Annotated in this window: 53 protein-coding genes, 1 tRNA gene and 1 pseudogene (1 of these 55 only partly in view); 24 read left to right on the top strand and 31 right to left on the bottom strand. The window is 62.0% G+C overall.

Annotation, left to right across the window (positions count from 1 at the left end; translation table 11 throughout):
• Positions 1-276: 276 nt before the first annotated feature.
• Positions 277-459, top strand: coding sequence for a hypothetical protein (locus ASC97_RS04395; RefSeq protein WP_057467149.1), 183 nt, complete (start codon positions 277-279; stop codon positions 457-459).
• A gap of 195 nt (positions 460-654) precedes the next feature.
• Here the strand turns inward: ASC97_RS04395 and ASC97_RS04390 are convergent, their stop codons facing one another.
• On the bottom strand, positions 655-1,440 hold the full coding sequence (locus tag ASC97_RS04390; protein ID WP_057467148.1) for an SH3 domain-containing protein: 786 nt from the start codon (positions 1,438-1,440) through the stop codon (positions 655-657).
• Between the two features lie 468 nt (positions 1,441-1,908).
• Positions 1,909-3,297: a M20/M25/M40 family metallo-hydrolase gene (locus ASC97_RS04385; RefSeq protein ID WP_057467167.1), complete on the bottom strand. Its 1,389-nt coding sequence runs from the start codon at positions 3,295-3,297 to the stop codon at positions 1,909-1,911.
• Positions 3,298-3,492: 195 nt separating this feature from the next.
• Here ASC97_RS04385 and ASC97_RS04380 point away from each other — a divergent pair, with 195 nt between their 5' ends.
• Positions 3,493-5,874 (top strand): bifunctional diguanylate cyclase/phosphodiesterase, encoded by a 2,382-nt coding sequence (locus ASC97_RS04380; protein ID WP_057467147.1) that lies wholly within the window; start codon positions 3,493-3,495, stop codon positions 5,872-5,874.
• Between the two features lie 6 nt (positions 5,875-5,880).
• Here the strand turns inward: ASC97_RS04380 and ASC97_RS04375 are convergent, their stop codons facing one another.
• Positions 5,881-6,297, bottom strand: coding sequence for a MarR family winged helix-turn-helix transcriptional regulator (locus tag ASC97_RS04375; protein WP_057467146.1), 417 nt, complete (start codon positions 6,295-6,297; stop codon positions 5,881-5,883).
• Positions 6,298-6,713: 416 nt separating this feature from the next.
• Here ASC97_RS04375 and polA point away from each other — a divergent pair, with 416 nt between their 5' ends.
• Together polA and ASC97_RS04365 are read left to right on the top strand one after the other, a co-directional pair.
• On the top strand, positions 6,714-9,704 hold the full coding sequence (polA, locus tag ASC97_RS04370; protein ID WP_057467166.1) for a DNA polymerase I: 2,991 nt from the start codon (positions 6,714-6,716) through the stop codon (positions 9,702-9,704).
• A 172-nt stretch (positions 9,705-9,876) separates the two neighbouring features.
• Complete coding sequence (locus tag ASC97_RS04365) at positions 9,877-12,282, top strand: DNA translocase FtsK (protein ID WP_057467145.1); 2,406 nt, start codon at positions 9,877-9,879, stop codon at positions 12,280-12,282.
• Between the two features lie 155 nt (positions 12,283-12,437).
• On the opposite strand, the gene ASC97_RS04360 is transcribed toward ASC97_RS04365, so the two are convergent.
• The 10 genes from ASC97_RS04360 to rsgA all read right to left on the bottom strand — a co-directional run bounded on the left by ASC97_RS04360 (position 12,438) and on the right by rsgA (position 22,322).
• Positions 12,438-13,022, bottom strand: coding sequence for a hypothetical protein (locus tag ASC97_RS04360; RefSeq protein ID WP_244481393.1), 585 nt, complete (start codon positions 13,020-13,022; stop codon positions 12,438-12,440).
• Positions 13,023-13,604: 582 nt separating this feature from the next.
• Positions 13,605-14,123, bottom strand: coding sequence for a GrpB family protein (locus tag ASC97_RS04355; protein WP_057467143.1), 519 nt, complete (start codon positions 14,121-14,123; stop codon positions 13,605-13,607).
• A 15-nt stretch (positions 14,124-14,138) separates the two neighbouring features.
• Positions 14,139-14,738 carry a phosphonate metabolism protein/1,5-bisphosphokinase (PRPP-forming) PhnN gene (gene phnN / locus ASC97_RS04350; RefSeq protein ID WP_057467142.1) on the bottom strand — a complete coding sequence of 200 codons (600 nt, stop codon included), beginning with the start codon at positions 14,736-14,738 and terminating at the stop codon, positions 14,139-14,141.
• A complete protein-coding gene (locus ASC97_RS04345) occupies positions 14,735-15,874 on the bottom strand; it encodes an alpha-D-ribose 1-methylphosphonate 5-triphosphate diphosphatase (RefSeq protein WP_057467141.1) in 1,140 nt (379 codons plus the stop codon). Before ASC97_RS04345 ends, phnN begins: the two co-directional genes overlap by 4 nt.
• Positions 15,875-15,887: 13 nt before the next feature.
• Entirely contained in the window at positions 15,888-16,583 is a 696-nt protein-coding gene (locus ASC97_RS04340; RefSeq protein WP_057467165.1) for a DUF1045 domain-containing protein, read from the bottom strand.
• A 131-nt stretch (positions 16,584-16,714) separates the two neighbouring features.
• Entirely contained in the window at positions 16,715-18,055 is a 1,341-nt protein-coding gene (gene phnE, locus ASC97_RS04335; protein ID WP_057467140.1) for a phosphonate ABC transporter, permease protein PhnE, read from the bottom strand.
• A gap of 8 nt (positions 18,056-18,063) precedes the next feature.
• Positions 18,064-19,035, bottom strand: a complete 972-nt coding sequence (gene phnE, locus ASC97_RS04330) for a phosphonate ABC transporter, permease protein PhnE (RefSeq protein WP_057467139.1) — start codon at positions 19,033-19,035, stop codon at positions 18,064-18,066.
• Positions 19,036-19,105: 70 nt separating this feature from the next.
• A complete protein-coding gene (gene phnD, locus ASC97_RS04325) occupies positions 19,106-20,011 on the bottom strand; it encodes a phosphonate ABC transporter substrate-binding protein (protein WP_057467138.1) in 906 nt (301 codons plus the stop codon).
• Positions 20,012-20,100: 89 nt separating this feature from the next.
• A complete protein-coding gene (phnC, locus tag ASC97_RS04320; RefSeq protein ID WP_057467137.1) occupies positions 20,101-20,946 on the bottom strand; it encodes a phosphonate ABC transporter ATP-binding protein in 846 nt (281 codons plus the stop codon).
• Positions 20,947-21,236: 290 nt separating this feature from the next.
• Positions 21,237-22,322, bottom strand: coding sequence for a ribosome small subunit-dependent GTPase A (rsgA, locus tag ASC97_RS04315; protein ID WP_057467164.1), 1,086 nt, complete (start codon positions 22,320-22,322; stop codon positions 21,237-21,239).
• Positions 22,323-22,452: 130 nt separating this feature from the next.
• Between rsgA and ASC97_RS04310 the strand changes: the two genes are divergently transcribed.
• Together ASC97_RS04310 and greA are read left to right on the top strand one after the other, a co-directional pair.
• Positions 22,453-22,716, top strand: a complete 264-nt coding sequence (locus tag ASC97_RS04310; RefSeq protein ID WP_057467136.1) for a hypothetical protein — start codon at positions 22,453-22,455, stop codon at positions 22,714-22,716.
• Between the two features lie 101 nt (positions 22,717-22,817).
• Positions 22,818-23,300: a transcription elongation factor GreA gene (gene greA / locus ASC97_RS04305; RefSeq protein WP_057467135.1), complete on the top strand. Its 483-nt coding sequence runs from the start codon at positions 22,818-22,820 to the stop codon at positions 23,298-23,300.
• Between the two features lie 16 nt (positions 23,301-23,316).
• Here the strand turns inward: greA and ASC97_RS04300 are convergent, their stop codons facing one another.
• The 9 genes from ASC97_RS04300 to phnG form a co-directional block, all read right to left on the bottom strand.
• Positions 23,317-23,859 (bottom strand): ribonuclease H family protein, encoded by a 543-nt coding sequence (locus ASC97_RS04300; protein WP_057467134.1) that lies wholly within the window; start codon positions 23,857-23,859, stop codon positions 23,317-23,319.
• A gap of 39 nt (positions 23,860-23,898) precedes the next feature.
• A complete protein-coding gene (locus tag ASC97_RS04295) occupies positions 23,899-24,300 on the bottom strand; it encodes a hypothetical protein (protein WP_057467133.1) in 402 nt (133 codons plus the stop codon).
• A 244-nt stretch (positions 24,301-24,544) separates the two neighbouring features.
• A complete protein-coding gene (locus tag ASC97_RS04290) occupies positions 24,545-25,165 on the bottom strand; it encodes a DapH/DapD/GlmU-related protein (protein ID WP_057467132.1) in 621 nt (206 codons plus the stop codon).
• The gene (phnL, locus tag ASC97_RS04285) at positions 25,162-25,872 is read right to left on the bottom strand and encodes a phosphonate C-P lyase system protein PhnL (protein ID WP_057467131.1); all 711 of its coding nucleotides are present in this window, start codon (positions 25,870-25,872) and stop codon (positions 25,162-25,164) included. Before phnL ends, ASC97_RS04290 begins: the two co-directional genes overlap by 4 nt.
• A gap of 69 nt (positions 25,873-25,941) precedes the next feature.
• The gene (phnK, locus tag ASC97_RS04280) at positions 25,942-26,718 is read right to left on the bottom strand and encodes a phosphonate C-P lyase system protein PhnK (protein ID WP_057467130.1); all 777 of its coding nucleotides are present in this window, start codon (positions 26,716-26,718) and stop codon (positions 25,942-25,944) included.
• Between the two features lie 199 nt (positions 26,719-26,917).
• Positions 26,918-27,799, bottom strand: a complete 882-nt coding sequence (locus ASC97_RS04275) for an alpha-D-ribose 1-methylphosphonate 5-phosphate C-P-lyase PhnJ (RefSeq protein ID WP_057467129.1) — start codon at positions 27,797-27,799, stop codon at positions 26,918-26,920.
• Positions 27,796-28,905, bottom strand: coding sequence for a carbon-phosphorus lyase complex subunit PhnI (locus tag ASC97_RS04270; RefSeq protein WP_057467128.1), 1,110 nt, complete (start codon positions 28,903-28,905; stop codon positions 27,796-27,798). The genes ASC97_RS04275 and ASC97_RS04270 overlap by 4 nt, the downstream gene beginning before the upstream one ends.
• A 3-nt stretch (positions 28,906-28,908) precedes the next feature.
• Complete coding sequence (gene phnH, locus ASC97_RS04265; protein WP_057467127.1) at positions 28,909-29,517, bottom strand: phosphonate C-P lyase system protein PhnH; 609 nt, start codon at positions 29,515-29,517, stop codon at positions 28,909-28,911.
• The gene (gene phnG, locus ASC97_RS04260; protein ID WP_057467126.1) at positions 29,517-30,002 is read right to left on the bottom strand and encodes a phosphonate C-P lyase system protein PhnG; all 486 of its coding nucleotides are present in this window, start codon (positions 30,000-30,002) and stop codon (positions 29,517-29,519) included. Before phnG ends, phnH begins: the two co-directional genes overlap by 1 nt.
• Before the next feature lie 98 nt (positions 30,003-30,100).
• On the opposite strand from phnG, the gene phnF reads away from it, so the two are divergent.
• The 3 genes and pseudogenes from phnF to ASC97_RS04250 all read left to right on the top strand — a co-directional run bounded on the left by phnF (position 30,101) and on the right by ASC97_RS04250 (position 31,500).
• The gene (phnF, locus tag ASC97_RS04255; protein WP_057467125.1) at positions 30,101-30,832 is read left to right on the top strand and encodes a phosphonate metabolism transcriptional regulator PhnF; all 732 of its coding nucleotides are present in this window, start codon (positions 30,101-30,103) and stop codon (positions 30,830-30,832) included.
• An 87-nt stretch (positions 30,833-30,919) separates the two neighbouring features.
• A pseudogene (locus ASC97_RS36160) lies at positions 30,920-31,168 on the top strand (DUF6680 family protein); the annotation flags it as partial.
• A 29-nt stretch (positions 31,169-31,197) separates the two neighbouring features.
• Positions 31,198-31,500 (top strand): DUF6680 family protein, encoded by a 303-nt coding sequence (locus ASC97_RS04250; protein ID WP_156390310.1) that lies wholly within the window; start codon positions 31,198-31,200, stop codon positions 31,498-31,500.
• Positions 31,501-31,515: 15 nt separating this feature from the next.
• Here the strand turns inward: ASC97_RS04250 and ASC97_RS04245 are convergent, their stop codons facing one another.
• From ASC97_RS04245 to mepA, 6 genes are all read right to left on the bottom strand, one after another.
• Positions 31,516-32,151 carry a 2,3-bisphosphoglycerate-dependent phosphoglycerate mutase gene (locus ASC97_RS04245; protein WP_057467123.1) on the bottom strand — a complete coding sequence of 212 codons (636 nt, stop codon included), beginning with the start codon at positions 32,149-32,151 and terminating at the stop codon, positions 31,516-31,518.
• A gap of 21 nt (positions 32,152-32,172) precedes the next feature.
• Positions 32,173-32,997, bottom strand: coding sequence for a 4-hydroxy-tetrahydrodipicolinate reductase (gene dapB, locus ASC97_RS04240; RefSeq protein ID WP_057467122.1), 825 nt, complete (start codon positions 32,995-32,997; stop codon positions 32,173-32,175).
• 21 nt (positions 32,998-33,018) lie between these two features.
• Entirely contained in the window at positions 33,019-34,806 is a 1,788-nt protein-coding gene (locus ASC97_RS04235) for an ABC transporter ATP-binding protein (protein ID WP_057467163.1), read from the bottom strand.
• Positions 34,807-34,899: 93 nt separating this feature from the next.
• Positions 34,900-35,925, bottom strand: coding sequence for a glucokinase (locus tag ASC97_RS04230; RefSeq protein ID WP_057467121.1), 1,026 nt, complete (start codon positions 35,923-35,925; stop codon positions 34,900-34,902).
• Positions 35,926-35,957: 32 nt separating this feature from the next.
• Complete coding sequence (locus tag ASC97_RS04225) at positions 35,958-36,341, bottom strand: methylglyoxal synthase (protein ID WP_057467120.1); 384 nt, start codon at positions 36,339-36,341, stop codon at positions 35,958-35,960.
• Between the two features lie 88 nt (positions 36,342-36,429).
• Positions 36,430-37,503, bottom strand: a complete 1,074-nt coding sequence (mepA, locus tag ASC97_RS04220; RefSeq protein WP_057467119.1) for a penicillin-insensitive murein endopeptidase — start codon at positions 37,501-37,503, stop codon at positions 36,430-36,432.
• 260 nt (positions 37,504-37,763) lie between these two features.
• Here mepA and ASC97_RS04215 point away from each other — a divergent pair, with 260 nt between their 5' ends.
• From ASC97_RS04215 to pncB, 6 genes are all read left to right on the top strand, one after another.
• On the top strand, positions 37,764-39,599 hold the full coding sequence (locus ASC97_RS04215; protein ID WP_057467118.1) for an extracellular solute-binding protein: 1,836 nt from the start codon (positions 37,764-37,766) through the stop codon (positions 39,597-39,599).
• 159 nt (positions 39,600-39,758) lie between these two features.
• The gene (locus tag ASC97_RS04210; protein WP_057467117.1) at positions 39,759-40,853 is read left to right on the top strand and encodes a microcin C ABC transporter permease YejB; all 1,095 of its coding nucleotides are present in this window, start codon (positions 39,759-39,761) and stop codon (positions 40,851-40,853) included.
• Entirely contained in the window at positions 40,853-42,001 is a 1,149-nt protein-coding gene (locus ASC97_RS04205) for an ABC transporter permease (RefSeq protein WP_057467116.1), read from the top strand. The genes ASC97_RS04210 and ASC97_RS04205 overlap by 1 nt, the downstream gene beginning before the upstream one ends.
• Complete coding sequence (locus ASC97_RS04200; protein ID WP_057467115.1) at positions 41,998-43,635, top strand: ABC transporter ATP-binding protein; 1,638 nt, start codon at positions 41,998-42,000, stop codon at positions 43,633-43,635. The genes ASC97_RS04205 and ASC97_RS04200 overlap by 4 nt, the downstream gene beginning before the upstream one ends.
• 8 nt (positions 43,636-43,643) lie before the next feature.
• Positions 43,644-44,603 (top strand): 2-hydroxyacid dehydrogenase, encoded by a 960-nt coding sequence (locus ASC97_RS04195; protein WP_057467114.1) that lies wholly within the window; start codon positions 43,644-43,646, stop codon positions 44,601-44,603.
• A 169-nt stretch (positions 44,604-44,772) separates the two neighbouring features.
• On the top strand, positions 44,773-46,077 hold the full coding sequence (gene pncB, locus ASC97_RS04190; protein ID WP_057467162.1) for a nicotinate phosphoribosyltransferase: 1,305 nt from the start codon (positions 44,773-44,775) through the stop codon (positions 46,075-46,077).
• A gap of 52 nt (positions 46,078-46,129) precedes the next feature.
• On the opposite strand, the gene ASC97_RS04185 is transcribed toward pncB, so the two are convergent.
• Together ASC97_RS04185 and ASC97_RS04180 are read right to left on the bottom strand one after the other, a co-directional pair.
• A complete protein-coding gene (locus ASC97_RS04185) occupies positions 46,130-46,843 on the bottom strand; it encodes a L,D-transpeptidase (protein WP_057467161.1) in 714 nt (237 codons plus the stop codon).
• Positions 46,844-47,149: 306 nt separating this feature from the next.
• Positions 47,150-47,239 (bottom strand) — tRNA-Ser (locus ASC97_RS04180).
• Between the two features lie 222 nt (positions 47,240-47,461).
• Between ASC97_RS04180 and ASC97_RS04175 the strand changes: the two genes are divergently transcribed.
• The 9 genes from ASC97_RS04175 (at position 47,462) to deoA (ending at position 55,990) form a co-directional block, all read left to right on the top strand.
• Positions 47,462-47,779, top strand: coding sequence for a hypothetical protein (locus tag ASC97_RS04175; protein WP_057467113.1), 318 nt, complete (start codon positions 47,462-47,464; stop codon positions 47,777-47,779).
• Between the two features lie 264 nt (positions 47,780-48,043).
• Entirely contained in the window at positions 48,044-49,036 is a 993-nt protein-coding gene (locus ASC97_RS04170) for a BMP family lipoprotein (protein WP_057467112.1), read from the top strand.
• Positions 49,037-49,104: 68 nt separating this feature from the next.
• Complete coding sequence (locus tag ASC97_RS04165) at positions 49,105-50,616, top strand: ABC transporter ATP-binding protein (protein WP_200959437.1); 1,512 nt, start codon at positions 49,105-49,107, stop codon at positions 50,614-50,616.
• Between the two features lie 7 nt (positions 50,617-50,623).
• Complete coding sequence (locus ASC97_RS04160; protein ID WP_057467110.1) at positions 50,624-51,727, top strand: ABC transporter permease; 1,104 nt, start codon at positions 50,624-50,626, stop codon at positions 51,725-51,727.
• Between the two features lie 12 nt (positions 51,728-51,739).
• Complete coding sequence (locus tag ASC97_RS04155; protein WP_057467109.1) at positions 51,740-52,711, top strand: ABC transporter permease; 972 nt, start codon at positions 51,740-51,742, stop codon at positions 52,709-52,711.
• A gap of 4 nt (positions 52,712-52,715) precedes the next feature.
• Positions 52,716-53,105 (top strand): cytidine deaminase, encoded by a 390-nt coding sequence (locus tag ASC97_RS04150; protein WP_057467108.1) that lies wholly within the window; start codon positions 52,716-52,718, stop codon positions 53,103-53,105.
• A complete protein-coding gene (locus ASC97_RS04145) occupies positions 53,102-53,908 on the top strand; it encodes a purine-nucleoside phosphorylase (protein WP_057467107.1) in 807 nt (268 codons plus the stop codon). Before ASC97_RS04150 ends, ASC97_RS04145 begins: the two co-directional genes overlap by 4 nt.
• Positions 53,905-54,681, top strand: a complete 777-nt coding sequence (gene deoC / locus ASC97_RS04140; protein WP_057467106.1) for a deoxyribose-phosphate aldolase — start codon at positions 53,905-53,907, stop codon at positions 54,679-54,681. The genes ASC97_RS04145 and deoC overlap by 4 nt, the downstream gene beginning before the upstream one ends.
• Before the next feature lies 1 nt (position 54,682).
• On the top strand, positions 54,683-55,990 hold the full coding sequence (deoA, locus tag ASC97_RS04135) for a thymidine phosphorylase (protein ID WP_057467105.1): 1,308 nt from the start codon (positions 54,683-54,685) through the stop codon (positions 55,988-55,990).
• Positions 55,991-55,994: 4 nt separating this feature from the next.
• Here the strand turns inward: deoA and ASC97_RS04130 are convergent, their stop codons facing one another.
• A protein-coding gene (locus tag ASC97_RS04130; protein WP_057467104.1) for a TIGR02281 family clan AA aspartic protease crosses the window boundary here: on the bottom strand, positions 55,995-56,439 show its 3' portion. Its footprint extends 89 nt past the window's final position; the window shows 445 of its 534 coding nt (coding positions 90-534); the start codon falls outside the window, past its right edge; the stop codon is at positions 55,995-55,997.

Here is a 56,439-nt window from a genome sequence, read left to right as displayed (position 1 = left end):
ACATCCGACGCGCGGTCATAAACATCCTCCTATCAGCGTCAGCCCCAGAACGATGTCCTCACTGCAGAATCCGCTTCAGATCGCCAAAATACATTCTGCCAAAGTAGTGCTAGAACCATTCAACGAGGCCCGGCAATTGTTCGGGCCTTTTCATCGTCGGCATCGAGCCGCGCTGTTTTAGCATGGCTGCCATTCGTTGCGGCCGTCACAAATCTGACATATAGCCAGCCGACTTGCGCCTAAGATTAGCGCAGCACGCGCAATATGTAGGCACACATGACCATCGATTCTGCAAATACCGGCGAGTTCAGGCCCCGCGAAATCTGGAGCGTGCAAGAGTTTGCGCGCCGTTATCGCCTGACCAAGATGGAAGAGAGCCGCCTCAAGATGCTGCACGGTCCGGTCGCCGAGTTGCGCGACCTGATGGCCGGCCGGGAAAAATCTGTTTCCGCCTGGTAAGCGGGAACCAATAGGCCGCGGATGAATTGTAGATGGAGCGAAGCATATCGAAGCTTCGTCATTGATCGGCCGTCTCCCCTCAAACGAGCCGATCGAAATTAGGCCCGGCGTCTCCCCCAGAGCGCCGGGCTTTTCTGTGTCATGATGGATAGAGCATCAAAAGAGAAGGGCGATCTCGCGACCGCCCCGTTTGTCTTATTGCCTGTTCTGATTGCAGGAGGGATCGCCGGGCTGGCATGCCGGCGGCCTGCGATGGTCGCTGCGACGACCTTGGTTCGCTCCGTCGTCCTGCTGCGACCGCTGATAATTTCCACGATCCCGATCGCGATCGCGCTGGTTCTCACCTTGATTGAACCTGTCCTGATCGCGATCGAGCCGCGGCGGACGATTGTCGGGCCGACGATCCGGGCCACGGTCAAAATCCGGATGCCGGTCCCGATTGTTGTCCGGCCGGCGGTCCGGGCCTCGCCCGAAGTCCGGCTCAGAACCGGGACCACGATCGAAACCGGGGCGTGGACGCCAGGGGCGGTCGAAATCCGGGTCACGATCGGGCCTGACGACGGCCGGAGGGTCATAAGCGGGATCGCGGCGCCAGCGATCGCGCTCGCGGTAGAAGTCGCGGTTGCGATAGTAGCGATCCCAATAGTTGCCGACGCTGAATACAACGGTCGGAATCCCCAGCGGGCGATAATATTCCGGTCCGACATAGACACGACGTTGTTGGTAGAGCGCCTGCACGTAGCGTCCGGCGACCCAGCCGCGCCCGCCGTAAAACTCCACGTCACACCATGGAACATCCGCAAGGCAGCCATGGATCTCAACCGATTCGCCCGCAGGAATGACGGTGACGGCCGGATATTGCGTGCTCGGCCCGGCCCGCATATTGACGTTGGCCGTCGCAAGGCCGTCCGCACCTTCAGCAATGGCCGGAGCCAGCAAAAATGCGGCTGCGGCTGCGATTTTCATCAGTCTGGTTTTCACGCTTTCACTCCTGCTGACGCGGCCAACCCGGGCCACGTCGAGACCTTCCGCACGGGTGTCCACCCGCCTGGAGACAAATGCGGCGCGGCTGCCGCCAAACCTTTGACGACAATCATTCACCTTTGTCTTTCAATGACTTGTATGGGCGGTTCGATGAACCCAGCTTGAACGGCGAAATTTGCCGCAAGCTCTTGAAAGCGGGCCCTGGCGTACCGATATACTGTCCATAGATTGCAGCTGGCGAAATGCTGTGCGCGCTTCGCGTCTGCCGATTTCGACAAGTAGATCCAGATAGACCGTTAACGATTCGTTAACCTTTTGGGATCAGTCTAGCTGCAGTATTCGCTTCCTCCTTGACCACGGATGTACTGGCATCGACGCGAAGCGAATGACGAAAGGCCGGTTTTATCCCGGCCTTTTTGTTTTGATGGCGCACCGGTGAAGACCGGCGCGCTTTTTTGTCTCGTCTCAAGCTGCCAGTGCGTCCAGGATGCGGATCCAGGACCGGATACCCTTATGGTAGGACGTGAGCTCGTATTTCTCGTTGGGCGAGTGGATACGGTCGTCGCTGAGGCCGAATCCGACCAGCAGCGATTCCATCCCGAGCATCTTCTGGAAGTCTCCGACGATCGGGATGGAGCCACCCATACCGATGACGACCGCGGGCTTCGGCCATTCGTCGGAAAGCGCGGTCTTGGCCTTTGTCAACACCGGTGAATCGTAGGAGAGATGGATGGCCGGCGAGGCGCCATGCGGATGAAACTCCACCGAGCAATCGGCCGGGATCTTCGACCGGATGTACGCGCGGAAGCTCTCGCGAACGGCATCGGGGTCCTGCGTGCCAACCAGACGAAACGAGACCTTGGCCGATGCCTTGGCCGCGATCACCGTCTTGAAGCCTTCACCGGTGTAGCCTCCCCAGATGCCGTTGACCTCCGCGGTGGGGCGCGCCCAGGTGAGTTCCAGAACGGATCGTCCCTTCTCACCCGAAGGGATCGAAAGGCCAACCTCACCCAGAAAGTTCTCGGCGGTCTTGCCGAGCGTCTCCCATGACGCCTTGACGTTGGAGGGGGTTTCTTCGACCCCTTCGTAGAAGCCGTCCAGTGTGATGCGACCGGTTTCGTCATGCAGGCCGGCGAGTGCGGCCGTCAGGACATGGATCGGATTTGCGGCAGCGCCGCCGAACAGGCCGGAATGGAGGTCGCGATCGGCAGCCGTGATGACCACCTCTTCACCGACCAGACCGCGAAGCGCAGCGGCAATCGCAGGGGTATCGCGATCCCACATGCTGGTATCGCAAACGAGTGCGTAGTCGGCCTTCAGTTCTTCCGCATTGGCCTCCAGGAACGGCTTCAGCGATGGCGAACCGGATTCCTCCTCACCTTCGAAGAGAATGGTGATGCGGCAGGGAAGCACGCCGTTCACTTCCTTGTATGCGCGGCAGGCCTCGAGAAAGGTCATGAGCTGCCCTTTGTCGTCGGCCGTCCCGCGGCCGGTGAGCACCTTGCGGCCATCGCCGAGATCCTTGATCGACGGCTCGAACGGGTCGTTTTCCCACAGCTCGATCGGATCGACCGGCTGAACGTCGTAGTGTCCGTAAAAAAGCGCGTGGGGGCTATCGGCGGCCGCCCCTTCATGGTGCGCGACCACCATGGGGTGGCCGGGCGTGTCGCGCACCGACGCTTCGAATCCCAGCGTCTTAAGGTAGGCCACGAGCCATTCGGCCGACTTGCGGCACTCGGCCTTGTAGGCGGGATCGGTCGAAATCGACTTGATTCGCAGAAGCTCGAACAGCTTGTCGAGGCTCGATGGCAAATTCTGGTCCGCGCGCTCAAGTACCGGGGCTATGTCAGTCATGTCCGACTCCTTTCGAAATTCGGCCGGACGATAGACCAAAGATTCATCGCTTTCGAGGTCAAAAACGCGACGGGGGCGCAATAGCCGAAGGAGCCGCGCTTGATACTGGAGGGGGAAGTTTGAGCCGCAAACTGCAATTTACAGTTATTTAGCCACCGCTTGATAAGCTTTATATGTTTGTTGATGAGGTGACCAATGTTCTCTGTAATCAGCTGCATTCGTGACCACCACGACTGGCGCCTGGTTGTTGCTGCGGTCGTCGTTTGCCTGACCGGCAATCTCACAGCCATGCTGCTTCTGTTCCGCGCCCAGCAGTGCGATCGGGCACAGCGGCGGAATTGGATCGTCGCCTCGGCTTTCGCCTGCGGCGTAGGAATCTGGGCGACACACTTCATTGCGATGCTGGCCTACGATGGCGACTTCACGATTACCTATGGGGTGGGCATGACCGCGCTCTCGGTCGTGCTCGCCATAGGCATGTCACTCGTTGCAATCATTGTCGCATCCGAGACGACGAGCCGCTACGCCTTCGTCTCCGGCGGCGTGCTGATGGCGATCGGAATTGGGGCGATGCATCTGACGGGCATGGATGCGATCGAGGCGCCGGTCGACATCGTTTATGATCCCTACGCAACGCTGACAGCACTTCTTATCGGCGCCCTGCTCGCGAGCACGGCCTTTTTTCTGTTTCAAAGGCTTAAAGGCGCGCGCCGGCTCCTGCTGTCGGCGTCGGCGATGGTACTGGCGATATCCGCCATGCACTTCATATCCATGAGCGCCATCAGGCTTATCCCGCAATCCGACATGGCCGCCACGGCAGCCATACTTGAAACCAAGACGCTGGCCTCGCTGGTCATGGGTGTCTCGACCGCACTTATCCTTGCCGCTCTCGGCGCCGTGTTCCTCGCCAGCCACCTGACCGACCTGCGGGGCCTGGCAAACGCCTCCATGGAAGGGCTACTCATCCTCCGTGAAGGCTTGATCGTCGACGCCAACGAACGATTTCAGGAGATGTCAGGCTGGCCACTGGCCGAATTGCGTGGAAAGCAGCCCGACGCAATTCTGGTTCATCTGGACAGCGCGCCAACGACGGCCAATCAGGAAACGCTGTTGACGACAAAGGCCGCGCTGGAGGTGCCGGTCGAGGTCATGATCCGACGAATGATCTACCGCGGCCGCACTTGCGAAATCCTGGCGGTACGCGACCTGACGGAGCGCAAGCGCGCCCAGCAAATGATCGAGCATCTCGCACAACACGATGTGCTGACGGGGCTGCCGAACCGATCGCTGTTCGACACGCGCATGCGCCAGGCCATCCAGGTCGCCCAGCGCAAACGCACACAGGTCGCCGTTTTCTATCTCGACCTCGATCGGTTCAAAGCGGTCAACGATATCTTCGGTCATGCCGAAGGCGATCGTATTCTCTGCAAGATCGCCACAATCCTGCAGCGCGCGACGGAGGACAGCACAACAATCGCACGACTTGGCGGCGACGAATTCGCAATTATCCAGACTGGCCAGCAGCAACCCGACGGAGCGCGCAGACTGGCCGACCTGGTCCTGGGCGGCGTGGCTGCAGAGATGGATGTCGTCCGCGATCCGACCGCCGTCGGGGTCAGCATGGGCATTGCCATCTACCCCGCCGACGGCGCGACCGCGGAACAATTGTGCTGCAATGCCGACACGGCGCTTTACCGTGCCAAGCATGCCGGTCGGGGAAAGGCCTGCTTCTTCGACGCGGAGATGGATGCATGCGTCAGGGCGCGACGCGAGATCGAAAACGAGCTTCGGCACGCCATCAACCGCAAGCAACTCTACGTTCACTACCAGCCGATTCTCGAGAGCAATACCGGCGCGATCGGCGGTTACGAAGCCCTCATGCGATGGAACCGGCCCGGGCACGGCACCAGCGAACCGGAGGTCTTCATCACCATCGCCGAAGAAAGCGGAGTGATCGTTCAGCTCGGCGAATGGGTGCTGCGCCAAGCCTGCATCGAAGCCGCGCGTTGGCCGCAGCCGCTGTCGATTGCCGTCAACGTTTCTCCGGTGCAGTTCATGCTTGCGAACTTCTACGACAGGGTGGCGGGTATCCTGCAGGAAACCGGACTCGCGCCGGAAAGGCTGGAACTCGAGATTACCGAGGCAGCCTTCGTGCGGGACAGAAAAGCCACCGTTTCTACGCTGATGCGGCTCCACGAACTCGGCATTCGCATCGTGATGGACGACTTCGGGACTGGCTTCTCTTCGCTATCGAACCTGCGCGCGCTTCCCTTCGACAAGATCAAGGTCGACCGGAGCTTCACCGGCATCCTCGAGCACGACGCGTCGGCGCGCTCCATCGTTCGGGCAATCATCGGGCTCGGTCGCAGCCTCGGCATCCGGGTGGTGACGGAGGGCGTCGAAACCGAACTGCAGCGCCAGATCGTCATCAACGACGGATGCGAGCAAATCCAGGGCCTCCTTCTTGGCAAGCCCGACATCGAGCCCAGCGTCAAGATGGCGGCACGGGCCAACTTTCTCGCGCAGACCGACGAGCCGATCCGCAGCCACGCGCGGCCGGCATCGGCAGCGACGTAGGCCGCATCAGAGCTTCTTGGCATTGACGAGAAGACGGCGAATGTACTCGAGAGTCAGCTCGCGCTCGAAGGCCTTGAACCCCTCGAACAGAGCGAGATCGGCCTCGCGTGCCGCTTCTATCGCATCGCCCTGCATGCCCTTCGCTTTGCCTGTGAGAAAAACCAGCTGGGCACGCTTGTCGGATGGGTGTGGGCGACGATCGATGAGACCGTCGCGCTCCATGCGCGCTAGCGTATTGGCCATCGTCGCCTGCTCGATGTCGACGCGAGCCAGCAATTGCTTCTGAGTCAGCCCGTCCTCGGCCCAGAGCTCGAGGAGAATCGGGAATTGTCCCGGTGAGAAACCAAGCCTTGCCGCGCGCTGTTGCAACGAGCGAGCAAAGCCCTTGGCCAGTTGGCTGGCAAGATAGGCTCCCGAGTCCATTCGATCAGATCCCATTTTTCTCAATTAGGCGCAAAACGCCGCCGCGAGCAATGCAACAAATCGTATGCGATGCATCAAACAATGTTCATCGTCATTCATACAGCTAGAGATAGAGCAGAAAAACAAAGCCGCCATAGCCTGGAGGTTGGCTATGGCGGCTTGAAAATGGGGACAAAGGCCCGGAGAGGGGATTAGGCCTTTGTCCAAGTCTAACGCGGCGGGGGACGAGCCGGCTATCAGACCCTCGACGCGATCAATGATCAGCGTCGGTAGTCATCATTTGTGATCGCGAATGTGGCTTTTCAAGGGAGATTTAATATTTGACTATTACATTTTAGTAACAGTTTGGTGAGGCGCAATCTTTTCGCCTGGAACTTTATATGGACCTTGGAATGGCGCCGCGCTATCCATGCGCCATGAAAAAAGGCGATCATCTTTTCCTTGTCGACGGCTCCGGCTTCATCTTTCGAGCCTTCCACGCACTTCCACCCCTGACGCGCAAATCCGACGGCTTGCCGGTCGGCGCCGTCTCCGGGTTCTGCAACATGCTTTGGAAGCTGCTGACGGACGCTCGCGATACGTCCGTCGGCGTGACGCCGACGCATCTCGCGGTCATCTTCGACTACTCCTCGAAGACATTCCGCAAGGATCTGTACGATGCCTACAAGGCGAATCGCTCAGCCCCGCCCGAAGAGCTCATTCCGCAGTTCGGCTTGATCCGCCACGCGACGCGCGCCTTCAATCTGCCCTGCATCGAGACCGAGGGCTTCGAAGCCGACGACATCATCGCCACCTACGCCCGCCAGGCCGAAGCGCTGGGCGCCGATGTCACGATCGTGTCGTCCGACAAGGACCTGATGCAGCTGGTGAGCGCGAATGTCCACATGTACGACAGCATGAAGGACAAGCAGATCGGCATCCCCGACGTCATCGAAAAATGGGGTGTGACGCCGGAAAAAATGATCGACCTGCAGGCGATGACCGGCGACTCGGTGGACAACGTGCCCGGAATTCCGGGCATCGGCCCGAAGACCGCCGCACAGCTGCTTGCCGAGTACGGCGACCTCGATACGCTGCTTGAACGCGCGACCGAGATCAAGCAGGAGAAGCGCCGCCAGACGATCATCGAGAATGCCGACAAGGCGCGCCTGTCGCGCGAACTCGTCCGGCTGCGCACCGACGTGCCGCTCGATCTCGCCGTCGAAGATCTTGTCCTCGAGCCGCAGAACGGGCCGAAGCTGATCGGCTTCCTGAAGGCGATGCAATTCACCAGCCTGACGCGCCGCGTTGCGGAAGCCTGCGAATGCGACGCAGGTGCCATCGACGCCGTCGACGTTCCCGTCGAATGGGGCGCCAGCGCGCACGGACCCGATCTCGACGTGGTAGAGCCCGCGCCCGTTGCCGGCGGCATTCCCGATATCGAAGGGGCGTCCGTCCCGGTACCGTCAAAGCCGAATGGCGTCGAAGGAACGTTCCTCCCGGGCGATCTTGTCAAGACGCGTGCCGAGGCGTTCGCCACCCTGCCCTTCGACCATTCGCGCTATGTGACGATTCGCGATGTTGCGACTCTCGATGCTTGGATCGCGGCGGCCCGCGACACGGGGATCGTCGCCTTCGATACAGAGACCACCTCGCTCGACGCCATGCAGGCGGAACTCGTTGGCATCTCGTTTGCCGTTGCGGAGAACGGCCGGAACCCGACCGGCACAACCATCCGCGCGGCTTACATTCCGCTTGCCCACAAGACGGGCATCGGCGATCTGCTGGGTGGCGGCATGGCCGAAAACCAGATTCCGATGCGAGACGCCCTCCCCCGGTTGAAGGCGCTGCTGGAGGACGAATCCGTCCTGAAGATCGCGCAGAACCTGAAATACGACTACCTGCTGATGAAGCGCTACGGCGTCGAGACGAAGAACTTCGACGATACGATGCTGATTTCCTATGTGCTCGACGCCGGTACGGGCGCGCACGGCATGGATCCGCTGTCGGAGAAATTCCTCGGCCACAAGCCGATCGCGTACAAGGACGTCGCCGGCAGCGGCAAGTCGAACGTTACGTTCGATCTGGTCGACATCGACCGTGCTACGCATTACGCGGCGGAGGATGCGGAGATCACGCTCCGTCTGTGGATGGTGCTGAAGCCGCGCCTGGCTGCCGAAAAGTTGACCACGATCTACGAGCGCCTGGAACGGCCGCTCCTGCCTGTACTGGCGCACATGGAGGCGCGCGGCATTACCGTCGACCGCCAGATCCTGTCGCGCCTCTCGGGCGAGCTGGCGCAGGGTGCGGCAGCGCTGGAGGACGAGATCTACAAGCTGGCCGGCGAACGCTTCACGATCGGCTCGCCGAAGCAGCTGGGCGACATCCTGTTCGGCAAGATGGGACTGACCGGCGGCAGCAAGACCAAGACCGGCCAGTGGTCAACCTCGGCAAGCGTGCTGGAAGACCTTGCCGCGGCCGGCTACGAGTTGCCGCGCAAGATCGTCGACTGGCGCCAGCTGACGAAGCTGAAGTCGACCTATACGGACGCATTGCCCGGCTACATCCACCCGCAGACGAAGCGCGTGCACACGTCCTACTCGCTGGCGTCGACGACGACGGGGCGGCTTTCCTCTTCGGAACCGAACCTGCAGAACATTCCCGTGCGCACGGCGGAAGGCCGCAAGATCCGCACGGCCTTCATTTCCACGCCCGGCCACAAGCTGATCTCCGCAGACTACAGCCAGATCGAGCTGCGCGTGCTCGCCCATGTTGCCGAGATTCCGCAATTGACGCAGGCCTTTGCCGAGGGCATCGACATCCATGCGATGACGGCCTCGGAGATGTTCGGCGTACCGGTCGAGGGCATGCCCTCCGAAGTCAGGCGCCGCGCCAAGGCGATCAACTTCGGCATCATCTACGGCATCTCCGCCTTCGGCCTTGCCAACCAGCTGTCGATCGAGCGCTCGGAGGCCGGCGACTACATCAAGCGGTATTTCGAGCGCTTCCCGGGCATTCGCGACTACATGGACAGCCGCAAGCAGATGGCGCGCGACAAGGGCTACGTGGAGACGATCTTCGGACGGCGAATCAACTATCCGGAGATCCGCTCCTCCAACCCTTCGGTCCGCGCCTTCAACGAACGCGCCGCCATCAACGCGCCGATCCAGGGCTCGGCCGCGGACGTCATCCGTCGGGCCATGATCAAGATGGAGCCGGCACTTGCGGAAGCGGGGCTCGGCGATCGCGTTCGCATGCTGTTGCAGGTGCACGACGAATTGATCTTCGAGGTCGAAGACGACGACGTCGAGAAGGCCATGCCGATCATCGTTTCCGTCATGGAAAACGCCACGATGCCGTCATTGGAGATGCGCGTGCCGCTGAAGGTTGACGCCCGTTCGGCGATGAACTGGGACGAAGCGCACTGAGCGCTTCGTCGAAAATTCACTAAAATTTTCCGTATCATTCAAACCTTTGAATAAACTGTATTTTTGCCTTTCCACTGATGCCGATGCGGCACGCATGGAAGGAACTTATTAACCTTCATTTCCTAAGCCGGAAGCGGGTAATAGTTGCTAATCATGAGTGAGTAGCTGTCGTATGCGCTTTCCTAGAACCAATCTGACGGATGCCGGGGATCTTCCCACCGAGGTCGACGGTGAACAGCTGCAGGAGCATGCAGGCGAAAAGCCGATCCCGCCGATCTGGCAGAACAATTTTTCGCTGGCGCCCAACGTTCGATTCACCCGTACGCCCGAGAGCCAGATCAACCCCCGCAAGGTGCTGAGCGAACCGGTCCAGCAGCGGGTGATGGAGCCCGAGCAGGTGGTCGCGCCGCAACCGATCCCCGTGCCGCAGCAGGGCCATGCGTCACCGCAGGCCTATGCGCCACGGCAGGCTTTTGTGCAGCCGCGGACGCCGGTCGTCGTCAACGTACCGTTCGACGTCTACCAGCCCGAGCCCGCTGCACTTCAGCCGGGAGCCGCTGCCGCTGCCTTTACGGCGCCTGAAGAGACCGAGGAAACACATTTCCGCGCCTCGTCGCAGCTCGCGTCGATCTCGGATTTCGCGTTCTGGGAAGTGATGTCCTTCGAGGAAACCGAGGAAGCCTCGGCGATCGAGTTGCCGCAGGCTGTGCTGCCGCGGGCCGAGGCGAGCCCCGAATCGATCATCAGCCGCTTCCGCATCATGGAATGGCGCCCGGGCAAGCAGCCGGTCGTCGCCATGCCGGTTGTCGTCGCTCCACCCGCCGCCGTTGCGCCGCCTCCGGCGGCAGCGCCTGCCGCAATCGAAGTTGCCGCCGCCGTACGGAAACCAAGCCGGCCGCCGCTGGTAACGGTACCCGCACCGCAACCGGTTGCCGTAGAGCCCAAGGCACAGCCGATCGCCCCGATGCCCGTTCGCGCGCAGCCTGTCGTCGCGCCGCTGGCGCCGGCCCCGCGCATGGTGACACAGCGAATCGTGCCTTCCAAGGTCGACGCCTCGGGTTACGAGTTCCCGTCCAACTCGCTGCTTCAGGAACCGCCGGAGCGTATCGGCGAGATCATGTCGCAGGAAGCGCTGGAACAAAATGCCGGGCTTCTCGAAAGCGTGCTCGAGGATTTCGGCATCAAGGGCGAGATTATCCACGTCCGTCCCGGCCCTGTCGTCACCCTCTATGAGTTCGAGCCGGCACCCGGCGTCAAGTCCTCGCGAGTCATTGGCCTTGCCGACGATATCGCCCGCTCGATGTCGGCGCTGTCCGCCCGTGTTGCCGTCGTCCCCGGCCGCAACGTCATCGGCATCGAACTGCCGAATGTGCTGCGGGAAACCGTCTATTTCCGCGAGATGATCGAGAGCCAGGATTTCGAGAAGAGCGGCTACAAGCTGGCGCTCGGCCTCGGCAAGACGATCGGAGGCGAACCCGTCATCGCCGAGCTCGCGAAGATGCCGCACCTGCTGGTCGCCGGTACTACCGGCTCGGGTAAATCCGTCGCTATCAATACCATGATCCTGTCGCTGCTCTACCGGATGTCGCCGGAACAGTGCCGCCTGATCATGGTCGATCCGAAGATGCTGGAACTCTCCGTCTACGACGGCATTCCGCACCTCTTGACCCCCGTCGTCACCGATCCCAAGAAGGCCGTGATGGCGCTGAAGTGGGCGGTGCGCGAAATGGAAGAGCGCTATCGCAAGATGTCGCGCCTCGGCGTGCGAAACATCGACGGCTATAACGGCCGCGTCGCCCAGGCCCGCGAAAAGGGCGAGACCATCCACATCATGGTCCAGACCGGCTTCGACAGAAGCACGGGTGCGCCTGTCGAGGAGAGCCAGGAGCTCGACCTGACGCCGATGCCCTATATCGTCGTCATCGTGGATGAGATGGCCGACCTGATGATGGTGGCCGGCAAGGAGATCGAAGGTGCGATCCAGCGTCTGGCGCAGATGGCGCGCGCCGCCGGCATCCACCTGATCATGGCGACGCAGCGCCCCTCGGTCGACGTCATCACCGGCACGATCAAGGCGAACTTCCCGACCCGCATTTCCTTCCAGGTCACGTCGAAGATCGACAGCCGGACCATCCTCGGCGAACAGGGCGCCGAACAACTGCTCGGCCAGGGCGACATGCTGCACATGCAGGGAGGCGGGCGCATCTCCCGCGTCCACGGGCCGTTCGTCTCGGACGCCGAAGTCGAGAAGGTGGTCGCGCATCTGAAGACGCAGGGACGGCCGGAGTATCTCGACACCGTCACGGCGGATGAAGAGGACGACGTCGACGACGAGGACAGCGCCGTCTTCGACAAGGGAGACATGGCCGCTGAGGACGGCAACGACCTCTACGACAAGGCGGTCAAGGTGGTCCTGCGCGACAAGAAGTGCTCTACCTCCTACATCCAGCGCCGCCTCGGCATCGGTTACAACCGCGCCGCCTCTCTCGTGGAGCGGATGGAGAAGGAAGGTCTCGTCGGCCCCGCCAACCATGTCGGAAAGCGCGAAATCGTGTCCGGGCGTGGCGAGGGCGATTGATCTGGCGGGTGTCAGGCACGACACAAACCAATCGGTCACTGCTCCCCGTCGGGGAGAAGTGACCGATTATGCTCCGCGACCGCTTCACGCCGACGAAGTGGCCTATGGAAGTCGCGCATCGGCCTTGCCTCAACTGAGAGGCAAGTCGACCAGCATCACCGTGCGTCCTGGCAGGCTCTCAGCGCCTTGAAGGCGGCATCCGTGCCAGTCAGCTTTATAACGACGGGCTTACCTCCTTGGGGCGTGATTGTCACTGCCTTCTTCTTGGCGAGGTCGTAGATGAAATCAGCGTTGTTTACCCATACGAACGCTCCCCTGTAGCCGTCCATCGCCTGGCCCTTGGCTTCACCTTTGAACTGCTGGCCGTCGACATCAAAAAGAACGGAAAGTTTTTCGCCCGCGGCGACTTTGGTGTCAGCCTTCGTATAGAGCGCCATGTAGCCGCGCAGCTTGCCGGTTGCATCGATGCCCATCTGGATCTGTGTGCCGTCTGCATTTGCTTTGGTGATCAGACATCCGGGCCCCATGTCATTCTTGATCATAATATCCCAGCCGGCTTCCGAGCCGTATTTCGCCTGTGCCATGGCTTCAGGCGCAGCCAGCGCTGAACAAAGCATTGCCATTCCGACTACAATTTCACGTCTCATAGCTATCTCCTTCTTGTTTACAGGGAAATGCCAAGCCAAGCGCGGACGATATCTTATATTGCAGCGTTCCATCAGCAAAAACTGCTTCGACATGAGCCCGCTGGCGGGACAAAAACATGCAACTACGGCTTTATAATGGAAGAAATGCTATTCGCTTCCTGGGAATCTCTATCGAACAATCACAATTCTGCTGGACGTAGTCTACGGATCCTCAACCCGCCGGGCTTAGAACCCCTCAAACTACTTGTAGGGCGGCGTTGACCGCTGCCTCAAGGGATGTCGGCCCGACAGCACCTAGCGCCGCGCCGGAGAGATCTCCGCGACGGCATGGCTCAACTGGGAATGGGCAGGCGTGCTGTTGATGGGTATGGGATGTCAGGCTGTACCGCCTGCCCGGTCGCATCAAGGATTTCCGGAGATTCCCGGCCGTCAGGAGCGTTTCTCGGCCTTTCCCTTCCGGCTGGATCGCCGATCCCGACAACCTTCGATCCACCTTTTTGCAACCATCACCGGACGCCGGACTTTCGTCCCGTTTTGTCAGATCCGGTTCGCGACCCGGCCCCTGTCCAATGACCGCAACAGTATGCGATCGACCTTGCCACCGGGGATGCGAGGGGACGAGGTTTGCGGGCAAGGTATTGGGAAGATTGCGAACTCTTTTCGCGCGCAAGAAAATTATCCCCGCGATGCGACAATCTCGGCGGCCGCTAGCGCCACCGTTTCGTGAATAAAATCACTCTTGCCGCCAGTGTAAAAATCCCAATCCCCATTGGCATCAGCGGCGAGGTGCCGCTTCAGGGACTGGTACTCGGCCGCCCTTCGCGGATGGCTTCTCAGATAATCGCGGAACAGAAGACGGTCGCGGTGGGCCGGATTACCGGGAGCGCAGAGGTAGAGGCGCAGACCATAACCGTCGTGATCGCGGGTGAAGGGCCAGCGCCCTTCACCCTGTGGATCGCCATGCGAGATGTAGCCAACGGAGTGGAGCAACGTGCTGAGTTCGGCCAGCGCGGTTTCGGCCATGAGAACGGCGTCGAGATCGATCTTCGGCTTTGCTGCCAGCCCGGGGACGGCAGTGCTGCCGATATGCTCAACCGCGAGGATGCAATCGGACAGCGACAGGAGTTCGTCTTTCGCGGCTTCGAAAAGCTGCGGCCAGTGCGGGTCGTAGTCCATCACCCTGATCGGCCGCATGGCATCGCCTCCCGGTCAGACAAGCTCGTTCAGGAAGCCGTTCAGCACCTCGACGATCCGGCGCTCGCCTTCTTCCAGCGAATCGCTGTTGTCGAGGTCGACAACGTCATAGTCGCCGCGCACGGTCAGCGGACCGCGGGCGAGGCGGGCCATGATGTCCTCGTGGGTTTCGCGGCCTCTGGCTTCCAGACGTGTCGCAAGCACTTCGGCGCGCGCGGTGACGTTGACGACCTTGAGGCGCGGAAAGACCGCCTGGAAGCGGTGGAGTGCCGAACGCGAGCCATTGGCGATAACGAGATTGCCTGCGGCCAGCGACACCGACACCTCCGATGGAATGCCATACTTCAGACCGTGTGCTTCCCACCAGACGGAGAAGCTTCCGGCCTGTTCCATCGAGGCGAAGCCCTGTGGGGAAACAGCGAGATGATGCTCGCCGCCGGCGTCGCCATGGCGGGTGATGACGCGGCGGACGAAGTGCACGTCCGGGCGGCCCTGGAAATGCCGGGCGGCGAGCGCCATGAGCGTGTCCTTGCCGGCGCCGCTCGGCCCGACGACGACGACCATGAGGCCGCGTTCGGTGCCGGGAACGATATGAGGTTCGTGCGAAGGGATCATGCGACACGGCGCCCTTCGCGCCAGACGGAGCGCGTGACCGGTACGCCGTGATCGCGATAGACGCGAACGAGGTCGGCGCGCAGGCCCGTCGCGATGCGGCCGCGGTCATTGAGGCTGACGGTGCGGGCGGGCGTCGAGGTGACCATGGCGATCGCCTTCGGCAGCGACATGCCCTCGACTTCGTCGGCGAGGATGAACGGCGCATAGAGCAGGCTGAGCGGTACATAGTCCGACGACAGCACGTCGAGCACACCGCGCTCGGCAAGATCGCGGGCGGCTATGTTGCCGGAATGCGACTTGCCGCGCACGACGTTCGGCGCGCCCATCAGAACACTCATGCCATGCCCGTGCGAAGCCTTGGCCGCATCGAAGCTCGTTGGGAATTCCGCGAGGCGAACGCCGTTCTCGATCGCCTCGTCGACATGGGCGAGCGTCGCATCGTCGTGGCTCGCGACGGTGATGCCGCGCTCGGCGCAGACCTTGGCGATGGCAATGCGGTGCGGGGTGGAGTTGCGCTCGGATTCGCCGACGCGCTTTTCGATGAAGCGGGCGAACTCGGCGTCGGAGAGGCCGCGCTTCTTCTGATAGTAGAAGATGTACTGGTCCATGGTCTGGAACTGGCGCTGGCCCGGCGCGTGGTCCATCAGCGAGACCAGACGGACATAGGGATCGTTTTCGAAGTCGCCGAAATGCTCCAGCACGTTGTCGGCCGACACTTCGCAACGCAGGTGAATCAGGTGCTCGGCGCGCAGGCGGCCTTCCTGCTCGGCTTTCTGGATGGCATCGGCCATCTCGCGCATCTCTCCATGCTCGAAGCCGCCGTCTTCGTCCGCACCCATGCGCAGGCAGTCGAATACGGTGGTGATCCCCGAGGTGACGATCTGTGCGTCGTGCGCCTGGATCGCCGCCGTCTTGTGCCAACGGAGACCGGGACGGGGCGAATAGTGGCCTTCCAGGTGATCGGTGTGCAACTCGACCAGACCTGGAATCAGATAATCGCCCTCGAAATCCTCGCCGACCGCGGTGCTGCCGGTCGAGATGTCGGCGATCTTGCCATCACGGACGAGCACCGATCCCGCGACAATTTCATCCTCGAGGACGATACGGGCGTTGGAGAAGACTGTTTCTGTGGTCATCGGATCAGGTCTTTCAGCGTTTGGCGTCGGCAAGCGGCCACCAGGAATGAACTTTGAACGGCGCGCCCCGCACCTCTTCAACAAATACCGCCAGGCCGGAGATGGAGAGCGGTCGGTTCGTGAAGGCGGAAAAGCGTTCCGCCAGGATGGTCTTCATCACGCCCGCGCGCTCCTCCGGCACCTGGCCGGTCAGCGTCATATGGAAGCCGAAGTCATCCATCACATATGGGTAGCCCCAACGCAACAGGTTGGCCCTCTGGCTTCCGCTCAGCTTCTCCGGCTTCCGCCGCGCGATGTCGGCGTCGGACAGGGCGGCGCGGAACGGCTCGAAGGACTTTACCACCTTGGCGGCGAAATCCTGAAGCGGCGGATGGAGCGACCCCGGCACGAGCGCGAAGAACCGGCCCAGCTGCCCCAGCACGAGCTCCGGAATTTCGAAGGCCGCCGTGCGGGCCGCGAAATCCTCGACGACATTGAGCAGGTCTTTCTCGGTGACCGAGGCGGCAAGAGCAAATGGCGCCTTGATCGTTGCGTGGAAGGCATACCGGCGGGGATCGGCGGTCAGCTCGAACTGCTCGGCCGCCGGCAGTTCGCGATGATCGGGAGCCGGATAAGTCTCACCAGTGAAGGCATCGCGGCCGAGCCAGAGCGCGGCCGTTCCGTTCAAAGGATCGTCCTTCGGCGGCGTGAAGTAAAGTGCGTAGCGCAAGGCAATATCCTGGAAATCGTTCGGAATGCGGATGGCAGTCTTCAGTGATTTGACTGCCTGCCGCAAGCTGGTTTCCGGCTAAAAGATTTCCGTGACAGAATGATGATGGTTCGAGACGATCCCGATGTTTTTCAGTTCGCCTTCGTTCCCATCAGCCGGTGACGCAGCGCATTCGACGCCATGTCGAACAGGAAGACGACCATCAGAATCAAGAGCACCATGTAGGCGACGTTTTCCCAGTTGGCGTTCGTCCGCATCGCTTCCCAGAGTTTGAGGCCGATGCCGCCGGCGCCAACTGCGCCGATGATGGTCGCGCCGCGGACGTTCGATTCCCACTGGTAGAGTGTCTGGCTGACGAACACGGGAACGATCTGCGGGATGATGCCGTAGCGATGGGTGAGCACCGTCGACGCGCCGGTGGACTTGATGCCCTCGCGCGGCTTGTTGTCGACGTTTTCCAGTCCTTCCGAATAGAGCTTGCCGAGCGTTCCTGTCTCCGTAAGGAAGATCGCGCCGCTGCCGGCAAGCGGACCCGGACCGAAGGCGCGCGTCAGGAACAGCGCCCAGATCAGCATGTCGACGGAGCGCAGGAAATCGAAGAAGCGCTTCAGGACCTGGTTCACGAGCCGGTTGCGCGTGATGTTGCGGGCGGCGAAGAAGGCCAGCGGGAATGCCGCGAGCGCGCCGAGCAGCGTGCCGAGGAAGGCCATGACGATCGTCTGGAACAGCTTTGTCCAGACATCGCCGTGCTGCCAGGCACTGTTGTTCCAGACGTTGTCGAAGGCGAGCGACAGGTTCGATTGGCCGGGGTTCAGTTCCGGACCGGAGACGATCAGGCTGATCACCTCGCCTGCCGGCTTGTCGAAGAACGGCGACTGGGTATCGAAGACGAAATTCGCCCAGCCGAGGAAACGCTTGCGCACCTTGACGCGATCGACCGAGATGCTGACGTCGCCGGCAAAGCCGAGGTCGGCGAGCACGTTGTCGTCATAGACGGTCATCCAGCCCGGGACCGGGCCTATGACCTTCGGCACCCCGCTCGATACCTCCACCGGTACGCTGATGCCGTGGGCGGTGACCGTCGTTTCCGTCTTGGAGACGGTGACCGTGCGGCCCGCGCCGCGGATCGAAACGCTGACGCTGCCGTCCGGATTATTGACGACCCAGTCCGGATGCGGATTGTCGCCGAGCGGCGAGAAGCGCGGATACTTGACCGAGATGCCGCTTTCGCCGATGCGGAACTCCGGCTGCACATCGTAGCTCACCCACTGGCTGAGATAGAGGCCGACGCGCTCCCAATGGGCTTCGGCAAGGAGCTTCGGCAGGTCGAAGAACCATGTCGCGTAGAGCGCATAGACGAGCGTCGCGATCACCACCATCAGGCCGCCGAAGCGCTGGCGGAAAGAGCGTTTGAAATATTCGGGATAGCGCGCTTCGATCTCGTGCATCCGGTTGGCGTCGATCACCGTCATGGCGGACCTCAATGCTGCAAAAGGAAGGCATGCTCACCGACGAGGCGGCGGCGCAGCCACGCGGAGAACTGGTCGACCGCAACGATGGTGATGAAGAGCAGGAGCACCAGCGCCACCGTCTTGGCACCGAAGCCGCGCGAGATGGAGAGCTTCAGCTCCTCGCCGATACCGCCGCCGCCGACTGCGCCGATGATGGTGGAGGCGCGGACGTTGATCTCGAGGCGCAGCAGTGCATAGGACACGAAGTTCGGCATGACCTGCGGCATGGCCGCGAAACGCACGCGCTCCGACCAGCTGGCGCCGACCGCCTTCATGCCCTCGTCGGGCTTCATGTCGATGTTCTCGACGACCTCGTAGAACAGTTTGCCGAGCGCGCCGATCGTGTGCAGGCTGACCGCGATGATCGCTGCGACCGGGCCGATCGACAGGATCGCCGAAAACAGGCCGGCGATGACGATCTCGGGGAAGGCGCGCAGGAATTCGGTGAGGCGCTTGGCGACGATGCGCAGCGGATTGGATGGCGCAAGGTTGCGGGCGACCAGGAAACTCAGCGGAACGGCGAAGACGAAGCCGATGATGGTCGAGACGAGCGCAACATTGATCGTGATGATCATCAGCTCGAAGTACTCTGGAATATAGAAGCCGCCCCAGACGGGTACCCGGCCCTCCGCGAAATTGAACTCTTCGCCGGTCCGGTGCGTCGGGGTATCGATGTCGAACAAGGCGCGCCAGACGTCGTTCCAGTCCTTGGGAATGAGCCAGCTCAGAAAGTCGAAGAGGTGCGGCAGGCGATCGAAAAAGTGACCGGCATTGCTTTCGTCGGCAAAGCGGACCGACGCGACGAAGGCGGCAAGCAGGATTGCAAGGCCGAGGCCGGTATAGAGGCGGCGGCGGGCCACCATCCTGCTCCAGGCATCGCCGATTTCGCTGGCGCTCTGCTGCGTGACCGGCGCGTGGGCGTTGGGATCGGCAAAAGTCATGAACGGTGTCCGCTTTCTTCGCAGGAAAAAGGGCGGCCGTCGTCGGCCGCCCTCCAACTATCGGGCTCGATCAGCCGCCGATGGCAGCCTTACGCGCTTCGATGATGGCGTTGTAGAAATCCGGCTGAACCTTGGTGTAGCCGTGATAGTCGCCGCCTTCGATGGCCGCGAAGCACTTGGCGTCCTTCTCCGGAAGCTTCATGAAGAAGTCCGAGAGCTTCGCCTGCCAGTCGGCGCCGATTTCGTTGCGAACGACGAGCGGGCCGTTCGGGATCAGCGGCGAGCGCCAGACTTCGACGAGCTTGTTCGGATCGATCGTGCCCTTGTCGACGCCCTTGCGGAAGGTGCCGGAGGTGTAGCCGTCCTTGAAATCGCCGATGCCCGAGCTATCGTCGACCGCGATGTCGACCTTGCCGTCATAGGCGGCGAGGAGGTTGTTCTCATGGCCGCCGTTGAACTGCGTGGACGCGAAATACTGGTCATTCGGCATGCCCGTGTCCTTCGGGATCTGAGTCAGCGGAATGAGGTAGCCCGACGTGGAATCCGGATCGGCGTAGCCGAGCTTCTTGCCCTTGGCATCCTTGATGTTCTTGATGCCGGAGGACTTGAGAGCCAGACCGATCGAGTGATAACCGGTCGAACCGTCCTTCTGGACCGTCGTCAGGATCGGCGTGACAGCCTTCTCATCCTTGATCGCGATCGCCGCATAGCCGGAAGCGCCGAGTTCTGCGAAATCGAGCGTGCCGCCGAGGAGACCCTGGATGACGCCGTCATAGTCGGCGGCCGGGAAGAGCGATACCTTCTCGAAGCCGAATTCCTGCTTGAGGTGATCGGCAAGGCAGGCGTAATTGCGCAGGCGATCGGTTTCGTTTTCGCCACCGAGGATGCCGATACGGAATTCCTTGAGGTCTGCGGCATGCGAGACGCCGGCCAGCGCAAACAGCGCCGTCGCGGCAAAAAGTGCTTTCTTCAACATGGTTCTCTCCTGATTGACCGGTGTCCCCGGCGATCTCTGTTACGAAGAACTTCGCCCATAACGCGGGCTTGCGATCGAGGCCGCCGCTCTCAGAGCCCGGCCAGCGCCAGCGGTTGCAGGCCGGCGGATTTTTGCGCGGCCGCAGCCGCGGGAATGTTGATCGAGGTCGAGGTCATCGTCTCGTCGATACCGGCGCCGTCTTTGTCGGTGCCATAGATCTGCTTGACAGCATCCGCCGTCAGCTCGGAGGGCTTGCCGTCGAAGACCACGCGCCCAGCGGCCATGCCGACGATGCGTTCGCAATAGTTGCGCGCCGTATCGAGCGTATGCAGGTTGGTGACGACGGTGATGCCTTCGCGCTCGTTGATGTCGCGCAGGGCGTCCATGACGATCTTGGCATTCAGCGGATCGAGCGAGGCGATCGGCTCGTCGGCGAGCAGCATCTTCGGGTTCTGCATCAAAGCGCGGGCGATTGCGACGCGCTGCTGCTGTCCGCCGGAAAGCGTGCCGGCCATCTGCAGCGCGGTCTGCTCGATGCCCAGGCGTTCGAGCGCCGCAATGGCATGAATGCGCTCCTCGCGGCTAAAGACGCCAAGAAGGCTCATCGTGGTGGAACGGTGGTTCAGGCGACCGAGCATGACGTTGGTCAGGACGTCCAGGCGCGGCACGAGATTGAATTGCTGGAAGATCATGGCGCAATCGCGCTGCCAGTTGCGCAATGCCTGCCCGCGCAGTGCGGACACCTCGACACCGGCGAAGTGGATAGAGCCGGCGCTCGGCTCCTGCAGACGGTTGATCATGCGCAGAAGCGTCGACTTGCCGGCGCCGGATCGGCCGATGATGCCGACCATCTGGCCCTGAGGAATGTCAAGCGTCACAGCATCGACGGCTGTCTTCTTTCCGAAACGGCGGGTGACATTCTTCAGCTCGAACATCATGCTCTTCCTCATATTCCAAACGCGATATGAGGGAGTGCATTAGTCCGGCTTCGTGAACGGCGAATGTCAGTTTTGTGTAACGACTGTCACAATCGGGCTTTGCCGCCTGCATTTGTGACAGCTCATTTAGCCGGCCACGGACGCCGCGATAGCCTTGGCGCGCAAGGGACAACAAGCGTCCCGTGAGATTCATTTTATTGTTTCAAAGGTATGCCCGGCCGGCGCAAAAGCATCTCCGGGTGCCGATTCGTCTCGGCCTGCCGGTTGCTGTTGAGGCCCCTCGCCTGTCAGCGCTTCTTCTGAACGATCTTATTCCCGCGCGGTCCGGTTAGCTGCGGTGTGTTCTTGCGGTTTTCCGCGAGCAGGGTTCGCCAGCGCGCCAGGCGTTCGGCAGGCAATGTGCCGGCATCAACGGCGGCCTGCACGGCGCAGCCGGGCTCGTGGTCATGGGTGCAATCGCGAAAGCGGCAGAGCGGTGCGAGTTCGGTGATCTCGGAGAACACAAGGTCGATGCCCTCGGCCACATCGCTCACATGCAGCGTGCGCATTCCGGGGGTGTCGATGATCCAGCCGCCGCCCGCCATGGCATGCAGGGAGCGCGCAGTGGTGGTGTGGCGTCCCTTTGCATCGCGCTCGCGAATGCCGCCGGTTTCCTGCGAGCTCTCGCCCGACAATCCGGCCAGCGTGTTGACGAGCGTCGACTTGCCGACTCCGGACGAGCCGATCAGTGCGATGGTCTGCCCGAACTGGCACCACGGCTCGAGTGCATCCGCCGCATCCTGCGTCTTGGCGTTCAGCACGATGACCGGCAGATCACGCTGCAGCGCCTTTGCCTGCTGCTCGTAGGTCTCCGCATCGGGGGCCGTGTCCGCCTTGGTGAGCACGATCACCGGTGTCGTCCCGGCCTGATTGGCGAGCGCGATGTAGCGCTCCAGGCGGGCTACGTTGAAATCGGCATTGCAGGAGGTGACGATCAGCAGGGTATCGACATTGGCGGCGCCGAGCTGCTGGTTATGCCTGCCCTCGGTTCGACGCTGCAGCAACGTTCTGCGTTCCAGCCGGCGAACGAGCGAATGATCCTGCGGGTTGGCCAACACCCAGTCGCCGACGGCAAAGTCGCCGGTATTGACCTGATGCGAGATGCCGAGCCTGATCAGGCCGCTCAACGAGGCGACGCTGAGACGGCTGCGATGAACCTCGGCAATGCGTCGCGGTACGAGCCCAAGCTCGGCTGGCTCCACCTGATCGGAAAAAAACTCGGACCATCCCAGCGATTCAAGGAATGCCGCTTCGGCGTCTGCGGTCAAGGTTTCACCGAAGCGTGCGGCGTTTCGTTCACTGTTGTCATCTCCGTCGTGGAATTGCCCGGGCATCGGCAGCAGAAGCATGTCGGGCTTGCCTGCTACCGGTTCGCGGCGGACAATGACATTATCTGCGGGTTAGCGGAACCTTGGAATTTAAGATATTGGGATTGCGACTCGTCTCAAACACCGGAATGCCGACATGCAAATCTTGAACAGACCACTGAGCGACGCTCCCTACAAGGACCGCGATATCGGTTGCCAGGAAGCACTTGAAGGCGCCTTCGGCGAAATCGCGCGGAGCGTGCCGCCAAGCCAGATCGTGGATGCTGCGGGCGGCAAGCTTTCGCCTGTCATATCGGCCCTTGCAAAGCGCGCCGAAGCGGTCGGCTGGACACTCGAGGAAGCGGAGGTCGCGATCAGCGAACTGGCGCAAAACATTCTGGACGAGTCTGCGGCAGACTAAGCGGGCCAAGATTGGCGGTTCGCCACTCTTTGTCGTATATTAAGGCTCCAAGAATTGCCGGGGGCCCCTCAAGAGGCGCCGCGCCTAAACGGAGTTCGAGATTGAGCGTTGCCTTCACCAAGGAAGAGAGTTCCGAAACGGCGTCGGAAACCCTGCTGCCTGACCGCACGATTTCGCCCCACCCGAACCTTGTTACGGAAGCGGGACTGAAGGCTCTGGAGCTGCAGCTCCAAGACGCGCGCGATGCCTATGCTGCTGCCAGCGCCATCGAGGACGTAAACGAACGACGGCGGCAGGCGGCTAACCCCTTGCGCGACACACGCTATTTCGCTGCAAGAGTTCGCACGGCCCAGCTTGTCCCCGCTCCCGCTTCGATCGACACCGTCGCCTTCGGGAGCACGGTAACCTTCAGCCGGGACGACGGGCGCGTGCAGACCTATCGTATCGTGGGGGAGGACGAAGCCGATCCCAAGGCAGGATCGATTTCCTTCGTATCGCCGGTGGCAAGGTATCTGATGGGCAAATCCGTCGGGGACGTCGTTGAAGCCGGCGGTCGAGAGATCGAGATCGTTGCCATCGCGTAGCGCCCGTTTTCTGCGTTCACATGCGTTTGCCATTTCGGATCGACAAGCGTCCGGTGTCGGCGAGTTGATCGGCGCGTTCGTTGCCGAGAATGCCGGAATGGCCCTTGCACCAGGAAATGGTCAGCAAGTGATTGTGGGACAACTCAAGGTCGATGGCTCTCCAAAGTTCCGGATTGGCAATCGTCCGGCTCCGCACTTTCGCGTTGGGCCCTATTTTTCTCCAGCCGTTGTTCTTCCAGATATGCCGCCAGCTGTTGCAGCCTTTGACGGCATAGATGGAATCGGACCAGATGACAGCAGGTTGACCCATGGCATTGCTGCCGATCCACATTGCGGCGTTGAGCACAGCCATCAATTCCATCGAATTGTTTGCGGTGTCCTGGACGCCGCCGAAGTCGGCCGCGATTTCCACGACGTCGCGGTAGGCAACAAATGCCCACCCCCCTTCCCCGGAGACGGGTTCGTGGCAACCGTCGGCGAAGACGTGAAGGCCATGCCGGGTTTCCGGCAGTCCGACTGTATGTGCGGGGGAATGGAGAGTGCTGGTCTTATCGATCATTTCGCCGCGCCGGCGGTACGGAGACTCGGGCGTCTGGAGCTATTCGGCAGCGGCGAGAAACAACTGGTTTCGAGAGGACGCGGCCAGAGCGTGCACCCTGGCTTCCGCCTTGGCGATCAACTGATAGAATTCGTCCTGTGCTTCGACATCCAGCTGAATGACCGCATTGACGTCGTCCGGCGTATCGCAAACGCAGGCGACCGCCGATATGGGACAGACGCCGCCAGGATAGCGCTTGCCCGCACCGGTATAGGCGCGGCGGCCCCAACGTTCGGAATAGACAGTCTCCTCGCGGTCGATCTGCAAGATCGATCCCTTGCATGCGGTCACGATGCCAGCCTTGCCGTAAGCGAACCAATGATAGTTCAGCTTCCGCAGAATATATTTGCCAGTGATGTCTTCGCCAGCCAGTTCGGCAGGGTCTTCAATCATTCTGATCATGACGGCTTCCTCAAGATGAGTTTAATATCCATCATGTCCGTTTCCGCGACAAGTCGAAAAACGCAGCTTTTGTAACGACTTAGTCACAAAGTGTTTCCGATTCTTACAAGAATTCGCGGTTTTTGCGGATGGCGTGAGGCCCGGAGACCGCCCCGGCAACGGGCAATAGCGATCCGCGCCTCGTCCGGATGACCCGGAGGAGAGGTAGGAGGCTGCCCCCGAGCATACTCAGGGGCCTCCTCGATCATCCCTCGTACCGCGCCAGGAAGTCCTCGGCGCTCAGGTTGCGGAAGTCCTGCAGCGCACCCCTGAGGCGGTCGTGTTCCCACTCCCACCATGCGAGCCGGTCCATGCGCTCGCCGATCTCTCTCGGGAAGCGCTCGCGGATGAGCTTGGCGGGCACGCCGCCGACGATGGCATAGGGAGCGACGTCCTTGGAGACGACGGCTCCGGCACCGATCACCGCGCCATTACCGACCGTGACGCCCGTGAGGATGGTGGCGCCATGGCCGATCCATGTATCGTGGCCGATGGTCACCGGTTTTGCCCGACGGGCCGCGAAATACTCGGCTTCCTCTGCATCAAGGTCCGGCCAGTAGTCACCGGGCCGGTAGGTGAAATGGTGCAGTGTGGCACGCTCGACTGGATGATTGGTGGCGTTGATGCGCACGAAGGCGGCGATATTGGAAAACTTGCCTATCCGAGTGTTCCACAGATGACCGTGCTCCATGACATAGGAATAGTCACCAATCTCGCATTCGCGGATCCGGCAAAACTCAGTCACCTTGGTGTAATGCCCCAATCGGCTCGCTTCCACCAACGCGGTCTCGTGGATCACCGGCGTCTCGGACAACAAACGGCTCATGCGGCGATCGCCTTGCGCGGCGAGAATGCCTGGACGTCGAGGATGCGGTCAGCCACGGCCTCGCGGACCTCCTCATCGTGGAAAATGCCGAGAAGGGCGACGCCCGCCTTCTTCTTCTCCTCTATCATGCCGACGACCACCGCCCGGTTCTTTGCGTCGAGGGACGCGGTGGGCTCGTCGAGGAGCAGGATCGTGTGGTCGGTGATGAAGCCGCGCGCGATGTTGACGCGCTGCTGCTCGCCACCGGAGAATGTCGCCGGCGGCAGTTGCCACAGCGCCTCCGGCAGGTTCAGCTTGGCAAGCAGTTCCGCCGCCCTTTCGCGCGCCACGTCGGCCTTTGCACCGCGCGCGACGAGCGGCTCGGCGACGACATCGATCGCCGCGACCCGCGGGACGGTGCGCAGAAACTGGCTGACATAGCCAAGCGTCCGGCGCCGGACGTCGATTACCGTGCGCGGATCGGCCGTCGCGAGATCAACGATGCGGTCTTGATGCTTGACGAGGATCTGGCCGGTATCGACGGCATAGTTGCCGTATATCATCTTCAGGAGCGAGCTTTTGCCGATGCCCGAGGGACCCCCGAGCACGACGCATTCGCCTGACGCGACCGAGAAGGACACATCGGATACGACAGGCAGCTTGATGCCGTCGCGAAGGTGCATGGTGAAGCTCTTGGCGACTTCGGAAACAACGAGAGGCGTTGCCATGATTTCTTTTCCTTAGTTTCGCGGACCGTGGTTGCAAGCCGCTAGCCGGCTTCCGAACAGGTGGGGCGATCAGACCTGCAGGATCGAGGAGACGAGAAGCTGCGTATAGGGCTCGCGCGGGTCGTCGAGCACCCGGTCCGTCAGCCCATGCTCAATGACGTAGCCGTCCTTCATCACCATCATGCGATGCGACAGCAGGCGCGCCACGGCAAGGTCGTGGGTAACAACGATCGCGGCAAGGCCGAGATCGTTGACGAGACCGCGGACGAGATCGAGCAGGCGGGCCTGAACCGACACATCGAGGCCACCGGTCGGCTCGTCCATGAACACCAGGCGCGGCCCGGTCACCAGATTGCGGGCGATCTGGAGGCGCTGGCGCATGCCGCCGGAGAAGGCCCGCGGCTGATCATCGATGCGATCCGCGTCGATTTCAACCCGTTCAAGCCAGTCGATCGCGGTCGAGCGGATATTGCCGTAGTGGCGGTCGCCGATCGCCATCAGGCGCTCGCCGACATTGGCGCCGGCCGATACCGTCATGCGCAGACCGTCAGCCGGATTCTGATGCACGAAACCCCAGTCCGTGCGCATGAGGAAGCGGCGTTCCGCCTCGCCCATACGATAGAGATCGCGATAGGCGCCGTCGCGCATGCGGTACTCGACGCTGCCGGTGGTCGGCATCAGCCGCGTCGAGATGCAGTTGAGCAGCGTCGTCTTTCCCGAGCCGGATTCGCCGACGATGGCCAGCACTTCGCCCGGCCACAGCTCGAATGAGACGTTCCTGCAGCCGGTGCGGTTGCCGTAGAATTTCGAGACGTCGTTGACTTTGAGAAGCGGTGTGTCGGTCATGGCTGTGTCTCCGCGGCGACGTGTCCTCTTCTCCCCCGCCGGGAGAAGATGCCCGGAAGGGCAGATGAGGGGGTGAGCGACGAAAGGAGCGAACGGCCGGAGCGGGACGCGACGGACGAGTTTGCGGCGAAGGCCCCCTCATCCGACCCTTCGGGCCACCTTCTCCCCGCTGGGGAGACGTGAGAAAAAGGAAAGCTCATCATTCCGCCGCCTCCTTGGCCGGTGCCAGCATTTCGCCTGCATGTCCGTGGGCACGTCGGTCTTCGCAATGGTCCGTGTCGGAGCAGACGAACATGCGTCCGCCCCTGTCGTCGAGGACAACTTCGTCGAGGTAGACATCCTCGGCGCCGCAGAGCGCGCACGGCTTGCCGAAACGCTGGATTTCGAAGGGGTAGTCCTCGAAATCGAGGCTGACGACCTCGGTGTAGGGAGGCACGGCGTAGATGCGCTTTTCACGGCCGGCGCCGAACAGCTGCAGGGCATCCGACATATGCATTTTCGGGTTGTCGAACTTCGGAGTCGGCGACGGATCCATGACGTAGCGGCCAGCGACCTTGACCGGATACGCGTAGGTCTTGGAGATGCGGCCGTTGTGGGCGATGTCCTCGTAGAGCTTCACATGCATGAGGCCGTATTCCTCAAGCGCATGCATCTTGCGGGTCTCGGTCTCGCGCGGCTCAAGGAAGCGTAGAGGCTCGGGGATCGGCACCTGGTAGACCAGAACCTGACCGGCCTCGAGCTTTTCTTCCGGAATGCGGTGGCGGGTCTGGATGATCGTCGCATCCTTCGTGTGCGTCGTGACCGCGACATTGGCGACCTTCTGGAAGAAGGCGCGGATCGAGACCGCGTTGGTCGTATCGTCGGCGCCCTGGTCGATGACCTTCAGGACGTCGTCCGGACCGATGATGGAAGCCGTCACCTGCACGCCGCCGGTGCCCCAGCCGTACGGCATCGGCATTTCGCGCGAGGCAAAGGGAACCTGATAGCCGGGGATCGCGATCGCTTTCAGGATGGCGCGACGGATCATCCGCTTGGTCTGCTCGTCCAGATAGGCGAAGTTGTAGGTGGCTAGATCAGTCATTCGGCTGCCTCCTTGATGCTGTCGTCGCTGCCGTTTCGGGCCGCTTCGAATTCGTTGCGCATGCGCCGGACGAGATCGAGTTCGGCCTGGAAATCGACGTAGTGCGGCAGTTTCAGATGTTCGACGAAGCCGGTCGACTGGACGTTATCGGCGTGCGAGATGACGAATTCCTCGTCCTGCGCCGGGGCGGTGATATCTTCGCCGAGTTCCTCGGCGCGCAGCGCGCGGTCGACAAGCGACATCGACATGGCCTTGCGTTCGCTCTGGCCGAAGACCAGACCGTAACCGCGGGTAAACTGCGGCGGCGCCTTGGACGAGCCCTTGAACTGGTTGACCATCTGGCATTCCGTCACCTGGATGGTGCCCAGCGCGACGGCAAAGCCGAGCTCGGGAACATCGAACTCCACCTCGACCTCGCCGATCCGAATTTCGCCGGTGAAGGGGTGGTTCCGGCCGTAGCCGCGCTGGGTGGAGTAACCCAGCGCCAGAAGGAAACCCTCGTCGCCGCGGGCAAGCGCCTGCAGGCGCAGATCGCGGCTCATCGGGAATTCCATCGGCTCGCGCGTCAGGTCGCCGACCTCGTGATCCTCCGGCAGTTCGCCGTCGCCTTCGATCAGGCCTTCCTCGGCCAGAATTTCGGAGACCCGCATGACGCGGCCGCTTTCGGCGCCGCGCAAGGTCGGTTCGTCGACAGCTTCATCGGTCAGGAGCGAGGGATCCAACAGGCGGTGGGTGTAGTCGAAGGTCGGACCGAGCAGCTGTCCGCCGGGAAGATCCTTGTAGGTGGCGGACACACGGCGCTCGATCTTCATCTGCGCTGTATCGACCGGCTGGGAATAACCGAAGCGCGGCAGCGTCGTCCGGTAGGCGCGCAGCAGGAAGATCGCCTCGATCATGTCGCCGCGCGACTGACGCACGGCAAGAGCCGCAAGGGTGCGATCGTAAAGCGATGCTTCGGCCATGACACGGTCGACGGCCAGCGCCAGCTGCGCGACGATCTGGTCGATGCCGATGGCGGGCAGTGCGCGGTCACCCCGGCGACGGTCGGCCAGCAGGCGGTGGGCGTTGGCAATAGCGGCCTCGCCCCCTTTGACAGCAACATACATGGATCAAATCTCCGTTACGGTGATCTTGGTGGTGCGCGGCAGGCAGAGGAACCGGCTGCCCGAGGTCAAAACGATGTCGATGCCGCGCGGGAAGAGCGCGCGGTTCTCCGTCCAGAGGCGCAGGAAGGAGTCCGGCAGGCCGAGGGGCGCCACGTCGGTGACGCTCTTGATGCCGGGGCCCATCAGAGCGAGCCTGCGACCGCCTTCCAGATCTGCAAGTTCGATGACCAGCGTCGTGGAGCGATCGGGGTACTCCTGAGTGCCCGCTGCAAAGAGGCCGAAGGAGGAGAGCGTGGCGCCGCTTTCGACAACCGCAAAACGCGCTTCCGCCTTTTCCGGCGTGACCGGCGCGCCGGCATGGAAAGCCAGCCATTGGGGAACGGCCGACTTCACAAGAGCCGCAGACAGCCAGACCGGAGTGTCGTGATCGCAAAGCGTCAGCGCAATCGCGCCGGCTGCAATGCCGAGGGGGGCCGGCGGAGCAGCGTCCGGGGAGACGGTCTGGATGGTGCCCGGGCGGGCCATCGCATCCATCATCAGCTTGAAAACGCTCTGGGCATGGAACACCGGCTGGGCAAAGCCGCCGGTCAGGGCTTCGGTCTTGAGGCTCATCAGTCGTCTCCGCGAACCATGGTGAAGAAATCGACGCGCGTTGCCGCCGTCTCGTCGGCCTTGCGGCGATCGGCCTCCGAGATGCGGGCGGCGATCGGCGTCAGCAATGTCTGCTCGATGAAGGCCTGCGTTTCGGCTTCCTGCCAGAGCGCATCGAAGATGGCCGAGAGCCTGGCCTTCTCGCGATCCGTGCCGAGCGCCTGGGCGTGGCCGACCGTGCCGGAAGCGAGGCGAACCGTTGCGCGCGTCACGGTGACTTCACCGAGATTGAAGGGCGCACCGCCGCCGCCCATGCGGCCGCGAACCATGACGAGGCCGGTTTCAGGGCCGCGTACCGGCTGGACGACTGGCTTGTCGGCCAGCGCTTCCCAGGCCGCCTCCAGCTCCCGCCGTTCGGCACGGGCGAGCAGGTCGGCGGTGCGTTTGCGCCCGCTTTCGGCCGGGCCGGTCATCCCTGCCGCTTGGTTCTTTTTCGCTGAGGTCATCGCCACATCCTTTAAATGTCTATTGATATAGACAACTATACAAGATATGGTTACGCATAAATGGCCGACGTGACAAGCGTGTGACATCAAGGGGCGAAATGGCTGGGCAGGTACAAAGACAAACAGGCGTCGCGCTCTGGCGCCAGATCGCGGATCGCATTCGCCAGGCCATCAGCGCCGGAGCCTATGACGGGACCGGCATGGTGCCGCCGGAGACCGTTCTCGCGATGCAGTTCGGCGTCAACCGCCATACGGTGCGCAGCGCTCTTGCCGCCCTTGCCCAGGAGGGTATCGTGCGCGCCGTCCAGGGCCGCGGCACGCTGATCGAGCGCAAGGAGCGGCTGAACTTCCCGATCACCAAGCGGACGCGGTTTACGACAGGGATCGGCGAGCAGGCGCGCGAGATGCGGGGGCTGCTCTTGGCCTATGGCGAGGAGGGAGCGGATACCGAGGTCGCGCGCTGGCTGAAGCTGCGCCCGGGAGTTCCAGTTGTTCGCATGGAAACCGTGCGCAAGGCCGATGGTCGCCCGGTCTCCTGCGCGACGACATGGTTTCCCGCCGAGCGCTTTGCCGGAATGCCTGCGGCCTACGAGAAGACGGAATCGATCACGCGGGCATTCGCCGAACTCGGCCTTTCCGACTACGTGCGCGCGACAACGGAGATCACCGCCACCCATGCCGATGCCGGCGATATCGCAGCGCTCGAGCTGACGCCGGGCGCAATCGTTCTGATCACCAAGGCTATGAATACGGATCTGGACGGCGTGCCGGTCCAGTATTCGATCAGCCGCTTCTCAGCCGACCGGGTGCAGTTCACGATCGAGAACTGAGGTCGGTTGCCAGCAGCGTGGCATCGATCCCATATAACAACAAATCTGTGAGCCAATCGCAAAGCGCCTGCATTTGAAGCAGGCGCAATGATTTTGAAATGTAAGCGTCCGAATCCTTGGGAGTCGCTTAATGACCATGTCAGACTGGATGATTATCTCGCGACTTTGGTTGGCCCCGTTATAGCGGTTCAGGCTCAGAAATTCCTAGAACGCAGCCGCGAAGCAAGGGTACGTCGGCTGTCAATTTTTCGTACCCTGATGGCTACGCGCGCTGCGGCGCTGTCAGCGGACCATGTCGAGGCCCTAAACGCGATTACCATCGAGCTTTATGGCAAAAAATCGACTTTTCGAGATGTGGTAGAAGCTTGGGAGAACTATCTCGACCATCTGTCGGAGATAATATCGATCTCGCGATATGGGATCAAAAGAGAAAAGACCTCTTTGTGGAGCTTCTTTTCAAAATGGCGCCGACCGTTGGCTACGCCTTCTCCAAGCTCGAAATTGCCAACGAAATATACTCGCCAAAGGCACATGGGCAGCTGGAAGCTGAACAACAAATGATCCGGGACGGCCTCATACGCGTCTTCAGCGGCCAGTCGGGCATACCGGTTGACATCCGTTCAATGTCAACCGATCCGGCAAAAGAGGCTCAGAGTGCCAGCGCCTAGTGTGTCCGGTGTGCCTCAGTGCGCGCCGGACATGTCGCCGAGCACTTCCTTGGAAGCGACCGTCGAGTCGGCGTTGAGCTTGTAGACCATGGGGACGCCGGTCGCGAGGTTGACGCCAAGGATCTGTTCCTTGGTCAGACGGTCGAGCACCATCACCAGCGAACGCAGCGAGTTGCCGTGGGCGGCGACGAGGACCTTTTCGCCGCGCAGCACGCGCGGAAGGATTTCCGTCAGGTAGTACGGCCAGACGCGGGCGCCGGTGTCGCGCAGGCTTTCGCCGCCCGGAGGGGGAACGTCATAGGAGCGGCGCCAGATGTGGACCTGCTCCTCGCCCCACTTGGCGCGCGCGTCATCCTTGTTGAGGCCGGAGAGATCGCCGTAGTCGCGCTCGTTGAGCGCCTGGTCGCGGATCGTCTCGAGCTTGGGCTGGCCGACGTTGTCGAGAATGATCGTCAACGTGTCCTGGGCCCGCTTCAGATCGGAGGTGAAGGCGATGTCGAAGGTGATGCCGTAATCGGCAAGCGCCTTGCCGCCCGCATTGGCTTCCTGAACGCCGAGCTCGGTCAGGTCAGGGTCTTTCCAGCCGGTGAAAAGGTTCTTCAGGTTCCAGTCGCTCTGGCCGTGGCGAACGAGGACGAGGGTGCCGCTCATGAAAAATGCCTCCGAAAAAGATCAGTTTTGGGAAAGCCCGAGGACGTCGAGCATGGAATAAAGACCCGGCTTCTTGTCACGGGCCCAAAGTGCCGCCTTGATGGCGCCGCGCGCGAAGATCGAACGATCGCCGGCGCTGTGCGACAGGGTGACCAGCTCGCCTTCGCCGGCGAGGACGACCGAGTGCTCGCCGATGACGGAGCCGCCGCGCAGCGTGGCAAAACCGATGGTGCCGGCTTCGCGGGGACCAGTGTGACCATCGCGAACGCGGACGGCATTTGCAGACAGATCGATACCGCGCCCCTTGGCGGCGGCCTCACCCAGCAGCAACGCGGTGCCCGACGGCGCGTCGACCTTGCGCTTGTGGTGCATCTCGAGAATTTCGATATCCCAATCGCCAGGATCGAGCGCACGCGCCGCCTGCTCGACGAGAACGCTGAGCAGGTTGACGCCGAGGCCCATGTTGCCGGACTTGACGACGCGAGCATGGCGGGCGGCGGCCGCGATCTTCGCCTCATCATCGAGCGAACAGCCGGTGGTGCCGATGACATGCACGATGCGGGCCTGCGCCGCGAGTGCGGCAAATTCGTTCGTCGTCGCCGGCGTGGTGAAATCGAGGACACCATCGGCGTGCAGAAAGGCTGTGAGCGGATCATCGCCGATGATGACGCCATTCGGACCAAGGCCAGCAACCTCGCCCGCATCCTTGCCGATGAATGCCGAGCCGGGGCGGGAAACGGCGGCATGCAGCGTAACGCCCTCGATGGAATGGAGGAGCCGAATGAGCGTCTGCCCCATGCGACCTGCTGCCCCAACCACCACCAGCTTCATCGCAGCATCGCTCATCTCAGCTATCGTCCCGGTCGATCAGTGTGAATCCGAGGCCGCGGGCCTCTGGAGATTGTTGAGGCGAGCGTAGAGCCCGTCACTGCGCTTCGCAAGCGTATCGTGACTGCCCTCCTCGACGACGCGGCCCTGCTGCATGACGACGATCTTGTCGGCGCGAACCACGGTCGACAGCCGGTGCGCGATGACAACGACCGTGCGGCCCGTCATCGCCTCCTCGAGCGCTTTCTGGACGGCCGCTTCCGACTCCGTGTCGAGGGCGGATGTGGCTTCGTCCAGCAACAGTATCGGCGCGTTGCGCACCAGAGCGCGCGCAATCGACAGGCGCTGGCGCTGACCGCCGGAGAGCGTCACGCCGTTTTCGCCGACGGCAGTGCTATAGCCCTGCGGCTGGGCCAGGATAAAATCGTGGGCATAGGCCAGCCGGGCGGCTTCCTCGACTTCGGCATCCGTCGCGTCGGGCCGGCCATAGCGGATGTTGTCGCGGATCGAACCCTCGAACAGGTAGGGTTGCTGGGATACATAGGCCAGTTGTTCGCGGAGCGACTGCTTGGTGACGTGGGCTATGTCCTGGCCATCAATCAGGATATCGCCGGATGCCGGGTCGTAGAAACGCGGAATGAGATTGATGATCGTGGACTTTCCGGCGCCGGAAGGCCCAACGAGCGCGGTTGTCCTGCCGCCTTCGGCTACGAAATTCACACCATTGAGAACCGCATCGCTGCCATAGGCGAACGCGACGTCTCGAAACTCGATGCGGGCCTCGGTCACGACCAGCGGCTTGGCGTCCGGCAGGTCGCGCTGGCGTGGCTCCATGTCGAGAAGGTCGTAGATCATCCGGGCGTTGACGGCTGCACGCTCCAACTGAACCTGCAACTTGGCGAGGCGGCGCGCCGGATCGTAGGCAAGCAGCAGCGCCGTCACGAACGAGAAGAAAGCGCCCGGCGGGGCGTTGAAATAGATAGACCGATATGCCGCATAGGCCAGCACGCTGGCAACCGCAAAGCCGGCAAAGGTTTCCGTCATCGGCGCATTGCGCTCGGACAGTCTGGCGATCTTGTTTGCGCGCCCTTCGGCAGCGACGATGATCTTGTTGATTTTGTGCTCGAGCTGCCTTTCCATCGTGAAGGCCTTGACGATGGAAATGCCCTGAATGGTCTCCTGCATCGCACCGAGCACGTGGCTGTTGAGATCGATCGCTTCCTTCGTTGCCTGTCGCAGGCGCTTGGAAAGGTAGCGCAAGGCCAGGAGCAGGGGCGGGGCGAGGATAAGCACCGCCAGGCTGAGCAAGGGATCCTGGTAGACCATGACGCCGATCAGCGCCACGAAGGTCAGCAGGTCGCGCGCGGTCGACGTGATCGTCAGGTTCAGAACGTCCCTGATGCCACCGACATTCTGGCTGACCTGTGCCGCGATGCGGGCGGACCGCGCTTCGTTGAAATAGCCGACCGACAGCGTCATCAGATGCACATAGAGACGGCTCTGATAACGGGCGACGATATTGTTGCCGATCTTGGACAATGCCACCGCCTGGCCATAGCTGGCAAAGCCACGCATCACGAAGGCAATGAAGATCGCAAGACAGATGATCCAGACGACATCGGCCCGCCGATTGGCGAAGGCTTCGTCGATTATCACACGCATGATCCAGGCCGTGAAGGCCGTCGACAGCGCCACAATCACAAGGCAGCCGATGGCAACGGCGTAGCCCCAGATGTGCTCGCGGCCATTCTCGGCAAGGATGCGCTTCAGGACGGCGGTGACCGTGCCGCTGTCAACAGGTCGCTGCTGGGTATCGGTTGAAGTCAAAAAAAGCTTCCTGTCTCGGACCATGCGAGCCGACATGTCGGCTCGCGCTCGAGCGGCTCTATAAAGAGTTGGCGCCCGTTTGGCTAGGGTCGGCTAGCCTCGCCAACGACGCCCGTCCGTCGAAACGCCGAAACTGTCCGGCTTGCGCGCATAGGACGAAAGGCCCGCAAGCGCCGCAAGCGGATGGGTGACGACGTAGGTGGGAATGGTCGCGAGCAAGGCGGAATGGGGTGCCTTGTCCTCGAAAGCAGCCCGGAATTCCGGCTTTCGCAACGCCGGCAAAATCTTCTGCGAGATGCCGCCCGACAGGAAGACGCCGCCCCGAGCCATGAAAATCATCGCCATATCGCCGGCAACGCGTCCGAGATAGGTCGAAAAGAGTGCGATGGTCTCGACGGCAACGGCGTCGGTTCCGGCAAGCGCATGCGACGTGATATCAGCCGGATCGGCGTAAGTCGGCTCGACACCGTCGGCGGCGCAGATCGCACGGTAGAGGTTGACGATCCCGCGGCCGCACAGGATTTGTTCTGCGGAAATCCGGCCCTCGATGGTTTCGACATGCGGAAAAATCTCAAGATCCCGCTTGGTGCGCGGCCCGAGATCGACATGCCCGCCCTCGCCCGGCACAGGAATCCAGACGTTGCGTGCATGGATGAGCCCCCCGACGCCAAGGCCGGTGCCGGGGCCAAGGACCACACGGGACGCGACCATCTCGCCCGATGCGCGACCAAGGCGTTCCCGATTTTCGCTGGAGAGGCCGGAGATCGCCAGCGCCTGCGCCTCGAAATCGTTGACGACGAGCACGTCTTCCAGTCTCAGGCCTTCGATCATCGTTTTCGGGCGAACCACCCAGTCGCAATTGGTCAGCGGGATTTCGTCGTCGCTGATCGGTCCGGCGACGGCAAGGATCGCAGAGCGCGGCTTGATGGTGCTCTTTTCGAAAATGGCGGCACGGATGGCATCGTCGATGGTCTCGAAGTCCGCTGTGCGGACATTCGGAAAATTGATCTGTTCAGCGGTCGCGTCCGCGATGATCGCAAAGCGGGCGTTGGTGCCGCCGATATCACCGATAAGGATCGGATAGGGCAAGGAGGCTTCGCTGGTGTCGAGCTGGTGCATGGCAGGTTCCGTGAGTGCGCCTTCAGCGCCGGTTAAGCGTGAAGATTTGCGATTAGCTTGTCCGCAGTCGCTTCGTTGAGCGCCATTGGAATATCATAGACGATGGCAAGCCGCATCAGCGCCTTGACGTCGACGTCGTGCGGCATCGGCGTCAATGGATCGACGAAGAAGATGAGGGCATCGACTTCGCCCGTCGCGATCAGCGCGCCGATCTGCTGGTCGCCGCCGAGCGGGCCGCTCTTCAGCCGCGTCACGTCGAGGTCAGGTGCGGCGTCCAGAACGCGGCCGCCGGTCGTGCCTGTGGCGACGATCTTCCAGTTCGCGGCCAGCGTCTCGCGGTTGCGGCGCGCGAACTCGGCCATGTCATCCTTCTTCTGGTCGTGCGCGATCAACGCAAGGCATTTGCCATTGGCCATAAAAGGCGACCTCCGTCCGAAAATTCAATCGATTTGACCGCTTCTATACGAAGTGATTTGCCTTTGAAAGAGCGCCCTGTGACTGCGCTCATTGGACAGATGGTTTGTCGTCGGGAATGGGTCCGGTAGCAGGCAGCGCCTCGTCGGGAGCAACCGCAGGCTCTGCCGCCGGGGCAACCGTCAAGGCCTCGGCCGCCGACGCCCCGCCATAGGTCGCGGCCCGAACCGAGGAGACCGGCGGCGCAGCGAGAACCGCCGAGCAGGCGTTGGGAAGATCCGACACCATGACCTCGCGCGGCTTGACCGGCTTCGCACCTGGCTTGGGCGGTTTCGGCGGAGCCCAGGGCTCCTTGGTGAACCACCATGCCAGGGACTTGCCGCAGCCGTCGCCGGCGGCAACTGGCGCCTGAGGCTTGCAGCCTGCAGCGCCCGGCGGGCACTTGATGCGGATGTGGAAATGCGAATCGTGACCGTATTCGGGACGAAGCTTGCCCAGATTGGTGCGATCGCCGGTCCAGGTGTCGCACATCTTCTTCTTGATCGCCGGATTGACGAAGATACGCTCGACCTGCGGATAGCTCGCCGCACGCATCAGAAGCCGCGCATGCGCATCGCTCCAGACGTCGGGATTGATGGTCAGGAACGCGTTCTTCTGCAGCATCGTCGTGAACGGCAACGTCTCACGCTCTTCTGCGCTCATCCTGTGAGACGGCATGGGGGTGAGCCAGACGTCGGCATCGAGGCCGATCTGGTGCGAGGCGTGGCCGTTGAACATCGGCCCTCCGCGCGGCTGCGCAATATCGCCGACGAGAAGGCCAGGCCAGCCGTCGTAGTTTGCAGCATCACGTGACAGCCGTTCCAGCAATCCGATCATCGCAGGATTGCCCCAGCGACGATTGCGCGAAAGCCGCATTGCCTCCCATGTCGGCCCATCGGCGGGCAGCGCCACGGCGCCTGTCATGCAGCCCTTGGCATAAAAACCGAAGGGCTGCGCGGCCCCTTGGGTCGGCAGCGCGACCGACCCGAAAATCGCCTTCGCGCTCCCCGGGCTCGGCTGCTTCTGCTGCGCGGCGACATCCCCGGCGATGATGCTTGCGCCCATCGCGCCGGCGAGCGCCAGCCTGCCTAGAGTATGAAGTGCGTGAGAGATGCGGAGAACCATGCCATTTCCTGAACGTCTGCCGAACCTGGGCTCGGGTGATTTGCAATCGAGCCTACCGTGAAAAGCAATTTTGGTGAATCGATGTTTTGGCCTTTGCCGACTGCGGGGCGAAATCGCCTCAGTCGAATTTGTCGGTCGACCCGTACCCGATGACAAAACAGTCACGATTCCGCGAACCCCATAAAAACTGAAGGGTCACCTGTTTTTCGCCTGCTTTTCGCCTATTCTCGGCGAAGCGAACAACAATATGGGGCTGGCGGATGGCGCGTGCGTGGTCGAAACTGGGTTTGGTTCTCTCTCTTGCCGGCGTCTTTGCCCTGCCTTTGCAGGCGTCGGCGCAGGAGCAGAATTTCCGGATCGGCACGTCGTCAATCGGCGAACTCAAGTACCAGCCCGGCTTTAAACGTTTCGACTACGTCAACCCGGATGCGCCGAAGGGCGGAGACCTCAGGCTCTCGACGGCAGGGACGTACGACACGTTCAATCCGCTTCTGAGCAAAGGCCAAACGGTGACGGGGCTCGGGCTCGTTTTCGAAACGCTGATGAAGTCGGCCGACGACGAACTGCTTGCCTCCTACGGCCTGCTTGCCGAAGGCGTCTCGTATCCCGACGATGTTTCCAGAGCGACATTTCGGCTGCGCAAGGAAGCCAAGTGGGCTGACGGAAGCCCGGTGACGCCGGAGGACGTGATCTTCAGCTTCGAGAAGTCGAAGGAACTCAATCCGCTTCTTTCGAACTACTACGGCCATGTCGTGAAGGCCGAAAAGACAGGCGAGCGCGACGTCACCTTCGCCTTCGACGAGACGGGAAACAAGGAGCTTCCCAACATTCTCGGCCAGCTCCAAGTCGTGCCCAAGGCATGGTGGGAAGGCAAAGGACCCGACGGAAAGCCACGGGACATCTCGAAGACGACACTTGAGCCCGTCATGGGTTCCGGTCCTTACAAGATCGGCCCCTTTTCAGCCGGCAGCAAGATCACCTACGAGCTGCGGGACGATTACTGGGGCAAGGACGTCAACGTGAATGTCGGGCAGAATAATTTCGGCGCTGTGTCCTACACCTACTTCGGTGACAGGGATGTCGAGTTCGAGGCGTTCCGCGCCGGCAACGTGGATTTCTGGCAGGAGAACCAAGCGAGCCGCTGGGCGACGGGGTACGACTTCCCAGCCGTCAAGGACGGACGCATCAAGCGCGAAGAACTGCCGAACCAGCTTCGCGCGACCGGCATCATGCAGGCCATGGTGCCGAACATACGCCGCGACATATTCAAGGACGAGCGCGTGCGCGAGGCGCTGAATTACGCCTTCGACTTCGAGGAGATGAACCGCACAGTGTTCTTCGGCGCCTACAATCGCGTCGACAGCTTCTTCTTCGGCACCGAACTCGCGGCATCCGGCCTGCCCGAAGGCCGCGAGCTGGAGATCCTGCAGGGCATGAAAGACAAGGTGCCGGCGGAGATTTTCACTACGCCCTACAGCAATCCGGTCGGTGGCGATCCGCAGAAAAGTCGCGAGAACCTGCGCAAGGCGATCAGCCTGCTTAAGGAGGCCGGCTACGCAATCCAGGGCAGCCGGATGGTAAACACCAAGACCGGCAAGCCCCTCTCCTTCGAGCTGCTCCTCAGCAGCCCGACTTTGGAACGGGTTGCCGTTCCTTATACGCAGGCACTCAGGAAGATCGGCATCGACGCGCGCGTGCGCACCGTCGATCCATCCCAGTACACCAACCGCGTTCGCAGCTTCGACTACGACATGATCTGGAATGTTTGGGCCGAGACGATGAACCCCGGCAACGAGCAGGCCGACTACTGGGGTTCGGCCGCCGCCAGCCAGCAGGGATCGCGCAACTACGCGGGCATTGCCGATCCCGCGGTCGATGAACTGATCAAGAAGATCATATTCGCGCCGAGCCGCGACGATCAGATTGCCGCGATCAAGGCGATGGATCGCGTGATGTTGGCAAGGCACTATGTCGTGCCGCTCTACTATCGCTCGGATATCCCGATCGCATATTGGGACAAATTCGAACGCCCTGCCGAGCTGCCCACCTATTCCACCGGTTTCCCGGATATCTGGTGGTCGAAAGCGGCAAAGTGAGCGGCCTTGCATTGGCCGCACGGCTGGGCTCCAAATGGGCGGTCCGAATCAGTTCGGAACAAGAACAGAGGCCGGACATGACCGGCGAAAAAAGGCTGGCGGATTGAACGGGAATAGACTGGAAGGCACGACCAAGAACTCCCCGGGGGCCACTCGCTGATGGGAGCCTATGTCCTTCGCCGCCTGCTTTTGATGATCCCGACGATCGTCGGGATCATGGCCATATCCTTCACCGTCATCCAGTTTGCGCCGGGCGGGCCCGTCGAGCAGGTGATCGCGCAACTGACCGGCGATGCGCAGGGGGCGGATTCTCGCATTTCCGGCGGTGGCGGCGACCTGATGGGCGGTGGCGGCCTCGACGAGGGCGGCTCGAAATACCGCGGCGCGCAGGGCCTCGATCCGGAGCTGATCGCCAAGCTCGAGAAGCAGTTCGGCTTCGACAAGCCGCCGCTGACGCGCTTCGGCGAAATGATGTGGAATTACATCCGCTTCGATTTCGGCGAGAGCTTCTTCCGCAACACGTCCGTTCTCGACCTGATCAAGGACAAGCTGCCCGTCTCGGCCTCGCTCGGCGTCTGGATCATGATCTTTTCCTACGGCATCTCGATCCCGCTCGGCATCCGCAAGGCCGTCAGGGACGGCTCGACCTTCGACGTCTGGACATCAGGCGTGATCATCATCGGCTATGCCGTGCCGAGCTTCCTGTTCGGCATCCTGCTGATCGTACTTTTCGCCGGCGGTTCGTTCTACGACTGGTTCCCTCTACGCGGCCTCGTCTCGGACAATTTCGACCAGCTTGCCTGGTGGCAGAAGCCGCTCGACTATTTCTGGCATCTGGCGCTGCCGCTGATCTCGCTGTCGCTCGCCGCCTTCGCGACGACGACGCTTCTGACCAAGAACTCGTTCATCGAAGAGATCAAGAAGCAGTATGTGGTGACTGCCCGCGCCAAGGGTCTGAACGAACGGCAGGTGCTATACGGCCACGTCTTCCGCAATGCCATGCTGATCATCATCGCCGGCTTTCCGGGCGCCTTCATCTCCGCCTTCTTCACGGGATCGCTCCTGATCGAGAACATCTTCTCGCTCGACGGACTTGGGCGCCTCGGCTACCTCTCGGTGGTCAACCGAGATTATCCGATCGTCTTTGCGACGCTCTACATCTTCTCGCTGCTCGGCCTGTTCGTGAGCCTCGTCTCCGACCTGATCTACACCTGGATCGATCCGCGCATCGACTTCGAGCGGAGGGACGTCTGATGGACACCGCCGCCAATCCGGTGACCGCGACGCCGGTCAAGCCGCCGCGCAAGGGCCTGCTGTCGCCGACCAACATCCGCCGCTGGAAGAACTTCAAGGCGAACCGGCGGGGCTACTGGTCGCTCTGGCTGTTTCTCCTGCTGTTCATCCTCAGCCTGTTTGCCGAGTTCATCGCCAACGACCGGCCGATCGTCGCCTCCTACAAGGGCGAGATCCTGTTTCCCGTGCTGGTCAACTATCCCGAGGAGAAGTTCGGCGGCTTCCTGGCCGAAACGGACTACCGGTCCGACGTCATATCGGACGAGATCAACGCGAACGGCTGGATGATCTGGCCGCCGATCCGTTACTCCTACCGCTCGGTCAACTCCAACATTCCGCATTCGGCGCCGACCGCACCCTTCTGGATGATGAGCCAGGAGGAGCGATGCTCCGGCTATCCGCAGGGCGTCAACGATCCGGGCTGCACCTTCAGCAACCTCAACTGGCTCGGCACCGACGACCAGGCGCGGGACGTGCTCGCGCGCGTCATCTACGGCTTCCGCATCTCGGTCCTGTTCGGCCTGGTTCTGACGATCTGCTCGGCTGTCGTCGGCGTAGGGGCCGGCGCGATCCAGGGCTATTTCGGCGGCTGGACGGATCTGCTCCTGCAGCGTTTCATCGAAATCTGGTCGTCGATGCCGGTGCTCTATATCCTGCTGATCATCGCTGCGATCCTGCCGCCCGGCTTCTTCGTGCTGCTGGGCATCATGCTGTTGTTCTCCTGGGTCGGCTTCGTCGGCATCGTGCGCGCCGAATTCCTGCGAGCACGAAACTTCGAATATGTGCGCGCCGCCCGCGCGCTCGGCGTCAACAACCGCACCATCATGTGGCGACACCTCTTGCCGAACGCCATGGTGGCGACCCTTACCTTCCTGCCGTTCATCCTGTCGGGGTCGATCACGACGCTGACCTCGCTCGACTTCCTCGGCTTCGGAATGCCGCCCGGCTCTCCGTCGCTGGGAGAGATGATTGCCCAGGGGAAGTCCAATCTGCAGGCGCCGTGGCTCGGCCTGACGGCCTTCTTCGCGATGTCGATCATGCTTTCCCTGCTGATCTTCATCGGCGAGGCGGTGCGCGATGCCTTCGATCCAAGGAAGACATTCCAATGAGCGGTACTCAAGAACCCCTGCTTTCCGTTCGCGATCTCTCTGTTGCCTTCCATCAGGGCGGGGAAACATCGCTGGCTGTCGATCGCGTGTCCTTTGACATTCACAGGGGGGAAGTGGTGGCGCTGGTGGGCGAGTCCGGGTCGGGCAAGTCGGTCTCCGCGAACTCCATCCTGCGCCTCCTCCCCTACCCCTCGGCCAGCCACCCCTCGGGAGCGATCCTCTTCAAGGGCAAGGACCTCCTGAAGGCATCGGACAAGGCATTGCGCGAGGTGCGCGGCAACGATATCACGATGATCTTCCAGGAGCCGATGACGTCGCTCAATCCGCTCCACAACATCGAGAAGCAGATCGCCGAGATCCTGGCGCTGCATCAGGGGCTGACCGGCCAGGCGGCGCGTACGCGCGTGCTGGAACTGCTGAACCAGGTCGGCATCCGCGAACCGGAGAAACGCCTGAAGGCTTACCCGCACGAGCTGTCCGGCGGCCAGCGGCAACGCGTGATGATCGCGATGGCGCTGGCCAACCGCCCGGAACTGCTGATCGCCGACGAACCGACAACGGCGCTGGACGTGACGGTGCAGGCGCAGATCCTCGAGCTGCTGCGGCAGCTGAAGGGACAGCACGGCATGTCCATGCTGTTCATCACCCACGACCTCGGGATCGTCCGCAAGTTCGCGGACCGGGTGTGCGTGATGACCAAGGGCGAGATCGTCGAGACCGGCACCGTCGAAGAGGTCTTCACCAATCCGAAGCATGACTATACGCGACACCTGCTGGCCTCGGAGCCGCGCGGCGAACCGCCGCTTTCCGACACCTCCAAGCCGATCGTCATGCAGGGGGCCGACATTCGCGTGTGGTTCCCCATCAAGGCGGGGCTGATGCGCAGGGTTGTCGACCATGTGAAGGCCGTGGACGGGATCGACCTGTCGCTGCGCGCCGGACAGACGCTCGGCGTGGTCGGCGAATCCGGATCCGGCAAGACGACACTCGGTCTCGCCTTGACCCGGCTGATCTCCTCGCAAGGGCGGATCAGCTTCGTCGGCAAGGATATAGCCGACTATTCGTTTACGGAGATGCGACCGTTGCGCAACCAAATGCAGGTCGTGTTCCAGGACCCCTACGGCTCGCTCAGCCCGCGCATGTCGGTCGGCGACATCATCGCCGAGGGATTGAAGGTTCACGAGCGGTCGCTGTCCTACGAGGAACGCGACCGGCGCGTGTGCTGGGCGCTGGAGGAAGTCGGACTCGACCCGACGACGCGGTGGCGGTATCCGCACGAGTTTTCCGGCGGCCAGCGCCAGCGCATTGCGATTGCGCGCGCCATGGTGCTGAAGCCGCGCTTCGTCATGCTCGACGAACCGACGTCGGCGCTGGACATGAGCGTACAGGCGCAAGTGGTCGATCTCCTGCGCGACCTGCAGAAGAAGCACGATCTCGCCTATCTCTTCATCAGTCACGATCTCAAGGTGGTGAAAGCGCTTGCCAACGACGTCATCGTCATGCGCTTCGGCAAGGTGGTCGAACAGGGCGCATCATCCGAGATCTTCGGCGCGCCGAAGGACGACTACACCAAGGCCCTGATGGCCGCAGCCTTCAACATAGAGGCCGTGCCGACGCCGGTCGTGCAACAATAAAGAAGATCATGTCTACCAGACCGCCCGTTCTCGTCGATCTCAAGTTCAATCCCGAAGGCATCGCCCGCATCCTGAAAACCGCCTTTGCGGATCGCGGCAGCATCAATATCGCCGATCCGGCCGCCAAGGGCCGCGACCTGAGCGGCATCGACTATGCCTTGCTCTGGAAGCCCGACGCCGATCAGTTCGAACGCGCGCCCAACCTGAAGATCATCTTCTCGGGCGGCGCCGGTGTCGACAGCTTCCTGAACCTGCCCGGCCTGCCTGATGTGCCGATCGTCCGTTTCGTCGATCGCAGCCTGACGACGCGGATGAGCGAGTGGGTCGTCATGCAATGCCTGATGCACCTGCGCGGACAGCACAGGCACGACCAGCACCAGCGCGAACGCAGGTGGGGCAAGCTGATCGCACCCGAAGCTGCCGAGGTCACCGTCGGAATCATGGGCCTTGGCGTCCTCGGCCAGGATGCGGCGTCGAAGCTCCGCGTCATGGGCTTCAACGTCATCGGCTGGTCGCGCACCGCCAAGGAGATGGAAGGCATCGAGACGTTTGACGCCAGCGAGCTCGACTCGTTTCTGGCGAAGACCGATGTTCTCGTCGGACTGCTTCCCCTGACGCCGGAGACGACCGGTTTCTACAATGCCCAGCTGTTTGCCAGGCTTCGGCAGGGCGGAGCGCTTGGCAAGCCTGTCTTCATCAATGCCGGACGCGGCAAGAGCCAGGTGGAAGCCGATATTGTCTCGGCAGTCGAAAGCGGCTTGCTCGGAGGCGCTTCGCTCGACGTGTTCGAAGTGGAGCCGCTTCCGGCAGACGCTCCGCTATGGGGGCTGGAGAACGTCTTCCTCACGCCGCACGATGCGGCGGTCTCCGAGGAGAACGCACTTTTCAGGCACGTCGAAAACCAGATCGCGCGGTTCGAGCGCGGCGAAGCTCTGCAGTTCGTCATTGACAGCGAGCTGGGGTACTAAGGCTGGCGGAAACCTTTCGGCAACCTCTCGAGGCGATCGGCACCCGCGGCAATTGACGGACGGTTATTAGAGCTGGACATTATCGGCCGATTTTTCGATAAGAAGACGCACGAGCCGGTCGTCGTGCGCCGGTTCTTGGCGCGCCCGAACGGATGAATGGGTGGAATTCATGGCCAAGACCGACATCGCACGGCGCGTTTACAATCACGCTTGGAAGCTCGACCCTATCGTCCGAAGCCTGATCGATACGGACTTCTACAAGCTGCTGATGCTGCAGATGATCTGGAAGCTCTATCCCGACGTCGATGCCACTTTCACGCTGATCAATCGCACGAAGCGCGTTCATCTCGCCGAAGAAATCGACGAGGGGGAACTGCGCGAACAGCTGGATCACGCGCGGACGCTCAAGCTGTCGAAAAAGGAAACGATCTGGCTGGCCGGTAACAGCTTCTATGGGCGCGCTCAGATTTTCGAGCCGGAGTTTCTGGCCTGGTTCTCGCATTTCCAGCTGCCCGAGTATGAGCTGTCAAAACGTGACGGGCAGTATGTGCTGGATTTCCACGGCTCGTGGAAGGAAACCACGATGTGGGAAATTCCGGCACTCGCCATCATCAACGAACTCAGGTCGCGGTCGGCGATGAGGGCGCTCGGCCCGTTCACGCTCGACGTTCTCTATGCACGTGCCAAGGCCCGGATGTGGGAGAAGGTGGAACGGCTGCGCGAACTGCCGGGCCTGCGCATCTCCGATTTCGGCACGCGCCGCCGCCACAGTTTCCTCTGGCAGCGCTGGTGCGTGGAGGCGCTCAAGGAAGGTATCGGCCCAGCCTTCACCGGCACGAGCAACGTCCTGCTGGCCATGGATTCGGATCTGGAGGCGGTCGGTACGAACGCCCACGAACTGCCCATGGTGGCCGCCGCGCTGGCGCAGACCGACGAGGAGCTGCACAACGCGCCCTACAAGGTGCTGCGCGACTGGAACAAGCTCTACGGCGGAAACCTGCTGATCGTTCTGCCCGACGCCTTCGGCACCGCCGCGTTCCTGCGCGACGCGCCGGAATGGGTGGCCGACTGGACGGGCTTCCGCCCAGACAGCGCCCCACCGATCGAAGGCGGCGAGAAAATCATCGACTGGTGGAAGAAAATGGGCCGCGATCCGCGCCAGAAGCTGCTCATCTTTTCCGACGGCCTCGACGTGGACGCGATCATCGACACCTACAAGCATTTCGAGGGGCGCGTGCGCATGAGCTTCGGCTGGGGAACCAACCTTACCAACGACTTTGCCGGCTGCGCGCCGACGGAGATTTCAGGCCTCAACCCGATTTCCATCGTCTGCAAAGTCAGCGACGCCAACGGCCGCCCAGCCGTCAAGCTGTCCGACAATCCGCAAAAGGCAACCGGCGATCCCGAGGAAGTCCAGCGCTACCTGAAATTCTTCGGCACGGAAGACCGCGTCGATCAGGCCGTATTCGTCTGAGACGGGAAAACGCGGCGCATGGGCCGCGTCTCTGCCGTCCCCGCTGTCGGCGTCACTTCACGACAAGGACCGCCTTGCCCCTTACCCGATCGTAGAGATCGATGGCGTCCTGATTGAACATGCGGACGCAGCCGGACGAGGCATTCTTGCCGATCGTCTTCCATTCCGGCGAGCCGTGGATGCGATAGAGCGTGTCCTGGCCATCCTGGAAGATATAGAGCGCCCGCGCGCCCAATGGGTTCTGCAGGCCGGGCGGCATGCCCTGCTTCCACTGTTCGAGCTTCGGATTGCGCCCGATCATGGAGGGCGTCGGGGTCCATGTGGGCCACTTCCGCTTCCACTGAATGATTGCGCGCCCCTTCCAGGCGCGGCCCTGCGCGCCGAGGCTGACGCCATAGCGGATCGCCCGGCCGTCCTTCAGGATGAAATAGAGGAATTTGGTTTCGGTATCGACGACGATCGAGCCGGGCGGCTCGTCAGTGTCGTAGTCCACCTCCTGGCGGAGATAGTAGGGATCGACCTCAGCATGGGCGATGGCCGGCAAGTGGTAGTCTCCGTCGTTGCGGTCCGCATAGATAGCCGGATAGTCCGGCTTGTCCGGCGCGGGGCGCGAGGGCGCGGGCACTTTTTCGGGAACGGCCGCCTTCACGATCGGCGGATTGGGTGTCGCGACGACAATTCGCTCGGCCGGCAATTGGGTACAGCTCGCGAGAAGAATAGCGCCGGCTGCCGCGGACAGCAGCCGAAGAACAGAAAACAGATGCAATTTCAAAGATTCCGATTGATCAATGGATTGGGGTAGGTCGGTCTCCCTGTACGCCCATCCGTGACCAAAATGTGTTTCGAGCGCCGAAAACGGCAAGGTCATCGGGCATTCCCAAAGGCGTGTTGGGAAAGCGCAACACCAGGGCGCGCGGGACACCGATACCGCGGCAACACGATGGGCACAGCTATTCCAACGCGCCGTCCTTCTACCGACACTCCGGATCAACAACCCTCGGATAGTGCTTGGGAATATGCCCCCACTCGCGACTTGAAGCGAGCAACAGACTTTGGCGGCTTAGCATTTCGATGGCGGACAGGGTGGGATTCGAACCCACGGTACGCTTTCACGTACACACGCGTTCCAGGCGTGCGCCTTAAACCACTCGGCCACCTGTCCTTTGCCGGCCTGCGTCGTCAGACGCAAATCGTTGGAACGGCGCGATATATACCGATGAATTTTCGGCGATCAACCTAAATCTAACAGTTTTTTGACTTCTTCCGGTAAAAGTGCGGCTGAGCCTCCATTGCAGTTCCGCCAGCACGTCGCTATTTTTGTGTTGGGTGGAGAATGATGCGGCTGGCCGGCGGTTGTCCGGCGGATCAAAGGCCGGAGAGATCGATGCGTTTCCTACTGCGTTTGGCGAGTCTTGTTGCGCTGGCTGTCGCTGTGATTGCCGGGACCGTCGATTCCATTCAATCCGTGGCGGCCTCCTCCGTGGTCATAACGCCGATGGGCGCGGCGTGGCAGGATCTGAACGCCTCGTCGCTTGACGCATTGCAATCCTCCATCTCCTACTACATCCACCCGCGCTTCTATACGCTCGCCTTTCAATGGCTCATGATGCAGCCGGCATTTGCGGTGTTTCTCGTGCTCTCGCTGCTGCTGTGGATGGCCGGCTACAAGAAGCAGCCGGCCGCCGGCCGCTTCGCTGCCTAGCTTGGCGGCAGCCGTATTGGCTGCCCGATGCCTAGAAAAATCACAACCCATCGATGATTTTGCGCAAAATTCAGCCCGCTTGAGCTGATTTTTGGCAGTTGCGGCAAATTTTTACCAGTCGAAAAATTTCTGGTGAATTTTCTTTTGAGCCATGCAAGGATGCGCGCAGCCAGGCCTCCGGGGGAAGGTCGGTGGTTCCGCAGACATGCCTGAAAACAGGCTTGCGGGAGGACCCCTAACTAATACTAACAACAGGGCTGCACTATGAAAAAATCCCTTCTGACTCTCCTTGCCGTGGCCGCCATGTCCACGACGGCGCTTGCCGCCGACGTCAAGCCGGCACTGGTCTACGGCACCGGCGGGAAGTTCGATAAGTCGTTCAACGAAGCAGCCTTCAACGGCGCCGAAAAGTTCAAGAAGGAAACCGGTGTCGCGTATCGTGACTTCGAGCCGACTGGCGACACCCAGGGCGAACAGGCGATCCGCAACTTCGCAAGCCGCGGTTTCAACCCGGTTGTTGCCGTTTCATTCGCCTGGACCTCTGCAATCGAGAAGGTCGCAGCCGAATTCCCGGACACCAAGTTCATCATCGTTGACGCCGTGGTCGACAAGCCGAACGTCCGCTCGGTCGTATACAAGGAAGAAGAGGGCTCGTTCCTCGTCGGTCTTCTCGCCGGCATGGCGTCCAAATCCGGCAAGGTCGGTTTCGTCGGCGGCATGGACATTCCGCTCATCCGCAAGTTCGGATGCGGCTATGAGCAGGGCGCACGCGCCGCCAATGCGAAGATCGAAGTCTTCCAGAACATGACCGGCACGACCGGCGCTGCCTGGAACGACCCGGTTCGCGGCGGCGAACTTACCAAGAACCAGATCGACCAGGGCGCAGACGTCGTCTACGCGGCTGCCGGTGCAACCGGTCTCGGCGTTCTGCAGACGGCAGCCGACAACAAGAAGTTCTCGATCGGCGTCGACTCCAACCAGAATTACCTGCATCCGGGTTCCGTGCTGACCTCGATGGTCAAGCGCGTCGACCTCGCAGTCTTCAACGCCTTCACCGACGTCAAGGGTGACAAGTTCACCGCCGGCGTTCAATCGCTCGGCGTCAAGGAAGACGGCGTTGCGGCCGCCATCGACGAGCACAACAAGGCGCTCATCACGCCTGAAATGCAGGCAGCGGTCGACAAGGCCAAGGCCGACATCATTGCAGGAACCATCAAGGTTCACGATTACACCTCGGACAACGCTTGCCCGAAGTGATCCGCGACTGAGACGGGCGTATGGTGGAATCTTTTCGCCATACGCCCTTTTCGTATTTGGAGCCTGCAGTGACAGACACGCCCGCTATCGAACTTGTGGGCATCGACAAGAAATTCGGTGCCGTTCACGCCAACAAGAACATCAACCTCACCGTCGCCAAGGGCACGATCCACGGGATCATCGGGGAAAACGGTGCCGGAAAATCGACACTGATGTCGATCATCTACGGTTTTTATCATGCCGACAGCGGAGAGATCCGCGTCAACGGCAATCCCGTGACCATCAAGGACAGCCAGGCCGCCATCTCGGCCGGCATCGGCATGGTGCATCAGCATTTCATGCTGGTCGACAATTTCACGGTGCTGGAAAACATCATGCTGGGCGCCGAAGGCGGCGCGCTGCTTGCCAGGGGCGTCTCGTCGGCCCGCGCCGAGCTGCGCCGCCTCGAGAAGGACTATGGCCTGGAGGTCAATCCGGACGCCGTCATAGAGCAGCTTCCGGTCGGCCTGCAGCAACGCGTCGAAATTCTCAAGGCCATGTATCGCGGCGCCGAGATTCTCATTCTCGACGAGCCGACAGGCGTTTTGACCCCTGCCGAAGCGGACCACCTGTTCAAGATCCTCGGCGTGCTGCGCGACCAGGGAAAGACGGTCATCCTGATCACCCACAAGCTGCGCGAAATCATGGCGATCACCGATACGGTCTCCGTCATGCGCCGCGGCGAGATGGTGGCAACGCGCAAGACCTCGGAAACAACGGTCGAGGAGCTGGCCGAGCTGATGGTCGGTCGCCGTGTTCTGCTGCGCGTGCAGAAGGGCGAGGCCAATCCCGGCAAGGTCGTGCTGTCGGTGCGCAATCTCTCGGTCAAGGACAACCGCGGCGTGGTCATGGTCGACAACGTCTCGTTTGACGTCCATGCCGGCGAGATCGTAGGCGTTGCGGGCGTCGCCGGCAATGGGCAGTCCGAACTCCTGGAAGCGATCGCGGGTATCCGCAAGCCGCATTCCGGCGAAGTCCTGCTCGACGGCCAGCCGATCGACAAGGCGGATCCTGCGCGCCTTCGGGAACTCGGCCTCGCCCACATTCCCGAAGACCGCCATCACATGGGTCTGGTTCTGAAATTCGAGGAGTACGAAAACTCGGTACTCGGCTATCACCGCAATCCGGCCTACAGCAAGGGCCCGCTGCTCGACCTGGAGGCGATCCGCAAGGATGCCATGGAGAAGATCGAGAAATACGATATCCGTCCGCCGAACCCACGGCTGAAGACAGCGAACTTTTCCGGCGGCAACCAGCAGAAGATCGTCGTCGCCCGCGAAATCGAACGCGATCCGTCGGCGCTGATCATCGGACAGCCGACCCGCGGTGTCGATATCGGCGCCATCGAGTTCATTCACCGCCGAATCATCGAGATGCGCGACGCGGGCAAGGCCATCCTGCTCGTTTCCGTGGAGCTCGACGAAATCCGCGCCCTTTCAGACCGTATCCTTGTCATGTTTGCCGGCCATGTGGTCGGCGAGAAGACGCCCGATGCCGGTGAACAGACCCTCGGCCTGATGATGGCCGGCATTGCCGCGTGAGGCCTTAATGAGCACTGCTTCCGTCCCACTTCCAAACTGGATCAATTACGGCCTCATACCGATCCTGAACCTGATCGTGGCCTTCCTGATCTCCGGATTCGTTGTCTGGCTGATCGGCGAAAGCCCGCTGGCGGCCCTATCGCTGCTGATCGAGGGCGCGCTGGGCAGCGGCGAAGGGATCGGCTTTACGCTGTACTACGCCACCAGCTTCATCTTCACCGGCCTGTCCGTCGCCGTTGCCATCCATGCCGGCCTCTTCAACATCGGCTCCGAGGGCCAGGCCTATCTGGGCGGCCTGGGTTGCGCCCTGGTGGCGCTTGCACTCGACCGCTACGTGCCCTGGTATGTGACCATGCCGGTGGCAGTCGTCGGTGCGGGCCTGTTCGGGGCAGCCTGGGCCTTCATTCCGGCTTTCCTGCAGGCGAAGCGCGGCAGCCATATCGTCATCACCACCATCATGTTCAACTATATCGGCGCTGCGCTGATGGTTTATCTGCTGGTGCACGTCCTGATCGTTCCGGGCAAGATGGCGCCGGAAACCCGGACGTTCCTCGAGGGCGGGCAGCTGCCGAAGCTCGGCTGGCTGATGAACATGTTCGGCGCAAAGCTCGGCGCTGCTCCGTTCAACGTCTCCTTCATCATTGCGCTGGTCGCCTCCTATTTCGTGTGGCTGCTGATCTGGCGCACCAAACTCGGCTTCGAGATGCGCACGCTCGGCGTCAGCCCGAGCGCCGCCTCCTATGCGGGCATTCCGTATGCCCGTACCGTCATGATCGCCATGCTGCTCTCCGGCGCGCTTGCCGGCATGATGGCGCTCAATCCTGTCATGGGCTCGTCCGCCCGCCTGCAGGTGGAATTTGTCGGCGGCGCCGGCTTCGTCGGGATCGCCGTCTCCCTGATGGGCCGCAACCATCCTGTCGGCATCGTTCTGTCGGCGATCCTGTTCGGCATTCTCTATCAGGGGGGCGACTGGATCTCCTTCGAGATGCCAAACATCACCCGCGAAATGATCCTTGTGATCCAAGGTCTCGTCATCCTGTTTGCCGGTGCCCTGGAATACATGTTCCGTCCGGCGCTGGTGCGCGTCTATCAACAGTTCAAGAGCGCGTAGGGAGAGCGAACGATGGATTATTATGACATCTTCATCAGCGTTCTGAGCTCGACCGTACGTCTCTCGATCCCGCTGATCTTCACCGCTCTTGCCGGGCTTTTTTCCGAGCGGGCCGGCATCTTCGACATCGGCCTTGAAGGCAAGATGCTGGGCTCGGCCTTCGCGGCCGCCTGCGTTGCCTACCTCACGGGTTCGGCCTGGCTTGGCCTCGGTGCCGGAATCGTCTGCTCCGTCGCGCTCAGTTTCGTGCACGGCTTCGCTTCGATCACCAATCGCGGCAACCAGATCATCTCCGGCGTGGCGATCAACTTCTTCGTCGCGGGTATCACCATTGTCCTTGGTCAGGCCTGGTTCGGACAGGGCGGACGCACGCCCCAGCTGGCGGGCGACGCGCGCTTCACGCCAATCATCCTGCCCGGCGCCGACGCAATGCGCGAGGTGCCGGTCATCGGACCGCTCTATGCGAACGTGATCTCCGGCAACAATATCCTCACCTATCTGGCGTTCCTTGCGGTGCCGTTCTCCTGGTGGATCCTCTACCGCACGCGTTTCGGCCTGCGTCTGCGCGCGGTCGGCGAAAACCCGGGCGCAGTCGACACGGCCGGCATCTCCGTCAGCTGGCTGCGCTACCGCGCCGTCATCTGCGCCGGTATCCTTTGCGGCTTCTCGGGCACCTATCTCGCAATCGCGCAGTCGGCCGCCTTCATCAAGGACATGTCGGCCGGCAAGGGCTATATTGCACTTGCAGCACTGGTCTTCGCCAAATGGAAGCCGGTGCCCGTCATGTTCGCCTGCCTGCTCTTCGGCTTCCTCGATGCGCTGGCAAATTTCATGCAGGGCAAGCAGGTGCCGCTGGTCGGCGAGGTGCCGGTGCAGATCTTCCAGGCGCTGCCCTATGTCCTGACCTGCATCCTGCTCGCCGGCTTCATCGGCGTTGCAACACCGCCTAAGGCCGGCGGCGTACCCTATACGAAGGAGCGTTGAGAGCATGTCCCACGACCTTTTCGAAGCCGCACGCGGCGCCATGGCCTTTGCCCATGCTCCCTACTCCAAATTCCCCGTCGGCGCGGCCATCCGCGCCGAGGATGGCAAGGTCTATACCGGCGCGAACATCGAGAACCTCTCCTTCCCGCAGGGCTGGTGCGCCGAACCGACGGCGATCAGCGCGATGATCATGGGAGGCGCCAAAAAGATCGTCGAAATGGCCGTCATCGCAGAGAAGCTGCCGCTCTGCCCGCCTTGCGGCGGTTGCCGCCAGAAGATCTCGGAGTTTGCGTCCAAGGACACGAAAATCTATCTCTGCGACGAAGCCGGCGTGCAGAAGACGATGACCATGGACGAGCTTCTTCCTTTCAGCTTCGAGACGGAACTCGGATGAAAGCCGCTCTCGATCTGCTTGCCGGCAAACTCGGCGGGCTTGCGCCGCGCTACGGCATCGTCCTCGGTTCCGGGCTCGGCTCCCTCGTCAGCCAGCTGACCGATCCTGTTCGGATTGCCTACCGCGATCTGCCGGGCTTTCCCGTGAGCGCGGTGTCGGGCCATGCGGGCGAAGTCGTTGCCGGTCGCCTTGGCGATGTCCCCGTCATCATGCTGTCCGGCCGCGTCCATTTCTACGAAAAAGGCGACGCGAGCGCGATGCGCCTGCCGATCGAGGTGCTGAAGGGCCTGGGGGTGGAAGCACTGATTCTCACCAATTCGGCAGGCTCCCTGCGCGAGGATCTCGCCCCGGGGTCGGTGATGCAGATCGCGGACCATATCAACTATTCCGGCATGAACCCGCTGATCGGCGAGGAAAGCGATCGCCGCTTCGTCGGCCTTACGAATGCCTACGATGCAGCTTTGGCGGAGGACATGCGCGCGGCAGCCGAAAGGGTCGAGGTTCCGCTTTCGCAGGGCGTCTACATGTGGTTCTCGGGTCCGAGCTTCGAGACGCCCGCCGAAATCCGCATGGCGCGCATTCTCGGCGCGGATGCCGTCGGCATGTCGACAGTGCCCGAGGTCATCATCGCGCGAATGCTCGGCCTCAGGGTTGCAGCGGCCTCGGTTATCACCAACTATGGGGCCGGAATGACCGGCGCAGAGCTGAGCCACGAGGAAACCAAGGACATGGCGCCCATCGGCGGCGCCCGTCTCGCCGCCGTCTTGAAAGAGATGATCGCGGCCGGAGGAAACAGACAATGACCAATCACTCTCTCAAGGAGACCGCGGCGGTCGCGCTGTCACTCCTTGATCTCACCAACCTCAAGGACGACTGCACCGAGGCACAAATCGAGAGCTTGTGCGCCCGCGCGCAGACGCCCTACGGCAATACGGCCGCCATCTGCATCTGGCCGCGCTTCGTCGCACATGCCCGCGCCGTCCTCGGCAGCGGGCACCCCGTGCGTATTGCCACCGTCGTCAACTTCCCGTCCGGCGACATGGAGGTCGCGGACGTTGCGGCGGAAACCCGCGAGGCGATTGCCGACGGCGCCGACGAAATCGATCTCGTCATTCCCTACCGCAAGTTCATGGCGGGAAGCGGCAAGGCTGTGACCGACATGGTCGCGGCGGTGCGCGCCGAATGCAAGGGGACTGTGCTCCTCAAGGTTATTCTGGAAACCGGCGAGATCAAGGACGCGGCACTTATCCGCCGTGCCTCGGAGCTCGCAATCGAGGCCGGAGCGGATTTTATCAAGACCTCAACAGGCAAGGTCGCTGTCAATGCGACGCTGGAGGCCGCCGACATCATGCTGCGCGCGATCCGACACAGCGGCAGAAAGGTTGGCTTCAAACCGGCCGGCGGGATCGGATCGGTCGCCGACGCCACGCTCTATCTGAGCCTTGCCGAAACGATCATGGCGCCGGACTGGCCGATGCCGTCGACCTTCCGTTTCGGCGCCTCGGGCGTGCTCGACGATATTCTGGCGGTTCTCGGCGGTACGCCGTCGGCGCCCGCGGCAGCCACGAGCTACTAGGATGATCCCGCAGGAAATCATCCGCCGGAAGCGGGATGGAGAAACGCTTTCCGCGGACGATATCCAAGCCTTCATATCTTCCCTTGCCGCCGGCAGGCTCTCCGAGGGCCAGATCGGTGCCTTCGCCATGGCGGTCTGGTTCAAGGGAATGACGCGCGACGAGACTGTCGCCCTCACATCGGCGATGGCACGCTCGGGCGATATCCTGGGCTGGGCCGATATCGACCGGCCGATAGCCGACAAGCACTCGACCGGCGGTGTTGGCGACAACGTCTCTCTGATGCTCGCCCCGATCGCCGTTGCCTGTGGCCTTGCCGTGCCGATGATCTCCGGACGCGGCCTTGGACATACGGGCGGTACGCTGGACAAGCTGGAATCCATTCCCGGCTACGCAATCACGCCTGACGCGACGCTGTTTCGCAAGACGGTCAGGGAAGTGGGCTGCGCCATCATCGGCCAGACGGGCGCGCTGGCCCCCGCCGACGGCAAGCTCTATGCAGTGCGCGATGTGACGGCAACGGTCGATTCCATTCCGCTGATCACCGCATCCATCCTTTCGAAGAAGCTTGCGGCCGGTCTTCAGACGCTGGTGCTCGACGTCAAGGTCGGCAACGGTGCCTTCATGTCCGAGCGAAGCGGCGCCGAGGCCCTGGCACGATCGCTTGTCGACGTGGCCAACGGCGCAGGCGTCAAGACATCGGCGCTGATTACCGACATGAACCAGCCGCTGGCAGACGCCGCCGGCAATGTGGTCGAGATCAGGAACTGCCTCGATTTTCTGGCAGGGCGAAAGAAAGGGACGCGGCTGGAGACGGTCGTGCTTGCCTTTGCCGCCGAAATGCTGGCGAGTTCCGGCATCGTTGCCTCGCCTGACGAGGGCAAGGACAGGGCCGCCGAGGCGTTGTCCTCTGGCAAGGCCGCAGACGTCTTCGCCCGCATGGTGCATATGCTCGGCGGACCGTCCGACCTGCTGGAGCGGCCGGACGCCTATCTGGTGAGAGCGCCGCACATCCGGCCCGTTCTGGCATCGCAATCCGGCTGGCTCCGCGCCTGCGATGCCCGCGAAATCGGCATTGGCGTCATAGACCTCGGCGGCGGGCGCCGCCATCCAAGCGACAGGATCGATCACCGTGTCGGCTTCGCCGATCTTCTGCCGCTCGGCACCTATGTCAACAGAGGTGACCCGATAGGGACAGTACACGCCGCCGACGAAACGGCGGCCGAGGCTGCAGCATCGGCGCTCGCCGATGCCTATCTGATTGGGGATAGTGAACCTTTGCTGCCGGCGGTGATTTCCGCCCGGCTCTGAATGCTCACTGCTTCAGGCTGAGGGATCCGTCGGCGACCGAATAGGAGGCGAGCTTCTGCAGGAAGCTCATGCCGACGAGCGTCGAGGAAAGAGCGTCGTCCTTCAGAACGAAGGCTTCCACATTGCGCACGCGAATGCCTCCGATCTCGACGCGATCCAGCGTCACATGCGCCGCCTTGGTCTGGCCGTTCGCCGTGTTCACAGCATAGCGAAAATCAAGCTGATTGGCGCTAAAGCCGAGCCGCCTTGCCAGGTTTTCGTTCAACGCCACATAGGTCGCGCCGGTATCGATCATGCCCTGCACTGTCTTGCCGTTGATCTTGAAGTCGCCTGTGTAGTGTCCCTGGGCATCTGCGCGAAGGCGCATTGTCCCGCTGGCGGCACCCGCGCCGGGCGCTTGCGCAGGGTCTATCGAACCAGAAACAAAATTGGCGGAAACGGCACTCTCG

It is taken from the genome of Rhizobium sp. Root1203, assembly GCF_001424945.1.
GTDB lineage: Bacteria > Pseudomonadota > Alphaproteobacteria > Rhizobiales > Rhizobiaceae > Rhizobium.
Note: the sequence above shows the minus strand (reverse complement) of the source record. Positions and strands in the feature narration are given on the sequence as shown.

Excerpts from the sequence above, each read along its gene's own strand:
- ASC97_RS04395 (WP_057467149.1), top strand. The coding sequence starts at position 277 with ATGACCATCGATTCTGCAAATACCGGCGAGTTCAGGCCCCGCGAAATC.
- ASC97_RS04385 (WP_057467167.1), bottom strand. The coding sequence starts at position 3,297 with ATGACTGACATAGCCCCGGTACTTGAGCGCGCGGACCAGAATTTGCCA.
- ASC97_RS04380 (WP_057467147.1), top strand. The coding sequence starts at position 3,493 with ATGTTCTCTGTAATCAGCTGCATTCGTGACCACCACGACTGGCGCCTG.
- ASC97_RS04375 (WP_057467146.1), bottom strand. The coding sequence starts at position 6,297 with ATGGACTCGGGAGCCTATCTTGCCAGCCAACTGGCCAAGGGCTTTGCT.
- polA (WP_057467166.1), top strand. The coding sequence starts at position 6,714 with ATGAAAAAAGGCGATCATCTTTTCCTTGTCGACGGCTCCGGCTTCATC.
- ASC97_RS04365 (WP_057467145.1), top strand. The coding sequence starts at position 9,877 with ATGCGCTTTCCTAGAACCAATCTGACGGATGCCGGGGATCTTCCCACC.
- ASC97_RS04360 (WP_244481393.1), bottom strand. The coding sequence starts at position 13,022 with ATGTCGAAGCAGTTTTTGCTGATGGAACGCTGCAATATAAGATATCGT.
- ASC97_RS04355 (WP_057467143.1), bottom strand. The coding sequence starts at position 14,123 with ATGCGGCCGATCAGGGTGATGGACTACGACCCGCACTGGCCGCAGCTT.
- phnN (WP_057467142.1), bottom strand. The coding sequence starts at position 14,738 with ATGATCCCTTCGCACGAACCTCATATCGTTCCCGGCACCGAACGCGGC.
- ASC97_RS04345 (WP_057467141.1), bottom strand. The coding sequence starts at position 15,874 with ATGACCACAGAAACAGTCTTCTCCAACGCCCGTATCGTCCTCGAGGAT.
- phnE (WP_057467140.1), bottom strand. The coding sequence starts at position 18,055 with ATGACGGTGATCGACGCCAACCGGATGCACGAGATCGAAGCGCGCTAT.
- phnE (WP_057467139.1), bottom strand. The coding sequence starts at position 19,035 with ATGACTTTTGCCGATCCCAACGCCCACGCGCCGGTCACGCAGCAGAGC.
- phnD (WP_057467138.1), bottom strand. The coding sequence starts at position 20,011 with ATGTTGAAGAAAGCACTTTTTGCCGCGACGGCGCTGTTTGCGCTGGCC.
- phnC (WP_057467137.1), bottom strand. The coding sequence starts at position 20,946 with ATGTTCGAGCTGAAGAATGTCACCCGCCGTTTCGGAAAGAAGACAGCC.
- rsgA (WP_057467164.1), bottom strand. The coding sequence starts at position 22,322 with ATGCCCGGGCAATTCCACGACGGAGATGACAACAGTGAACGAAACGCC.
- ASC97_RS04310 (WP_057467136.1), top strand. The coding sequence starts at position 22,453 with ATGCAAATCTTGAACAGACCACTGAGCGACGCTCCCTACAAGGACCGC.
- ASC97_RS04300 (WP_057467134.1), bottom strand. The coding sequence starts at position 23,859 with ATGATCGATAAGACCAGCACTCTCCATTCCCCCGCACATACAGTCGGA.
- ASC97_RS04295 (WP_057467133.1), bottom strand. The coding sequence starts at position 24,300 with ATGATCAGAATGATTGAAGACCCTGCCGAACTGGCTGGCGAAGACATC.
- ASC97_RS04290 (WP_057467132.1), bottom strand. The coding sequence starts at position 25,165 with ATGAGCCGTTTGTTGTCCGAGACGCCGGTGATCCACGAGACCGCGTTG.
- phnL (WP_057467131.1), bottom strand. The coding sequence starts at position 25,872 with ATGGCAACGCCTCTCGTTGTTTCCGAAGTCGCCAAGAGCTTCACCATG.
- phnK (WP_057467130.1), bottom strand. The coding sequence starts at position 26,718 with ATGACCGACACACCGCTTCTCAAAGTCAACGACGTCTCGAAATTCTAC.
- ASC97_RS04275 (WP_057467129.1), bottom strand. The coding sequence starts at position 27,799 with ATGACTGATCTAGCCACCTACAACTTCGCCTATCTGGACGAGCAGACC.
- ASC97_RS04270 (WP_057467128.1), bottom strand. The coding sequence starts at position 28,905 with ATGTATGTTGCTGTCAAAGGGGGCGAGGCCGCTATTGCCAACGCCCAC.
- phnH (WP_057467127.1), bottom strand. The coding sequence starts at position 29,517 with ATGAGCCTCAAGACCGAAGCCCTGACCGGCGGCTTTGCCCAGCCGGTG.
- phnG (WP_057467126.1), bottom strand. The coding sequence starts at position 30,002 with ATGACCTCAGCGAAAAAGAACCAAGCGGCAGGGATGACCGGCCCGGCC.
- phnF (WP_057467125.1), top strand. The coding sequence starts at position 30,101 with ATGGCTGGGCAGGTACAAAGACAAACAGGCGTCGCGCTCTGGCGCCAG.
- ASC97_RS04245 (WP_057467123.1), bottom strand. The coding sequence starts at position 32,151 with ATGAGCGGCACCCTCGTCCTCGTTCGCCACGGCCAGAGCGACTGGAAC.
- dapB (WP_057467122.1), bottom strand. The coding sequence starts at position 32,997 with ATGAGCGATGCTGCGATGAAGCTGGTGGTGGTTGGGGCAGCAGGTCGC.
- ASC97_RS04230 (WP_057467121.1), bottom strand. The coding sequence starts at position 35,925 with ATGCACCAGCTCGACACCAGCGAAGCCTCCTTGCCCTATCCGATCCTT.
- ASC97_RS04225 (WP_057467120.1), bottom strand. The coding sequence starts at position 36,341 with ATGGCCAATGGCAAATGCCTTGCGTTGATCGCGCACGACCAGAAGAAG.
- mepA (WP_057467119.1), bottom strand. The coding sequence starts at position 37,503 with ATGGTTCTCCGCATCTCTCACGCACTTCATACTCTAGGCAGGCTGGCG.
- ASC97_RS04215 (WP_057467118.1), top strand. The coding sequence starts at position 37,764 with ATGGCGCGTGCGTGGTCGAAACTGGGTTTGGTTCTCTCTCTTGCCGGC.
- ASC97_RS04210 (WP_057467117.1), top strand. The coding sequence starts at position 39,759 with ATGGGAGCCTATGTCCTTCGCCGCCTGCTTTTGATGATCCCGACGATC.
- ASC97_RS04205 (WP_057467116.1), top strand. The coding sequence starts at position 40,853 with ATGGACACCGCCGCCAATCCGGTGACCGCGACGCCGGTCAAGCCGCCG.
- ASC97_RS04200 (WP_057467115.1), top strand. The coding sequence starts at position 41,998 with ATGAGCGGTACTCAAGAACCCCTGCTTTCCGTTCGCGATCTCTCTGTT.
- ASC97_RS04195 (WP_057467114.1), top strand. The coding sequence starts at position 43,644 with ATGTCTACCAGACCGCCCGTTCTCGTCGATCTCAAGTTCAATCCCGAA.
- pncB (WP_057467162.1), top strand. The coding sequence starts at position 44,773 with ATGGCCAAGACCGACATCGCACGGCGCGTTTACAATCACGCTTGGAAG.
- ASC97_RS04175 (WP_057467113.1), top strand. The coding sequence starts at position 47,462 with ATGCGTTTCCTACTGCGTTTGGCGAGTCTTGTTGCGCTGGCTGTCGCT.
- ASC97_RS04170 (WP_057467112.1), top strand. The coding sequence starts at position 48,044 with ATGAAAAAATCCCTTCTGACTCTCCTTGCCGTGGCCGCCATGTCCACG.
- ASC97_RS04160 (WP_057467110.1), top strand. The coding sequence starts at position 50,624 with ATGAGCACTGCTTCCGTCCCACTTCCAAACTGGATCAATTACGGCCTC.
- ASC97_RS04155 (WP_057467109.1), top strand. The coding sequence starts at position 51,740 with ATGGATTATTATGACATCTTCATCAGCGTTCTGAGCTCGACCGTACGT.
- ASC97_RS04150 (WP_057467108.1), top strand. The coding sequence starts at position 52,716 with ATGTCCCACGACCTTTTCGAAGCCGCACGCGGCGCCATGGCCTTTGCC.
- ASC97_RS04145 (WP_057467107.1), top strand. The coding sequence starts at position 53,102 with ATGAAAGCCGCTCTCGATCTGCTTGCCGGCAAACTCGGCGGGCTTGCG.
- deoC (WP_057467106.1), top strand. The coding sequence starts at position 53,905 with ATGACCAATCACTCTCTCAAGGAGACCGCGGCGGTCGCGCTGTCACTC.
- deoA (WP_057467105.1), top strand. The coding sequence starts at position 54,683 with ATGATCCCGCAGGAAATCATCCGCCGGAAGCGGGATGGAGAAACGCTT.